Origin of the sequence: Bacteroides sp. 44_46, from assembly GCF_001915465.1 — a bacterium.
Lineage (GTDB): Bacteria > Bacteroidota > Bacteroidia > Bacteroidales > Bacteroidaceae > Bacteroides > Bacteroides clarus.
In genome coordinates, this window is the sequence record NZ_MNQO01000008.1 from 1 (window position 1) to 57671 (window position 57671).

A 57671-nucleotide genomic window follows, 5' to 3' on the forward strand; every position below is an offset into this window, starting at 1 on the left:
ATGGTGTGGAGGTCTATGATTTTACCTATATCAATTGGTTCTGGATAGGTGCGGCATTGCTGTCCGTGTTATTGGCGTTGCTGGTGTGGAATGCAAGCAATAAAGAGTAGTGTTTTTTGTGTTATCGTTCTTTTATTATGTGCGTTATGATTATATTCGCAAAAAAAAAATTAGGAACTGATAATAAAGGAGGGATGCTATGCTTGCATATACATATATCGAACATGGAAAATTCGGGCTGTTGGACAAACCAACGCCCGATTTGAGAGATTCGCGCGACGCTATTGTTCGTGTAACACTTGGCAGTATCTGTACCAGTGATTTGCATATTAAACATGGTAGCGTGCCGCGTGCTGTCCCCGGAATAACGGTCGGGCACGAAATGGTGGGTGTTGTTGAACAGGTTGGGAGCAGTGTAATTTCGGTCAAACCGGGTGACAGGGTTACTGTAAATGTTGAGACTTTTTGCGGCGAATGCTTTTTCTGTCAACACGGATATGTGAATAACTGTACGGATGTGAATGGTGGTTGGGCATTAGGATGCCGTATTGATGGCGGACAGGCGGAGTATGTCAGAGTCCCTTATGCCGATCAGGGATTGAACCGTATTCCTGATTCGGTGAGTGATGAGCAGGCGCTTTTTGTAGGCGATGTGCTTGCAACTGGTTTTTGGGCGGCTCGTATCTCGGAGATTTCTGAAGAGGATACTGTACTTATTATAGGGGCGGGACCTACCGGGATATGCACTTTGCTTTGTGTGATGTTGAAGAAACCGAAACGCATTATTGTTTGTGAAAAGTCTTCCGAAAGGATTCGGTTTATTCGTGAGCATTATCCTGATGTGCTGGTGACAATACCGGAGAATTGTAGAGATTTTGTGCTTCGAAACAGTGAGCATGGCGGTGCTGATGTCGTGTTGGAAGTGGCTGGGGTTGAAGATACTTTCCGTATGGCATGGGAATGTGCCCGTCCTAATGCGGTCGTCACTGTAGTAGCCCTTTATGACAAACCTCAGCTCCTTCCCTTACCGGATATGTATGGTAAGAATCTGACTATCAAAACAGGTGGGGTTGACGGATGCGATTGCGCCGAAATACTCTGTTTGATTGAGGAAGGAGAGATAGATACTACGCCGCTTATTACACATCGGTTTCCTTTGGGGAAGATTGAAGAGGCATATCATATTTTCGAAAATAGATTGGAAGGGGTGATTAAGATTGCGATAGAAGGAAAATGAGAATTATACTATTACTTGTTGGAATCCGGTGCACGGAGTTGCCAAAAAGCTACGGCAGCGGCTGCTGCCACATTGAGTGAGTCGACATCATGTGACATGGGGATGCGTACTACATAGTCGGCTTCGGCAATCGTTTCGTATGATAGTCCGTCTCCTTCAGTTCCCATTATAATAGCTAATTTAGGTTCGGTTGCCAAAAGAGGGTTATCGATGGAGATGGAATCATCCGTTAGTGCCATAGCTGCAGTACGGAATCCTAAATCGTGAAGCTTGCTAAAGGAGGTATCCAGCCAAGTCCATGGTACCAGAAAGACTGACCCCATAGATACTCTTACTGCACGACGGTTGAGCGGATCACAGGAAGTAGGAGTGAGCAATACAGCATCTATGCCAAGAGCAGCTGCAGAACGGAAAATGGCTCCGATATTGGTTGCATCAACTACGCCGTCTATTACCACGATGCGGCGGGCTTCCCGACATATTTCTTCGATGTTATGTGGTTTAGGGCGACGCATAGCGCAAAGAACACCACGGGTCAAAGTGTATCCGGTCAAGGTAGCAAGCAATTCTCTTTTACCTGTATAGACCGGAATATTTCCACAACGTTCAATGATAGTTGCAGCATCACCTGTGATGTGCTTTCGCTCACATAAGAGAGCTAAAGGTTCATAGCCTGCATTGATAGCCACAGAAATAACTTTAGGACTTTCTGTGATAAAAATACCTTTGGATGGTTCGATACGATTGCGTAGCTGCGCTTCGGTGAGAGTACTGAAGATTTCTACTCCTGGGTAGGATAGTGATGATATTTCGATGATGGGCATATTGCTATTTATTAATGGTGTTATATGTTTTGGAGACTTTTGCGCTAGGTTTTTATTATTTTCCGATGCAGAAGTGCTGAAATATATTCTGTAATATCATATCATTCGTTACTTCTCCTGCAATATCACTCAAATGGAAAATACATTCCCGAATATCTTGTGATACGAAATCCCCAGAAATATTATTTGCCAAACCTTTCTGCACTCGGTGGATAGATTCCAATGCATTGTTTAACGCTTCATAATGGCGAACATTGGTAACTATAACATCATTTTGAGTAACAGTAGGAAGATGAGCAGATGTTATCAACATTTGTTGAAGTTCTTCAATATGTTCTCTATTTTTTGCGGATAGGATGATTGATTTTACATTGTCAGGAAAATCATTAGGAATACTATTTTGTATATTATCCACCAAATCGGCTTTGTTGTAAACGAGGATAAGCTGCTTTCTTTCACAACGAGGAAGAAGTTGACCGGCTAATTGGGTAACTTGAGTTTGGGCATCCGTAGCGTCAATTATCCAAAGAACGATTTCTGCTTGATCTAATTTTTGGAAGGTACGTTCAATACCGATACTTTCAATCGTATCGTTGGTTTCACGGATACCTGCCGTATCAATAAATCTGAAAGTGATCCCACCTATATTAACTGTATCTTCGATGATATCTCGTGTAGTACCATGAATATCACTGACAATGGCTTTCTCTTCATTAAGTAAGACATTGAGTAACGTAGATTTTCCTGCATTCGTTTCACCAACGATAGCTACAGGAACACCGTTTTTAATGGCATTACCTACACTGAATGAATTTACCAAACGAGCTATGACTTTTTCAATGTTATTCGCTAGTTGGCAAAGCTCGGAACGGTCGGCAAATTCCAGCTCCTCGTGATCACTAAAGTCTAATTCCAATTCGATAAGTGAGGTAAAATGAAGCAATTGATCGCGTAAAGCAGTAAGTTCTTTACTGAAACCGCCCCGCATTTGGCTCATGGCAAGACGATGGGTCGCTGCAGAAGACGAGGCGATTAGATCGGCAACTGCCTCAGCCTGACTTAAGTCCATTTTCCCATTTAGGAACGCACGTTGAGTATACTCACCCGGGGCGGCCATACGACAACCGCTCTTGATAAGTAGTTGTAATACTTTTTGAAGAATATAGGCTGAACCATGGCAAGTGATTTCTGTGCTATTTTCACCGGTATAGGAGTGAGGTGCGCGAAATAAACTGACAAGTACTTCATCTATAATTTCAGGACCGTCATAAATGCGCCCAAAAGTAAGTGTATAGGGTTTGCCGTTCTCTAATTTTTTATTGGTAGCGGCGGGGATAAAAATGCGAGATGTGATCTCAATAGCTTCCGGTCCGGAAACACGAATACATCCAATAGCCCCTCCTTGGGCGGTCGCTATGGCGCAAATTGTATCTTGGTTCATTATTTCCAGTTTATTTTATTTGGCAAAGATAGTGGTTTCTCTTAATTTAATGTTTAATGCTATTAAAAATACTTCAAAAAGGACGTATTACATTGAGAAGGATTATTTGAAGGAAATACGTAATGGTAGAGTAGAAGAACTTAGCACCAGATGAATCAGAAATCGCAGTATTACAAATAGATGTCTTGCTGTAAAAAATGTGAGTAGCTATGGGTAAAGAATAACGAGGAAATGTAAATATAATCTTTATGCTTCTCTCTGATTTAGTATTGGCTAATCTGAAACCATCCCCAACAAATAGTATACAAATAATAGCCCTCCATAGCTATGCCTGCTGCTACTGTGACAAGACGCCCACGCATGCAAAACAACAGCAGGCATATCATGCAGGATGTAATAAATATAACAAAGCCTTATTCATTGTACTATCTGATAGAAATGATTAAGACTTTGTTATAAGATACTTAAATACGTTCGAGTACTTTAAGAATAAGCTGGTCTATTGTATTCTTATATCCGGTATTGGCTTCTTTAATTAAGCGGTTGGCAATTACCATGCAAATGGTCATAGCTTTATGCCCCATTAAACGGCTTAAACCGGCTAATGCTGAACTTTCCATTTCAAAATTAGTAATCCTATAACCGTTGTATTCGAATTTCTCAATTTTATCATTTTGATGTGGGTCTGCCAGGGGGACACGCAGTTCCCGCCCTTGCGGGCCGAAGAATCCTCCGGCGGCAATAGTGACGCCTCGTACCATATCATCTTCGGCTATACGATCTATCAATTCTGTATCTGCATCAATTACGTAAGGAGCAGGAGCACACATATTTCCCGACCATCCCATGTGATTAAGGAAAGCACGTTCGAAAGGCAAATCACAAACAGTATTACGTCCGGCATAGAAGTTCAGTAAGCCGTCGAAACCGATGGATTTGGCAGAGCAGACAAAAGTTCCTACGGGAGTGTAAGGCTGCAGACCGCCGCACGTACCGATACGAACCAATTCCAATTGGCGTAGCTGAGGCTTTTCCTCTCTCGTCTGAAAGTCGATGTTGGCAAGGGCATCCAACTCATTCATAACAATATCAATGTTATCACAACCGATACCGGTAGAAACAACAGTGATACGTTTACCTTTGTAAGTACCTGTAATCGTCTTAAATTCGCGGCTTTCTACTTCACATTCTTTAGTCTCAAAATGGGAAGCGACCAATGCTACCCGGCCGGGGTCGCCTACGAGGATTACTTTATCTGCCAGCCATTCAGGCTTTACGTGTAAATGAAAAACGGAACCGTCTTCATTGATAATAAGTTCGGAAGATGCAAAATACTTTTTCATGTTACGGGGTATTATAAGTTCGTTTATAAAGAGAAAACGCCGGTAACCGATTTCTGTTCACCGGTTCCGACGTTTATATCGGCAGCTTTACCGGGTTATTTGCTCAATGGCTGGTTGGATGTACCGGTTGTCGGCTTGGCAATGTTCTCGCGCATTGAAGTGTCCGCCTCAATGTTTTTCATCCGGTAATAATCCATTATACCCAGATTACCGCTACGGAATGCTTCTGCCATAGCCTTAGGTACTTCAGCCTCGGCTTCGATAACTTTAGCACGCGCCTCTTGTGCTTTTGCTTTCATTTCCTGTTCACTGGCAACGGCCATAGCACGACGCTCTTCAGCTTTTGCTTGAGCGATATTTTTGTCCGCATTAGCCTGGTCTATCTGTAAGGCAGCACCGATATTCTTACCTATGTCGATGTCGGCAATATCAATAGACAGGATTTCAAAAGCCGTACCGGCATCCAATCCTTTACGAAGCACTAACTTGGAAATGGAATCGGGATTTTCCAAAACCGATTTATGGTTTTCAGAAGAACCGATGGATGATACGATACCTTCGCCTACACGAGCAAGAATAGTATCTTCTCCGGCACCACCTACCAGCTGACGGATGTTGGCACGTACTGTTACGCGGGCTTTGGCAATCAGCTGGATACCGTCTTTTGCCACAGCTGTAACAGGCGGGGTGTCAATAACCTTTGGATTTACCGACATTTGAACTGCTTCAAACACATCACGTCCGGCAAGGTCGATGGCAGTTGCCATTTGGAAAGGTAATTCGATGTTGGCCTTAGAAGCCGATACTAAGGCATGCACTACTTTCTCGACGTGTCCGCCGGCCAGATAGTGTGCTTCCAGTTCATCGCGGGTGATGTTACTCAAACCGGCTTTATGTGCTTCAATCAGGCCCGGCACAATGATATAAGGCGGTACATTACGAATACGCATCAGGAATAGTTGAACCAGTGATATGTTAACCCCTGAAACTTTGGCAGACAGCCATAGGAAGAATGGTACATAGTGGAAAAACAGTACCAGAAAAATGATACCGCCTATGATAATAAAGGCGGTGAGATACATCGTGCTTGGATCCATGATTTTAGTTATTAATGATTACTTATTAGTGATTTGTAATTTACGATTTGTTCTTCTCCACAAGTATTACTCCGTCTGTAATGCGATTTACTATAACGGGAGTTTTTTCATTCAGAAAACCGTCTGTGGATTTTACTTCTACGATGTCACCGTTTATCTCGGCATATCCGATGAGAGCAAGACGGGTAGTGGTAGTACCGGTATCACCTATCTTTACCTTCTCTTCGGCACTACGGTCTACTTTTGAAGTGATGTTTTTTTTCAAAGCTATCTTATCCAGGGTTTTGGAGCGCATGAACCACACTAATGAACCGACGCAGGTTATAGCGGATATGGCGAGTGTGATAAATCCTGCTGTTGTTCCTAAATTGGCAAAAGCATAGTAATTGGCGTAAATGATACAACCGCCCGCTAAAAAGCCGGCAATGCTGATACCCGGTATTATGAATAGTTCTACGAGGAACAGTATAACTGCTGCAACGATTAAAACTGCGATGATGAATATGTCCATGGCTGTTCTATTTAATGATTTGCTTTTCTAACTTCCGTACTTGGATAGCAGCACGGTCTATTTCGGTTACCAACTGTTGCACTCGTTTTTCTAAATCAAGTATGGCCGGAGCCATTTTATTTTTTTCGTTTTGATTGACACGTGAATATTGAGTACGCATATTTTCCAGTTTACCCAGTTGCAGATTATAGCTTTCTTCCAGTTGCAGATATTTTTTAAATTGCGCTTTTGCCTGCGGAGAGCGGAAATCGGCAGCATAATGATAAGTATTTCGATCATCAATCACGAACTCGAATTCATGGTGTTTTTTTGTTTCCGGCTTTTCCTGCATTATTTCCCGCAGGCGTTTTCTTGCATCAGTTACCAAACTTTCATCTGTCCAAGTATCTCTAATGGAATGGAGCCGGGCAAGCTTTATAAGCTTGTTTTTATCCATGCTTTCGTAGTTGTATACTTGTTTGGATGAGGCAGGAATGAATACATATACACAGACTTTACCATCCGGCTGATAGCGGTCAGATGCAAACCAACCGAGATTGTTGAACTCATCTATAACGTACATATAATCGTTGTAAGGCGAGTTGAACGGCATGCCTACGTTCTCCGGAGTTAAGTAAGTGTCTGCATTCGTGTTGTAGCGTGTTACGAAAATATCGTATCCGCCCATTGATGAAGGACCGTCTGCTGCGTAATAGATCGTGATGCCGTCTGCCAATACGTATGGATAACTGGCATTCACGGACTCGTTGATACTGCCGGGGAGCATACTGCCTTTCCCCCATTCGTCCATCATTTTGTTGCGCGACAGGATATTGAGCGTACTATCTTTCTGTAACTCGCTATAATAAATCTTATTTCCCAGCTCCGTTTCGTATACGGTACCGCCTGTACCATTGGAATTCTCAAAGTAGGCATCGTACATAAACAATTTCCCGGATTCGGGACTGATTTTATATGCTTCGAGAAAATCTTTCTTATCTACAACAAAACTGTCGATGAAGCACACTTCTTCTACGCCTTTCAGCAGACGAAGATTTGCTTTACTCTTTTCCAGAAGTTTTTCGGCTTCGGTGGTAGAACGTTTCCTTTTTGCCAGTTCGGCAATATAATCTTCATAGGTGTTAACGGCGTCTTCAAATCGGTAAGTGGCATTATAAGCTTGTGCCAGAAAAAGCTGCCCGCTGGTAGCCCGGCGCTTTACGGCTGTTTCCAAATACTTTATGGCTTCTTCCGCTTCTCCCGTATTCAGACAACATACTCCATACCACAAATTGTAATTTCCGTTATTGGGCTGTGATTTCACAAATTTCTTAAAGGCGGGCTTTGCTTGTTCATATTGGCCTTTTTCATAGAGCGCTTTAGCCTGGGCAAGGGTTTGCGCTGAAGCATGTATTCCCCAAAAAACAAAAAGTAAAAGCAGTATATATTTATTCTTCATACTAAAAATCTTTTTAATGAGTTCAAAAATACAAATTAATCGGGAATAAAGCTGTTTTCCGTGATTCTATTATGTTAATTCTTCTTTAAATGATTCTTTTCAGTTACTTTTGCAGCCGACTTTTAACTGATTTTTATGGCACGGTTTACAGAGGAAGAAAAGACATTGCGACGTATTGAAAAACGGTTCAGTAAAGGTGTGGTGGAATACCGACTGATTGAAGACGGCGACAGGATTCTCATCGGGCTTTCCGGTGGGAAAGATTCTTTGGCGTTGGTTGAACTGCTGGCTCGTCGTGCCCGGGTTTTTAAACCGAAGTTTTCGGTGATTGCCGTGCACGTAGTCATGAAGAATATTCCTTATCAGAGCGATGCGGAGTATCTTAGAAATTTTGTAGAATCATGGGGCATACCTTTTGTTCTGTATGAAACAGAGTTTGATGCGAGTACTGATACTCGTAAATCCCCTTGTTTTTTATGTTCTTGGAATCGGCGAAAGGCTTTATTTACTGTAGCTAAAGAGCAGGGATGCAACAAAATTGCATTGGGACATCATATGGATGATATTTTGGAAACTCTGCTGATGAATATTACCTATCAGGGGGCATTCAGTTCGATGCCACCGCGGTTGGTAATGAAGAAGTTCGATATGACGATTATACGGCCGATGTGTCTTGTACACGAAGCGGACTTGATAGAATTGGCGAGGATAAGGGATTATCGGAAACAAATGAAGAACTGTCCTTATGAATCGCAGTCGAGCCGAAGCACGATGAAAGGTATTTTACATCAGTTGGAAGAGATGAATCCTGAAGCCCGGTATAGTTTATGGGGGAGCATGAGTAATGTGCAAGATGAATTGTTGCCGAAAAGAACAGAGATAGGATAGACCATTAATAAGTAATTTCTAAATATTCAATTATTATATGAAAGCTTTTTATACCATTTTACTTTTAATTGTATCTAATGTCTTTATGACATTTGCCTGGTACGGACATTTGAAACTGCAAGAAATGAAAGTTATCTCTAATTGGCCGCTTTATGCCGTTATCTTGTTTTCATGGATGATAGCGCTGGCAGAGTATGCTTTTCAAATTCCGGCAAATCGTATCGGTTTTATCGGTAACGGCGGTCCTTTCTCATTAATGCAGTTAAAGGTTATTCAGGAAGTGGTAACGCTTATTATCTTTACGATATTTACCACTGTGCTGTTTAAAGGGGAATCTTTGCATTGGAACCATTTTGCGGCATTCGTATGCCTGGTCTTGGCAGTATATTTCGTTTTCTATAAATAACAAATTAGCGGGTTTTACCCGCTAATTTGTTATTTTCCTGTCATATACTTTTCCATTCCTTTCGTATAGAACATCTGGAATTCTCCGTTTTCATCAGTATATATAAAACATGCGTCAAGGTCGGGATGGGCGTCGGCAAAACGTTCGGCTTCCTCCAATCCCATCACCATGAAGGCGGTGGCGTAAGCATCTGCGCTCATACAATCGCGGGCCACTACGGTGGCCGACAGAATGTTATGCTGTACCGGATATCCTGTACGCGGGTCGATGGTATGGGCATATTTCTTGCCGTCTTTATAATAATAGTTTCGATAGTTGCCTGAAGTCGCTATACCCACATCGGTGACCTGTAATACCGTTTGCAATTCCTGATTTACGGCAAGCGAATCATCTATCGGTTTGTTGATACCGATCCGCCATAAACTTTTTTTCGGGTTTTCTCCGCGAACTACTACTTCTCCGCCTATATCTACCATAAAATTCCTGATACCTTTCTTTTCCAACAGCTGTGCAACGACATCTACTGCATACCCTTTGGCTACGGCACTGCACGAAAGCATGATACGAGGGTCTTGTTTGATTACCTTTCCGTCAGCGGATAATGAAACTTTTGTGTAGCCTGTAATATCCAATAGGCTGTCTATCATGGTGGAGTCGGGAAATGCCCCTTTCTTGAATCCGAATCCCCAAGCATTGGCTAATGGGGCTACTGTGATGTCAAAAGCTCCTTCGGTCTCCTGGGATATTTCCATACTGCGGCGGAATACGTTGACAAAGAATGTGTCGGGAATAATATTTTCGTTCCGGTTGATACGAGTAATGGTAGCTGTGTCATTGAATGGCGACAGTGAACCGTCAAATCGTTTGAGCTCGGTTTCTATTTCTGCTTTTAAATCACCGTCGTACTGGTAAGTTATGTTGTAGACGGTTCCAAAAATCAGTCCGCTGGCAGTCTGATAAGGAGCCGTGCGATTGTGACGCGCAAGTATTCCGATAGTACCTAATACGAGTAAGGCAATCCATAAAAAGTTCCGTTGTACTTTCTTATCCATAATGTCTGATACTAAAATAAATGAATCAAATTTTTCTTTCTCTGGTTTGCAACTCTTAACTCAAGAATAAGTGTTCTATCAATATCTTTGTACCGATAATGATAAGGATAATACCTCCCCAAAGTTCTGCACGCAGCTTGCGGGCAATACCACATCCGAATCGGATACCGAACATCAGTCCGATAAATGATAAAGCAAAAGACACAAACCCTATGATGCCGATAGGCGGCAGAATGGCTGCAAAATTACGGACACCCAGAAATGCAAACGAAATGCCTACCGCCAAAGCGTCGATACTGGTGGCTACTGCTAATGCGGAGACTACTTTCAGACTGGTTGGGTCGAATTCATGCCTGCAGCCTTCATCTTTAAAAGATTCCATGACCATGCGTCCACCAAGAAAAGCTAAAATGGCAAAAGCTACCCAATGGTCTATACTTTCAATGAGATGGCTGAAAAAACTGGCGCCTATCCAGCCAAGCAATGGCATGAGCGCCTGAAAAAAGCCGAAAGCCAACGCCATTATCAGCATCGGACGCAGCTGAACACGTTTTAATATAATCCCACTGGCTATAGATACGGCGAAACAGTCCATCGCAAGCCCTATAGCAAGCAGCCAGATTTCTAATCCTGTCATTGTCTCAGAATGGTAGTTTATAAGTTATTGTATAGGTAACCCCGGTTGTGTTTCCGTTGTATTTGCCGTAGCCCGGTACATACCACGGATCTCCGTGCCCGGCAACGGAAGAACTCAGACGGAATTTAAATCGTAGGGCCCAACCCATATACAGGTCTTTCCATACGTGCGCCCGTATGCCGACGCAAAATTCAGCCCACTGCATCGAGCCTTTCATTCCTTTATAATTAAAAGGCAGGCTGTTTCCCCAAATGCCGTCTACTAAATTCGGATTACCCAAACTACCGCCGTATTCAGGATCGTTGACTGCTAACGCTTCTACATCATATTTAAAACCGGTTGCCGCATAGCGCAGACCGACGAGAATCATATGCCCGTGTTTCTTGTTATAAAGTGCGTTATAGTCCATGCCGATGCGGAAATAGGGAGCGCCGGTTTTATAATGTACTCCTTTGTCACTCCAAGTATCGGTATTGCCGTATCCTAATTCTACAATGGGGAAAAAACGGTTTTTAAGATTTACATCGACAGCCACTTCGCTGCTGAAGAAGTCGCTTCCAAGCAGTTTGCTTCCGGGACCCCATAAATCTACGCTGACAGAAATACCATTGTATAGCGGATAGTACACTTCCTCTTTGGCTTCCTTTTTCTCCTTTTTGGGCGGGTTGTTTGCCGGTGGGGAAGAAAGGTTGCTGTTTTGCGCCTGCAAGGGAAGAGACAACAGTAAACAGAGTGCCAGACTAATAGAATAGCTTAAGATTTTCTGCTCCATAAATTCCGGCTTCTTTATTTGCAATGCGAATAGAATCAAGGCTGTGACGACTATAACGTACACCTGTTATGGCTTGTTTCATTTGATAACCGCAATCCATTGACAGGAAGTAAGGTGTATTGGTCTGGTGGACGACAAGTGTGTCTGTCAATGTTTCGCTGTAACGAAATACCAGTACAGTGGAGTCGGCGGTATATCTCAATGGCAATGATAGGTCGTGCACTTTCTTTTGGTTGTTGATGATAACGGAATCCGTACCAAAGGCAGTAACCGTCAACGAATCCAGTGTATCATTAGATACCACTTTGGTTTCAGGATCTAATGTATATAGGTAACATTGCATCATGGCTCGTGTCGCCATTGAGCAGTCTGCTTCTTCCGAACAGGATATTACTACGCTGAAAACAGGGAAAAGAATAGCCCCGAATATTATGAACTTGACTAATGCTTTCATGGTTAAATCATTTTCTCAATTTGGTACTTGTTGCGCTCCGGCGCATTGCGGGATATCAGTTCTCCGAGGAAACCGGCCACAAATAACTGCGTACCGATAATCATGGATGTTAGTGACAGGTAGAAGTAAGGGGAGTCTGTCACAAGGCGGTATGGCATACCCTGGTTCATGTAATACAGCTTACTGGCGCCGACTATAATGACAGCGACGAATCCGATAAAGAACATCAGCGAACCCAATATGCCGAAGAAGTGCATAGGTTTGATACCGAACGTGGAAAGGAACCAAAGCGATATTAAGTCCAGATATCCGTTGAAGAAACGATTCCACCCGCCGAATTTTGTTTTGCCGAATTTCCGTGCCTGATGATGTACGACTTTCTCGCCAATTTTCTTGAATCCGGCATTTTTCGCGAGATAGGGGATATAACGGTGCATTTCACCGTACACTTCTATGTTTTTTATAACGTCTCTGCGGTAGGCTTTCAGGCCGCAGTTAAAATCATGCAGGTTCTTTATGCCGGACACCTTGCGTGCCGTGGCGTTGAACAGCTTTGTCGGTATGGTCTTTGACAGCGGATCATATCTCTTTTGTTTCCAGCCGGATACCAGGTCGTAACCATCTTCCGTAATCATGCGGTATAGTTCCGGTATTTCGTCAGGACTGTCTTGCAGGTCGGCATCCATTGTAATCACGACATTGCCTTGGGCCTGTTCAAAACCGCAATAGAGCGCCGGTGATTTACCGTAATTGCGACGGAACTTTATTCCGCGCACTTTATCGGACTTTGCTTGTAATTGCTCGATTATTTGCCAGGAACGGTCGGTACTTCCGTCGTTGACGAAAATAACTTCATAAGAAAAGTTATGGGTTTTCATTACCCGCTCAATCCATGCAAACAATTCCGGAAGAGACTCCTCTTCATTATATAAAGGAACGACAACTGAAATATCCATTTGCTTATTTACGATTTTACTATTTACACTATACCTGAATTTATCTGAAATCCGTCTTTGCTTGTCATTCCTTCTTACGTCTCATTACAAATAAGGCGGTGGGAAGAGCAAGTAATGAGCCGCAAAATACATTCCATGACACCAATTGCATGGTGATGTCTATGGGAGTGAGCGATTTCACAGTCTCCAGTGTTTCTTGAAACATGTTTGCGTAGGCTTCTATGCCCGGTACGCCACTTTGATTTAAAATATCGATTTGCGACTCGTAGGCATTGATAACGAAACCATGATCGATGAAACGGAAATAAATGTAATGTGCCACAGCCGTCAGCAATGCGGCAAACATATACATAAATACTGTGAATATCCATGCATGTAGGAAGCTGATACCGCCACCGCATACAGTATTACGATACATTCGTACATAATAATACCCCATGAAAGGAACACATAACGTGAGCCCTACGAAAAGGAAAGATAAAAACGGAATTGTCAGCCCCAGAGGAAAGAGAATGAATTTTAAAATCCAATATCCGCCTAAATAGGTGCCGAACAACATCGCGTATTGCATGTAACCTTTATTTTCTGCCATTTTTCTTAGAAATATGGCGCAAAGTTATAAATAATATTGGTTGTAGACCCTGTATTCTTGTTAAAGTTGAAAAAAGTTAGGGTAAGGTATTGCGGATTTAAAATTTTTATCTACCTTTGCACCCGCAAATATGGGTAAGTCCTATACGGCCAGCTCCCTTCAAATCCTCCAGGGCTTGATCGCAGCAAAGGTAGTTGGTTGTAGCGGCGCGATATAGAAAGCTTACCCGCCTGCCTCTTTAGCTCAGTTGGCCAGAGCACGTGATTTGTAATCTCGGGGTCGTTGGTTCGAATCCGACAAGAGGCTCAAAAAAAGAGATACGTCAGTAATGACGCATCTCTTTTTCTTTATAATATTGCTATAAAAGATGAGGGAGTACACTGTTATGGTGTACTCCCTCTAACTTTTTAATACCTGTCATTTACTGACTTTTACATGTACTTATTTTATTCTTCTGTATCCGTATACGGCGTTGTTTCCTAGCTCTTCTTCGATGCGTAACAGCTGATTGTATTTGGCCATACGGTCTGAGCGGCTTAAAGAACCGGTTTTGATTTGACCGCTGTTGGTCGCTACGGCAATGTCCGCAATCGTAGCATCTTCCGTTTCACCGGAACGGTGAGAAGTAACGGTTGTGTAGCCATGACGGTGCGCCATTTCGATGGCATTCAGCGTTTCTGTCAAGGAGCCGATTTGGTTTACCTTTATCAGTATGGAGTTTGCGCAACCTTTTTCGATACCCATGGCGAGGAAGTCCACATTGGTGACAAACAAGTCGTCACCTACCAGTTGGCAGCGGTTTCCGATGCGGTCGGTCAGTTTTTTCCAACCTTCCCAGTCGTTTTCGCTCATTCCGTCTTCGATAGAATCGATAGGATATTTGTTAATCAGTTCTTCCAGATAATCAACTTGCTCGTTGGCTGTGCGTTTCTTGCCTTTCTCGCCTTCGAATTTACTGTAATCGTAAATGCCGTCGTGATAGAATTCGGAAGAGGCGCAGTCCATAGCAATCATTACGTCCTTACCCGGTTCGTAGCCGGCAGCCTTAATGGCGGCAATAATCGAGTCCAAAGCGTCTTCCGTTCCTGCCAGACCGGGAGCGAAACCGCCCTCATCGCCAACGGCGGTACTGAGGCCGCGGTCGTGCAATACTTTCTTCAGGGCGTGGAACACTTCTGCACCCATGCGTAGGCCTTCGCGGAAAGAATTGGCGCCTACCGGGCGTATCATAAATTCCTGGAAAGCGATAGGGGCATCACTGTGCGAACCGCCATTGATGATATTCATCATCGGAACCGGCATTACATACGTATTTGTTCCACCGATATAGCGGTAAAGGGGAACGTCGAGGTAGGCCGCCGCCGCTTTGGCTACGGCAAGTGAAACACCCAGAATGGCATTGGCGCCCAGATTGGATTTGGTCTTTGTGCCGTCCAGCGCCAGCATGGCATGGTCGATGCTCATCTGTTCGAGAGCAGACATGCCAATCAGTTTGGGAGCGATGATATTATTAATATTGTCAACGGCTTTCAGCACGCCTTTGCCGCCGTAACGTTTCTTATCGCCGTCGCGCAATTCCAGAGCCTCATGTTCGCCGGTGGATGCGCCGGAGGGTACGGAAGCGCGGCCGATAAAGCCTGACTCCAATATTACATCAACTTCTACAGTAGGGTTTCCTCTTGAATCGAGAATCTCACGTCCGATAATCTTTTCTATTTTCATCTTATTTTATTTTAAATGTAAATTCTATGACTATAACAAGCGAAAACGGAAAATTGTTCGGGCTTTCAGTCTTTTATTACGAGTCCCAACAGGCTGGTCAGGTCCATGGCTTGGTGGGTACTGACGATAGCTCCCCGTATGTCCGGCAGATTGACATGTATGCCCTCGATATGCGAATCACTCAAATCGATGCCTCTTAGCGGAGTATGCGAAAATTCCGCTTCCACCAGTTCGCAATCTGTAAAGGCGACGGAAGTCAGTTTGCAGTCGTTGAGGTCGCTGTTGCGCAAATCACAGGTGGCGAATTCCGCCTGGTTGATTTTACTCATGGACAGATTGAGATATCTTGCATTGCAATCCCGCATCCTGCAATGATTCAGAATCGTTTCGGGCAGGTTTGTCCCGACCAGCTTGCAGGAAATGAATTCTACCCGGAAAAGGGAGCTCTCCGCAAACGATATATTGGACAAATCGCAATGCTCGAAACGGACATCCGTAAAGTGGGTTGCCTTCAGTTTGCAGTTGTTGAACTGTACATGACTGAAAGTACAATTGGTGATACTCTTATAAGAGCAATCGATAGACTCTTCCGTCTGTTTGTTGAAGCGCAGCCCTCTGACGGTTTCTTCTGTCACGAACCATTCCTTGAGTGATTTGGAGCTCTCGGCCTGTCCTTCAAGAGTGGGCGAGACAATCCGTACGGGCGGCATGCTGAAAGGTTTGCTCGGTCTCATGGCTGCCATTTTAAAAGGTCTTTCCTAAAATACTTCCGCCCAATACCGCAAAAAATCCCAATAAAATACTTAATAAGGTATATAGGGCGAATAACCCGTAGAATCCTTGTTTTATCAGAATCAATCCGTCATTGGAGAATGTGGAAAAGGTGGTGAAGCCGCCGCACAAGCCGGTAGTCAGCAGCATTCTTACTTCCGTGGATAAGTTGAAGCGCGCGGACAAGGCATAGAACAATCCTATCAGGAAACTTCCGATGATGTTTACGGCAAATGTGGCCCAGGGAAAGGAGTAGGGTACTATCCGTTCGTGGAGCGCCATTTGCGCGCAATAGCGCAATACGCTGCCGGTGCCGCCGCCAAGAAATATGGCTATCAGTATTTTAGTCATAATAATCGAAGTCTGGTATTTGGTTGGCAAAGATAATGTTTTCATCCCATTTGTATTTTCGACTGGGCGTCTTTTCTTTAAAAAACAGGTTTATAATCACTTATGCAAACGTTTGCTTTTATTTCATATCTATTTTCATTTGATAACTTTAAATCAGGAGACTTTCCTGCTTATATTTGCATTAAATAAATTATAAACCATAGCATGAGAAACATGAAAGCAATTTGCACTAAACTAACCTGCTTCCTGCTCGCCCTTTTTATGGGCAGCGCAGCAATGGCCGGGAGCATAACCTCGCCCAACGGCCAACTTCAATTAAACTTCTCCGTCAATCCTCAAGGTGAACCTGTCTATGAACTTTTCTATAAAGGAAAGGCCGTTATTAAACCTTCAAAGCTCGGTTTGGAACTGAAGAACGATCCGGGACTGATGAACGGATTCACTCTGACCGATACCCAAACTTCCACATTCGATGAAACATGGGAACCGGTGTGGGGTGAAGTGAAACAAATCCGCAACCACTATAATGAAATGGCCGTAACGCTGAACCAGAAAGCGCAAGACCGTAATATCATTATCCGTTTCCGTCTTTTCGACGATGGTCTCGGGTTCCGTTATGAGTTCCCCTTGCAGAAGAATCTGAATTACTTCGTTATCAAAGAAGAACGTACCCAGTTTGCCATGGCGGGGGACCATAAGGCATTCTGGATTCCGGGTGACTACGATACGCAGGAGTATGACTTTACAGAGTCCAAACTCTCCGAAATCCGCGGCCTGATGAAAGGAGCCATTACCGGTAATGCGTCGCAGACGCAGTTCTCTCCGACAGGCGTACAGACTTCTCTTCAAATGAAAACGGCCGACGGCCTGTATATCAATCTGCACGAAGCCGCTTTGGTAGACTACTCTTGCATGCACCTGAACCTGGATGATAAGAACCTTATTTTTGAATCTTGGCTGACACCCGATGCGGTAGGTGATAAAGGTTATATGCAGGCTCCCTGCAAGTCGCCGTGGCGTACGGTGATTGTAAGTGACGATGCGCGCGATATCCTCGCTTCCAAGCTGACTTTGAATCTGAACGAGCCTTGCGCTTATGAAGATGTTTCCTGGATTAAACCGGTGAAGTATGTAGGCGTATGGTGGGAAATGATTGCCGGTAAGAGCACATGGGCATATACGGACGATCTTCCTTCCGTTAAGTTGGGCGAAACGGACTATTCCAAAACAAAACCCAACGGACGTCATGGCGCCAATAATGAGAATGTGAAGAGATACATAGACTTTGCGGCCGCCAACGGTTTCGACCAGGTGCTGGTAGAGGGCTGGAACGAAGGTTGGGAAGACTGGTTCGGACATTCCAAGGATTATGTTTTCGATTTTGTAACTCCGTACCCCGATTTCGATGTAAAGATGCTGAATGCATACGCCAAGAGCAAAGGCGTTAAGCTGATGATGCATCATGAAACCTCTTCTTCCGTCCGCAATTACGAACGCCATATGGATAAAGCCTATCAGTTTATGGTGGACAACGGTTATAACGCCGTGAAGAGCGGCTACGTAGGCGATATCATTCCCCGCGGCGAACATCACTACGGACAGTGGATGAACAATCACTATCTCCATGCCGTAAAGAAAGCCGCCGACTATAAAATCTGTGTCAACGGCCACGAAGCCGTACGTCCTACCGGGCTGTGCCGTACTTATCCGAACCTGATTGGTAACGAATCCGCCCGCGGTACCGAATACGAGGCATTTGGCGGTAGCAAGCCGTTCCACACTACACTGCTTCCGTTCAACCGTCTTATCGGCGGTCCGATGGACTATACTCCGGGTATTTTCGATACAAAACTGGATTTCATGGGCGACCTGCCTCACGGACAGGTGCAAACCACGCTTGCCAAGCAATTGGCTCTTTACGTAACCCTTTACAGTCCGCTGCAAATGGCTGCCGACCTGGTGGAGAATTACGAGAAGCACATGGATGCGTTCCAGTTCATCAAGGATGTAGCCGTAGATTGGGATGATAGCAAATATATCGAGGCCGAACCGGGAGATTACATTACCGTAGCCCGTAAGGCGAAAGGTACCGATAACTGGTTTGTAGGCGGTATTACAGATGAAAACGCCCGTACGGCCGACTTTACGCTCGATTTCTTGACACCGGGCAAGCAATATGTGGCTACCCTGTATGCCGACGGTAAGGATGCCGACTACAAAGAGAACCCCACTTCCTACCGGATAAAGAAAGGCATCGTAACCGCCAAAACCAAAATGTCCGTTAAGGAAGCGCGTAGCGGTGGCTTTGCGCTGAGCTTGATTGAAGCTACTCCGGCTGACAAGAAAGCTGTGAAGAAGTGGAAATAATCAGGGTAAAAAGAGTTTCCGATTAGGTATTGGTTGGCTCCCCGCCGGATTTTCGTTCGGCGGGGAGTCTTTTTATTATTTTTTTAGAGGTGGAAAATGGCGCTAACAAGGAAACTTCTTTGTACCTTTGCGGCCGTTAATAAAATAACTAATAACACAAGGAACTTATGGGAGGTTTTTTCGGAACAGTCGCCAAAGCAAGTTGCGTGGCAGATTTGTTTTACGGCACAGATTATAATTCGCACTTAGGGACAAAACGTGGCGGTATGGCTACTTACGATCAGGAAGAAGCAACTTTCAAGCGCTCTATCCACAATTTGGAAAGTACCTATTTTCGTACGAAGTTTGAAGATGAGCTGGATAAATTCAAAGGAAATTCCGGCATCGGCATCATCAGCGACACAGACCCTCAACCTCTTATCTTAAATTCCCATCTCGGTCGTTTTGCCATCGTCACAGTTGCCAAGATTGTGAATCTGGAAGAACTGGAAGCCGAACTTCTGGAGCAAAACATGCACTTTGCCGAATTAAGCTCCGGCAAAACCAACCAAACAGAACTTATCGCTTTGCTGCTGATACAGGGCAAGAATTTTGTAGACGGCATTGAGAATGTATATAAGCATATTAAAGGCTCATGCTCCATGCTTCTGCTCACTGAAGACGGCATTATCGCCGCACGCGACCGTTGGGGGCGTACTCCCGTTGTCATCGGCAAGAAAGAAGGCGCTTATGCAGCCACCAGCGAGTCGAGCAGTTTCCCGAATCTGGGCTACGAGGTAGACCGTTATTTGGGTCCGGGCGAAATTGTCCGCCTGCATGCCGATGGAGTAGAGCAGATGCGCAAGCCCGATGAGGAGATGCAGATATGCTCTTTCCTGTGGGTTTATTACGGTTTCCCCACTTCCTGTTATGAGGGAAAGAATGTGGAAGACGTACGTTTCTCTTCCGGATTGAAGATGGGACAAACCGATACTTCGGAAGTGGATTGCACTTGCGGTATTCCTGATTCCGGCGTAGGCATGGCGTTAGGATACGCCGAAGGAAAGGGAGTGCCTTATCATCGCGCCATTTCAAAATACACTCCGACATGGCCGCGCAGCTTCACGCCCAGCAGACAGGAAATGCGTTCGCTGGTGGCGAAGATGAAACTCATTCCCAACCGCGCCATGCTGGAAGGCAAGCGCCTGTTGTTCTGTGACGACTCCATAGTCCGCGGAACCCAGTTGCGCGATAATGTAAAGGTGCTTTATGAGTATGGAGCGAAAGAGGTACACATCCGTATCGCCTGTCCGCCGTTGATATATAGCTGTCCGTTTGTCGGCTTCACGGCATCCAAAGGCGATTTGGAGTTGATTACCCGTCGTGTCATTAAGGAGCTGGAAGGCGATGAAAACAAAAATCTTGAGAAATACGCCACTACCGGTTCGCCGGAGTACGAGAAAATGGTAGAAGTTATCCGCGAGCGTTTCGGTCTGTCTTCATTAAAGTTCAATACGCTGGAGACACTGGTTGAGGCTATCGGCCTGCCTAAATGTAAACTTTGTACCCACTGCTTTGACGGTAGCAGCCACTTTTGATTGACAAAATAGTTATCAAGGAATAAAAAAGGGTCGTGAATTGCTTGGCAGTTCACGACCCTTTTTTTAACTTTACGGCAGGAAAACAGTAAAATAGCGATTAGGGTTTAGTGATTAGTGATTAATGCCGTTCGGATAAAGAGGGAGGGCGCGGTTGCAGCCTACCGACCGTTAATCGTTCATCGCTAATCACTAATCACTAAACCCTAATCACTAATCATTATGACTTTAGTAGAACGTTTTTTAAAGTATGTAAGTTTCGATACGCAATCGAATGAGGAGAGTGGAGTAACTCCGAGTACTCCGGGGCAAATGGTATTTGCCAGGTTTTTGAAAGAAGAATTGGAATCTTTGGGTTTGGAAGATATTACGTTGGATGAAAACGGTTATCTGTTTGCCACCCTTCCTGCCAATACAGATAAGCCTGTGCCTGTTGTCGGCTTCATCGCGCACATGGATACAAGTCCCGATATGAGCGGAAAAGATGTCTCTCCGCGCATTGTGGAGAATTACGACGGCAAGGATATTGTTCTTTGCGCAGAAGGGAAAGTGGTTCTTTCTCCCGCCCAGTTCCCGGAACTGCTCGACCATAAGGGAGAAGATTTGATTGTCACCGACGGAAAGACTTTGCTGGGCGCCGATGACAAAGCGGGTATCGCGGAGATTGTTTCGGCGATAGCCTATCTGAAAGAGCATCCTGAAATCAAACACGGTAAAATCCGTATCGGTTTCAATCCCGACGAGGAAATAGGTTTGGGAGCGCATAAGTTTAATGTCGAGCAATTCGGCTGCGAATGGGCCTATACCATGGATGGTGGTGAAGTGGGCGAGTTGGAGTTCGAGAATTTCAATGCGGCTTCCGCCAAGATTGTGTTCAAGGGACGCAATGTACATCCGGGATATGCCAAAAACAAGATGATAAACTCTATCCGCGTAGCCAACCGTTTTATTTCCATGCTTCCCGGCCACGAAACGCCGGAACATACCGAAGGTTATGAAGGATTCTATCACCTCATCGGCATTACGGGTGAAGTGGAGCGGACTACGGTTTCCTACATCATTCGCGACCACGACCGTGTTCGTTTTGAGAACCGCAAGAAAGAGTTTGAACACCTTGTCCGCAAGATTAACGCCGAATATGGCGAGGGTACGGCCGTACTGGAGCTGCACGACCAATATTATAATATGCGCGAGAAGATTGAACCGGTGATGCACATCATCGATACCGCTTTCAAGGCTATGGAAGCTGTCGGCGTAGAGCCTCACGTAAAAGCTATTCGCGGCGGTACGGACGGTGCGCAACTTTCGTTCAAAGGGTTGCCTTGTCCCAACATCTTTGCCGGCGGTCTGAATTTCCACGGACGTTACGAGTTCGTTCCCATTCAGAACATGGAGAAGGCCATGAATGTTATCATCAAGATCGCCGAACTCGTTGCCGCCCAATATAACTCATAACTTATAACTCATAACTCATTCCTCATACCATGAAAACCACTCCGTTTACAGAAACACACATCTCGCTGGGCGCTAAGATGCACGAATTTGCGGGATACAATATGCCTATCGAATATTCCGGTATCATTGACGAACATCTCACCGTTTGCAAGGGCGTCGGCGTATTCGATGTCTCCCACATGGGAGAGTTTTGGGTGAAAGGCCCGCATGCTTTGGACTTTTTGCAGAAAGTCACTTCTAACAATGTGGCCGCCCTTACGCCCGGTAAAGTACAGTACACTTGCTTTCCCAATGAGGATGGCGGTATTGTAGACGATTTGCTGGTCTATCAGTACGAACAGGAGAAATATCTGCTGGTTGTCAACGCTTCCAATATCGAGAAGGACTGGAACTGGTGTGTGTCTCATAATACGGAGGGGGCTGAATTGGAGAATGCTTCCGACCGTATGGCGCAGCTTGCGGTACAAGGACCGAAAGCTGTCGAGGTATTGCAGAAACTGACGCCTGTCAATCTTTCCGAGCTTCCATATTACACTTTTACGCATGGGGAGTTTGCAGGCGAGCCGGATGTCATAATCTCCAATACCGGCTATACCGGAGCCGGAGGTTTTGAGCTTTATTTCTATCCCGAAGCGGCGATGAAGATATGGAATGCCGTGTTCGAGGCAGGTGCGGAGTTCGGTATCAAGCCTATCGGTTTGGGTGCCCGTGATACGCTTCGTCTTGAGATGGGGTTCTGCCTGTATGGAAATGACCTGGATGATACCACGTCGCCCATCGAAGCCGGGCTGGGATGGATTACCAAGTTTGCGGAGGGTAAGAACTTTACCAACCGTCCGATGCTGGAGAAACAGAAAGCGGAGGGTACGGCGCGTAAATTGGTTGGCTTTGAAATGGTGGATCGCGGTATTCCCCGTCACGGTTATGAATTGCAGAGCCCGGAAGGCACTCCCATTGGCGTGGTTACGTCGGGTACCATGTCGCCTACCCGTAAAATCGGTATCGGTATGGGATATGTGAAGCCCGAATATAGTAAGGTTGGTACGGAAATCTGTATCGATATGCGCGGGCGCAAGCTGAAAGCGGTGGTGGTACGTCCGCCGTTCCGGGGCAAAGTATAGGATTATGAAATAAAGATATCTTATTTTATTTAAAACAATCAAGGCTGAATTTTAATTCAGCCTTGATTGTTTGATAGCGGTAGGCCTGAATTTCTAAAACTCAATATTATTACATATCGGGAGTTAAAATGCTAAAATTGCTCTGACACAAAGACGCCCGTCATCGTTTTTGTAGGTTTGATTAATGTAGCTGTCAAGAAAATCACCATACCATGCGCGATTGAAATAATCTTGATTAGGATTTGCAGTGTGTTTCTCCGGAGCTTCCGAGCTCGACCAATAGCCTAAGTAGTTATTGGAAGGGTCATTGTTCCTGCGTATTGAAAAGTTCTCGGCACTACCGGCTGCTTGGGTGTTTAATGTACTGAACTTTTTCTCGATTAAGATTTTGTTGGATGTGTTTGCAGGAATATCATACCCAAGATCCCAGATACTTCCGTTGATAACCCCCGAGTATATAAGGGAAAGTTCCTTGATGGAGGGAAGATACCACCCGCTACTCTTACCGGGAGCCGTATTGCTTGCCGCATAAGTATCTATGGATTGTAGGATGGTGGCTTTACTGCCGCTATTGCTTTTGTTGTATTTTTTGATAACTTCCGTATTGTTATATCCTAACATCATATTCAGATTGCCGTCAGGGTCTTCATCTTTGGTCTTTGCGATAAGGATGCTGACATAAGGCTCGGAAAGGCCGGCATCGCCGATAGCTGCATCGGCTGTCTGCCAAATTACTCCTTTGCCGGCGTCTTTCAATGCTACCACAAGTCCGTGGTTACCGGTAGACGTGTCGCCTATCTTTGCTCTTAATACAGCGTCGTCTTTTGCTACATCGCCCACATGAAAGATTACGCCTATGCATGTTTTGGAAGAGATAAGAGAGGCGGAGAAAGTGCCGTCGCTGTAATAATAGTCACCTGTGTTGACTATTGCGGTGTATTTCAAAGCGCGGGTGGCTATTGTTTTCCGGCCGTCTGCGCCTATAATGCTTACTTCGAGCATGGCGGTTTCGCCGTCAGCAATGTCCTCGGGAGCGGTGACCGTGACTTTGGCGTCATTCTTGCAGTTGCCGGTAGCCGGGTCAAATGTAGGATGTTCCACACTCACTGTCCAGGGGAGAGCGGCGGCGCGGGTTTTGATATCCGTGCTTGTACCCCGGTCGCTGGTGATTTGAGCCATGATAGCGGTATAGCTGTCTGCCTTGAGGTCGCTGGGCAGACTGAGAGGAATGTCGGTAGCAAGCTCGGTGAGGGAGATGGCGGCATTGGTGTGTTCCGTATCCGTACCTATTTGGAAAGTCTTGTAGCGGGGAAGCCGGATTTTGGTTGTGCCGTCGGCCAGCGTCAGCTCTATATAGTCGTCGTTGTCGGTATCGATACCGTCCGTTGTGAAGATGGCGTCGCCTTGAGGTCCCGTTACTTTTGTCCAATTGGCGCCGTTGTCCACACTGAGATAGGTCGCATCCGCCTCATAAGCGGAACCGCCGCTTTCCGAATTGAGCGTGCTGCCTGTTTTCAGCCGGGGAGTGGGGGCGGTAGCTCCCGGTTCGCCGGTGACACGCAGCCGTTTGCCGTCGACACGGAGATAATCGCCGTTTAAAGTCCAGTAGTAGATGCCGTTATCCTCTTTTGCGCTGATTTGGGGAGTGGCTCCGGCAATACCCTGCTCGCCGTTTCTGATGGTGACGGCTCCGCTTTTCACAAAGTTTATTACGTAGCCCGAGCCATCGGTGAGGGGAGTTACGCTCGTCACATAGTCGTTGTCGCTTTGTGCATTGATGATGGACTGCAAGCCGGCGATGTTGTCGTTTACCAATGCTTGCCATTTCTCAATAGCCGATATGCGTGCGGCAAGAGTTGCCTGTTCTCTGCGTATCTCGGCTAAATCATTTTGCATACAACCGCTCAGAGCCGCTATGACCGTGAGCAGTAAAACTAAGTTCTTTTTCATAATATATCCGTAAGTATTGTTGTTGTTTGCTTTTCTGCCGATATGCCGGCGTCTGCCGCTGTCTGTGTAAGACGTGTGGGGTGTTGCTTCTTCTTGGAGAATAAGGTGAGAAGTGCAGGGGGTGTCTTGGAGAGTTTGTTTGCTTTGAGCCATGTGTTATATTGTTAAGTTAAACATACAAAAAACGTGAGTTGCTGTATTTGTTTATCCTACAATCAGGCCTTCGCATTGCCCCACCCATGGATAAACAACAGCCACTCACGCCATTTTGTATATAGATACTCCTCTACCGGATACACCGATGGAAAAGTAGGTATATAACACAGACGTGAGCGTTGTTGTTATCATCTTCATGGGTTTCAAAGTTGCGAAGTTTGATTGTAGAAGATAATTTCAATAACGCTTCTTAAAAAATAATTAGTTTCGTTGCGCTCAATGGAACTTTCGCAAAGATAAGTAGTTTTTTGTTAAGAGAGAATGGATTGTCCACTTTTTATTTTGTTTCTTTTAGGCATAAGCTCTCTCCGTTTTCAGTTTGATGATATTTGCCTTCACCTTCCACACGCCTGTTTATGCGGGATAGCGGGTGAAACCTTGTTTTCGGCTTTGAAATGTTTGAAGGGCGCCGGCAAATGTGCACGGAGGTAATTGTGTAAGTAAATCCGTCTTGCGAGACGAAAAGAACCATCCCGCAAGACGGATTTATCTATCCCGTAAGACAAAATAATCCGCCTTGCGGGATAAATAATTTCATCTTGCGGGACGGTTTTGTGTACGGTGATAATCGTCTTTGGTGCGCTTGAAAAGTCTGTTTGATAGGCTTGAAAACTTTTTTTGATGTACATCCTGTCGTTTGGCTGAACCTGAGTATGCGCGGTATAATAAAAAAAGGGAATCTGTATCAGACTCCCTTTTTCTGCTTCTTTAAAAAACAGATTATTTCTTACGGTTACCGTAACGGCTCATGAACTTATCAACACGACCGGCTGTGTCAACCAACTTAGACTTACCGGTGTAGAACGGGTGAGAAGTGCTGGAGATTTCCAGCTTTACCAATGGATAAGTTTCGCCTTCGAACTCGATAGTCTCTTTAGTATTTACAGTAGAACGAGACAAGAACACGTCGCCGTTTGACATATCTTTAAATACTACCGGACGGTAATTTTCAGGATGAATACCTTTTTTCATTTCAATATTTGTTTTTTAATTTATATTCTGTTACTATTTTGGTAATAAATAGTGTAATGGTCTTTTTCAGTGCGCAAAGATAATGCTTTTCTATGAAATGAAAAAAGGTTTTTTGCAAAAAAAGCCGGAAATTGATAGGTTTATAGCTTTTTATTTTAGATTTTTGCAGGAGATTAATACCATATCACCTATGAGAAAACTGATTATATTCTTTTCTTTCTGGTTCGGCGTTACAATAGTCACGGCCCAGAATACGGAGCGCAAGCTGTACAGCATAGCGTTTTATAATCTTGAGAATCTGTTTGACACCATTCATGACGCAGGCAAGAACGACCATGAGTTTTTGCCCGATGGCAGTTATCGGTGGAGTGCGCGGAAGTACGAAGCCAAACTGCATAATCTCTCGAAAGTACTGAGCTCCCTGTCACGGGATCTGGTTCCAGAGGGGCCGGCGGTAATCGGCGTGGCGGAAGTCGAGAATCGAAGGGCGTTGACAGACCTTGTCAGCCGGCCGGCCATATCCAACTACAAGTTTGTGCATTACGAAGGACCCGACAGACGCGGTATCGACTGCGCGCTCCTGTATGACCCGCAGCAGTTTACCGTGACGAACTCCAAACTGGTGCTCTCCACTCCGTTTGAAGGGGATACGGTGCATCTGACACGCGGTTTCCTCATTGTGGACGGCCGAATGGCAGGTGAGCGTGTGTGCTTCATCGTGAATCACTGGCCTTCCCGCGGAGCGAAATCACCGGTGCGTGTGCATGCCGCCAAGCAGGTAAAGGCGCTGACGGACTCCTTGCTGCGTGAGGACAAAAAGCTGAAACTCTTTGTCATGGGAGATATGAACGATGACCCGATGGACGAAAGCATGCAGACTCTGGGAGCCCGTAAATATGTGTCGGGTATGAAAGCGAATCAGTTCTACAATCCCTGGTGGGAGATACTGGAGGATAAGGGCGTGGGAACTCTGCTCTATCGCGGCAAGTGGAACCTGTTCGACCAGATTGTACTGTCCAGGCCGGTGGTGAAAGCGAAGAAAGGATTACGCTACGACCATAGCGAGGTCTTTATCCGCGACTATCTGATTCAGCAGGACGGCAAGTACAAAGGTGCGCCTCTGCGTACCCATGGCGGGCGTGTATGGCTGAACGGTTACAGCGACCATCTGCCTACGATTGTTTATCTGAAAAAGTAAGCGGGCGCCGGATGTTACACAAGCTCTTGGTTTATATCAGGAGCAACTGTCATTCAGAGCGTACAAGCTGATTACGCGTATTTACTTATTTACTTTATATATAATAATGTGTAAATAATCGGCCGGAACGTAAACTTGCTTTCCGGCTTTTTTGTTTATAGAGGTGAGAACGCAAAAGGCTGAATGAACAGACAGATGCAAGAACTTTGTAATATGGAGATTACAATATTCTGTTAATTCAAGCCAATGGCTTTAAAATAGAACAGATTTGACAGATAAATAGAGATATTTTATTCTTCTCCCGTTCTTCTTTTTAAAGGATAATGCTTACTTTTGCGTAGAATTTTAATTCACTAACAATAAACTTTAAACAAAATGGTTAATTACAAAGATTTAGGCCTTGTAAACACAAGAGAAATGTTTGCTCGCGCTATCAAAGGTGGATATGCAATCCCTGCATTCAACTTCAATAACATGGAACAGATGCAGGCTATCATCAAGGCTGCAGTAGAGACTAAGTCTCCGGTTATCCTTCAGGTATCCAAGGGTGCTCGCCAGTATGCTAACGCTACTTTGCTGCGTTACATGGCTCAGGGCGCTGTGGAATATGCCAAGGAACTGGGCTGCAAACATCCTGAAATTGTTCTTCACCTTGACCACGGAGATACTTTCGAAACTTGCAAAAGCTGTATCGATTCAGGTTTCTCCTCAGTAATGATTGACGGTTCACATCTTCCATACGAAGAAAATGTAGCTCTGACAAAGAAGGTTGTTGACTACGCTCACCAATTCGATGTTACAGTAGAGGGCGAACTCGGCGTATTGGCAGGTGTAGAAGATGAAGTGTCTGCTGAACACCACACATATACTAACCCTGAAGAAGTTATTGACTTCGCTACTCGCACAGGTTGCGACTCTTTGGCTATCTCTATCGGTACTTCTCACGGTGCATACAAGTTCAAACCCGAACAATGCCACGTAGATCCCGCGACAGGTCGCCTGGTTCCTCCTCCTCTGGAATTTGCGGTATTGGATGCCGTAATGGAGAAACTTCCGGGATTCCCTATCGTACTTCACGGTTCTTCTTCAGTTCCTCAGGAAGAAGTTGATACTATCAATAAATTTGGCGGTAAGCTGGAAGCGGCTATCGGCATTCCTGAAGACCAACTGCGTAAAGCTGCCAAGTCCGCTGTTTGCAAAATCAACATCGACTCAGACTCTCGTCTGGCTATGACCGCTGCTGTTCGTAAGGTATTCGCTGAGAAACCGGCTGAATTCGACCCGCGTAAATACCTGGGCCCGGCTCGTGACAACATGGAGAAACTTTACAAGCACAAAATTATCAACGTGCTTGGCTCGGAAAACAAATTGGCTCAATTGGACTGATAGGGTTAATCTGATTATAAAAAAGGGGAGTGCATTGAAATGCACTCCCCTTTTTACTTTTAGGTACGGATTGAACGGAGCTTTACGGTGCTCTTTGGATTTCCGTGGTTTTCCGTACAATCCGTGCCTGGCTCATATCAAATCCGGGTCTGTTTACAACTCGATAACCAGTGATTCACGCGCTCCCATCTTCAACTCTTCTCCGAAGGTGATCGTTCTGCCGCTTAGAATGTTTTTACCTTGTTTGGCGTCTTTCAGTATTTCCTTGTAGAACTTCAAAGGAACGGCGGTTGCAGAGTCGGTACCGTTCAGCATTACGAAAACGGTCTTGCCTTCGTGCTGACGGGCATAGGCATATACGCCGTTCTGTACCATGAACTGGGTCATGCTGCCTTTGGCAATCACATCGTTTCCTTTACGCCAGTTCAGTATTGTTTTGTAGAAGTTGTAGCAATCGTTTTGAATTTTGCTGCGGCCTTCGGCTGTCAGTGCGGTCTCTTTGTCGTCTGCCCAGCCGCCGGGGAAGTCTTTGCGGACATAACCGTCACTCTTGCTCTTTACGCCGTTCATCATAATTTCCGTTCCGTAGTACAATTGCGGAATACGGCGGGTGGTGAGCAGCAGGGTAGAGGCTTGCTTCAGCATCGGAAGATTGTCGCCCTCGCCCAGGAAGCGGTCGGTGTCGTGGTTCTCGATGAAAGCGAGCACCGATTCCGGATTCGGGTAAAGGAAGTCGTATACGAAACTGTTGTACACCCGGTCTAATCCTTTAAACCAGGTTTCCGTCTCTTCCGTTTTGGCGATATTGATTTTGTCGTAGAAACTGAAATCCATTACTGTCTTCAGATTGCTGTTCTTCGGGGCGGACAGTTTGGAGTCTTTTTGCCACCATGCGGTGTATGCCGGTTCGGTTACCCATGTTTCGCCTACGGTATTGTAGTTGGGGTATTCTTCATTCAGTTCTTTCATCCAGTTGCTCATGGCGTCATAGTCGGCGTACGGGTAAGTATCCATGCGGATACCGTCTATGTCGGCATATTCAATCCACCAGAAACTGTTCTGAACGAGATAGCGGTATACATGCGGGTTCTTTTGGTTGAGGTCGGGCATGGCGGTTACGAACCAGCCGTCGTTCATCTGGCTGAAATCGTATTTCGATGCGTACGGGTCTACGTGGGGAGTCAACTTGAAGGATGTCTGCACAAAGTTGTTTTCATGGTCGGGATTGTTGAACCAGTCTTTGCAGGGCATGTCCTTTATCCATACGTGCTCTACGCCGCAGTGGTTGAAAATCATATCCATTACGATTTTAATGCCGCGTGCATGAGACTTTTCGATGAGTCGCTTATATTCTTCGTTGGTGCCGAAGCGGGGGTCTACCTTGTAGTAATCGGTGGTGGCATAGCCGTGGTAAGAACCGCCGGTCATGTTGTTTTCCAATACCGGAGTAAACCACAAGGCGGTCACGCCCAAATCGGAAAAATAGTCGAGGTGCTGTTCGATACCCGCGAGGTCGCCGCCATGACGGGCATTCGGGTCGTTGCGGTCTACCTTGTACTCTGCCATGCCTGCTATCTGGTCGTTGTCGGGATTACCGTTGGCAAAACGGTCGGGCATCAGCAGGTAGAGCGCGTCGGACGCGTCGAAACCTTTGTGCTCGCAGCCCTTTTTGGCACGTGCCTTTAGCTCATACTCTTTGACAAGCTTTTTCTTGCCTTGCGTAAAGGTGAGTGTCATTTTACCGGGTTTCACGTCTTTGTCCAACTTGAGATAGACCAGCAGGTAATTGTTGCTTTCCAACTTGACTGTACTACTCAGCGAGACGCCGGGATAGTTGACGGATACCGCCGCATTGCCGATGCCTTCACCATATACCATTAGCTGAAGTTCGGGGTTTTGCATGCCGGTGTACCAAAACGGAGGGTCGATTTTGTTTACGTTCATGGCTGCATACGTACTAAGGGAAAGTAGGAGCGTTCCCAAAATGAAGAATACTTTTTTCATGATATTAGCTTTTCGTTGTTTTCTGCGCTAAATTAAAAAAAATAGCGGAGAAGGCTGTCGCCTCTCCACTATTATCCTTTATGCAGGTTATGCAAACGTTTTCACTGCTTACATCAGGAATCCCAACAGGATACCGGCGGCTACCGCCGAACCGATAACACCCGCTACATTCGGACCCATGGCATGCATCAGCAGATAGTTGGTCGGGTCGTATTCCAAACCTACTATTTGAGAGATACGCGCAGAGTCGGGTACTGCAGATACGCCTGCATTACCAATCAGCGGATTAATCTTATTGCCTTTCTTCAGGAAGAGATTGAATATCTTCACGAAGATTACTCCGGAAGCGGTTGCGACGATGAATGAGAATGCGCCCAGACCGAAAATCCATAATGAGTCTGTGGTCAGGAACTCGGATGCTTGCGTGGAAGCACCTACGGTCAGACCCAGCAGGATGGTGATTGTGTCAATCAGCGGACCGCTGGCCGTGTTGGCCAGACGACGGGTTACACCGCTTTCCTTCAACAGGTTACCGAAGAACAGCATACCCAGCAAAGGCAGGCCGGACGGAACGAGGAAACAAGTGAGCAACAGACCGATAATCGGGAACATCACTTTTTCCGTATGAGAAACAACGCGCGGCGGTTTCATGCGGATAAGGCGTTCGTTCTTGCTGGTAAGCAGACGCATGATAGGCGGCTGTATTACCGGTACCAACGCCATGTAGGAATAGGCGGACACCGCGATTGCACCCATCAGGTTGGGAGCCAGCTTGGACGAGAGGAAGATAGCCGTCGGGCCGTCTGCACCACCGATGATGCCGATAGCTCCGGCTTGCATCGGATCGAATCCGATGGCTAAGGCTGTCATGTATGCGCCGAAGATACCGAATTGCGCGGCTGCGCCGACCAGCATCAGCTTCGGGTTCGAAATCAGGGCGGAGAAGTCCGTCATGGCTCCGATACCCAGGAAGATGAGCGGCGGATACCATCCGGAAGTCACTCCTTGATACAGAATGTTGAGCACAGACCCTTCTTCATAGATGCCGACTTTCAATCCGGCTTCCATGTTGAAAGGGATATTACCGATCAGCATACCGAAACCGATAGGTATCAGAAGCATCGGCTCAAATTCCTTGGCTACCGCCAAGTATATGAAGAACAAACCTACCAGAATCATTACTACGTGGCCTGCCGTTGCATTGGCAAAACCCGTATATGTCCAGAAGTCGGCAAGGTTGTTTCCTAAAAATGTGATAAATTCTCCCATATTATTCAATAATTACAAGGTCAGTACCTTCGAGTACGGATTCTCCTTTACTAACATTAATAGCGGTAATCTTACCGTCTTTGTCGGCATTGATGTTGTTCTCCATTTTCATGGCTTCCAGGATGATGATAACCTGGCCTTTCTTCACTGTATCGCCCACATTGACCTTGATGTCAAGGATAACGCCGGGCAGCGGAGACTTCACGCCTGACTTGCCGGTTGATGCGGCGGCCGGCTTAACGACCGGAGTGGCCGGAGCGGCCGGAGCCGTACTTACAGGACGCACTACCGGTTTGACAGCTGCTTTCGGAGTTTTCTCCATTTCAACCTTATAGGGAGTACCGTTCACTTCTACGTGGGCGATATTATCTTCAATATCTCCAATGGTAACCTTATATACGTTACCGTTGATTTTGTATTTATATTCTTTCATCGTTTTATCTTTATTAAAGGTGACTTTACTTTCTCTGAGGAGTTTCACGCAGTGTATAAATCTTGGAGCTCCATGGTGAATAGCTGCGTTTTACACGGGTAATGGTGAGCACGGTGTCTTCCACATCGTGTACATCGCTCTGCATTTCGTGCAAAGCCAGGGAAATGGCGGCGAATACTTCACCGGGGGCTTCTCCCAATAGTTTTTCTTTAGCTTCTTTCTTGTCGGTAATACCCTTGGCGCGCATTGCGTTGCGCTTGCTGAGGTTGACGGAAATCTTGCCTACAATCTTGAAAGAAATATAAAGCAGAATCAAACCAAAGAATACTACACTCATGGCGGAAATAGACATACCTATACCTACGCTGTCGTGCTGCTCGAACTTCTCCATCTTGGCATTGCTGTCGATGGTTTGGTTGTTGGTGCTCGGAGTAACGTACTTATCGGAAGTTTCTCCTTTGACCTCCCATTCCGGAGTAGCGTCGCTGACGCGCGCATAGGACTGGTTGGCCTTTAATACACCGGCAGGAACTACAATCTGATCCAACAGTTTCTTGCCGGAATCGTACAGACCGATCCAGTTGGCATTCAGGCTGTCCAGTTTAAAGTTGGTGTGGAATGTACCGCGATTAGGTTCTCCATCCGCCCAGAATAATGCGTGCTGACGGGGTTTTACCAAAGTCAGGACATCACCTTTCGGGATAAAATAAGTGGCGGTATCGCCCGGCTGGCTGCTAAACTTCAGATAGCAACCTGCAAGGTCGGCGCTGCCGTATGATTTATTGAATATTTCAATCCATGCGCTGTGTACACCGTAGTCATCCTGGAAGTTGCTTTCGTTGTTGATAAGCACTTCATTCAGCAACAGTTTGGAGTTTGCCTTCTTCTCACCGCAAGAAGAACAGAAACCCAGCACCAGCATCAATGAAAGGAATATTCCGATTTTTGTTTTATTCATAAATTTGAGTTTTTATTTTTCAATTCTCAACTTTCAATTCTCAATCTTTAAAGAGGAATATTACCATGCTTCTTGGCCGGGTTGCTCAACTTCTTGGTTTGCAGTTGCTGCAGGGCGCGGATAATGCGGAAACGCGTATTACGCGGTTCGATAACATCGTCGATATAGCCATACTTGGCTGCATTGTAAGGATTGGCAAATAACTTGGTGTATTCCGCTTCTTTCTCTGCCAGGAATTGGGCTGGGTTTTCTTGCTCTTTGGCTTCACGTGCATATAGGACTTCTACGGCGCCTGCACCACCCATTACGGCGATTTCGGCGGTAGGCCATGCGTAGTTCATGTCACCGCGGAGTTGCTTACAGCTCATCACGATGTGCGAACCGCCGTAAGACTTACGCAGCGTGATAGTAACCTTAGGTACGGTGGCTTCACCGTAGGCATACAGCAACTTGGCACCGTGCAGGATAACGCCGTTGTACTCCTGACCTGTTCCGGGAAGGAAGCCCGGTACGTCTACCAAAGATACGATAGGAATATTGAAAGCGTCGCAGAAACGAACGAAACGCGCGCCCTTGCGGGATGCATTACTGTCGAGTACGCCCGCCAGATATTTCGGCTGGTTGGCTACGATACCGACTGATTGTCCGTTGAAACGGGCAAAACCGATAATGATATTCTTGGAGTAATCTTTCTGGATTTCGAGGAACTCGCCGTTATCGACGATAGCGCCGATAACTTCATACATATCGTAAGGCTTGTTCGGATTGTCGGGAATAATGTCGTTCAAAGAATCTTCCAGACGGTCGATAGGGTCTGTACAGTCTATGTAGGGAGCTTCTTCGAGGTTGTTCTGAGGAATATAACCCAAGAGCTTGCGGATTAAAGCCAAACCTTCCTCTTCGGTCTGCGCGGTGAAATGAGTTACACCCGATTTGGTGGAGTGTACGCTTGCGCCACCCAGGTTTTCCTGGCTGACATCTTCACCTGTTACGGTCTTTACAACTTTCGGACCGGTGAGGAACATATAGGAAGTGCCTTCCATCATCAGCGTAAAGTCGGTAAGGGCGGGAGAGTAAACGGCACCGCCGGCGCAAGGACCGAAGATACCGGAAATCTGAGGAATAACGCCGGAAGCAAGAATATTGCGTTGGAAAATCTCGGCATAACCCGCCAAAGCGTTGATACCTTCCTGAATACGGGCACCGCCTGAGTCGTTGATACCGATACAAGGAGCGCCCATCTTCATTGCCTGATCCATGATTTTGCAAATCTTCAAAGACATGGTTTCCGACAAGGAACCGGCGGAAACAGTGAAATCTTGCGCAAAGATGTACACCAAACGGCCTTCGATGGTACCGCAACCGGTAACCACACCGTCACCGGGATAGTGTTTCTTTTCCATACCGAAGTTTGTGCATCTGTGCTCAACGAACATATCCATTTCTTCGAAACTTCCTTCATCGAGTAACATAGCTATACGCTCGCGAGCTGTATATTTACCTTTCTCATGTTGCTTTGCAATTGCTTTTTCACCACCACCAAGGCGCGCAGCTGCACGGCGGTCAATAAGCTCTTTAATTTTCTCAAGTTGATTACTCATATATTTATAAATTATGAATGGTGAATTATGAATTATGTTGTATGAATTGTGAATTATAAATTATGAATTGAGACGTTACATGACTACAATTCATAATTCTAATTTATAATTCATAATTGTTTATTCTCCTTTTTCGCAGAGTTCCGTCAATACGCCGAGGGTGGATTTCGGGTGCAGGAATGCGATGTTCAAACCTTCCGCACCTTTGCGGGGAGCTTTGTCGATAAGGCGGATGCCCTTTTCTTCAACTTCGGCGAGCGCATCGGCTACTCCGTCTTCCACAGCAAATGCTAAATGGTGCATACCTCCGTTACCGTTATTCTTTTCGATGAATTTGGCAATAGTACTTTCGGGGGAAGTCGGTTCCAGTAACTCAATTTTCACGTCACCTACTTTCAAGAAGGCGGTTCTTACCTTTTGGTCCTCTACGGTTTCAATGTTGTAGCATTTTAAACCTAATACATTTTCGTAGTACGGAAGGGCTTCTTCAATGCTTTTTACGGCAATACCCAAATGTTCAATGTGTGAAATCTTCATAACAGTTTTTATTAATGTTGGTATTCAATTCCTAATTTTTACAATAAGCAGTACAAAGAAAGATATTTCTACTTGAATAAAGAAATTTTTCGCCAATTAATTATAAAGGTATTTCTTCTTAAATTGATTTTATAATTGAGGTTGCCAACTGTTATTTTATCAATTTATAGCGTTCGGTTTTTTGTGAAAAAGAGATTCAAAAGCTTTTTTTGTTATATCTTTGTCAGTAGAAATACAATCGGACAAATATTATGTCACATTTAGCTCCCTTGATTGCCGATTTGGCATTGATACTGATTTGCGCCGGAGTAATGACGCTGCTATTTAAGAAGTTGAAACAACCGTTGGTTTTAGGATATGTTGTGGCGGGCTTTTTAGCCAGTCCCCACATGGCCTATACGCCTTCGGTAATGGATACGGCGAATATACAGACTTGGGCGGATATCGGCGTTATTTTCCTACTGTTTGCTTTGGGGCTGGAGTTTAGCTTTAAGAAAATAGTGAAGGTGGGCGGTGCCGCCATTATTGCTGCTTGCACGATTATATTTTGTATGATATTATTGGGTGTAGCGGTAGGCACGGCGTTCGGATGGAAGCGGATGGACTGCATCTTTCTGGGCGGTATGATCGCCATGTCGTCTACTACTATTATATATAAGGCTTTTGATGATTTGGGCATGCGCAAGAAACAGTTTACGGGGTTGGTGCTCAGTGTTCTGATTCTGGAAGATATTCTGGCTATTGTTCTGATGGTTATGCTGTCCACCATGGCAGTCAGCCATAATTTTGAGGGTACGGAAATGCTGGGCAGCATAGCGAAGCTGCTGTTCTTCCTTATATTGTGGTTTGTGGTCGGTATTTACTTGATTCCTGTCCTGCTGAAAAAATGCCGCAAACTGATGAGTGAGGAAACGTTGTTGATTGTATCGCTCGGCCTTTGTTTCGGTATGGTTGTGCTGGCTGCCCATACGGGATTTTCAGCGGCATTCGGCGCTTTTATTATGGGGTCTATTCTGGCTGAAACGGTAGAAGCGGAGAGTATCGAGCGTCTGGTTAAACCGGTGAAGGATTTGTTCGGCGCCATATTTTTCGTATCCGTAGGTATGATGGTAGACCCTTTGATGATAGTGGAGTATGCCGGACCTATTGTTGTCATTACGTTGGCGGTTATTGCCGGACAGTCCTTGTTCGGAACGTTGGGAGTATTGCTTGCCGGGCAGCCGCTGAAGACGGCTATGCAATGCGGCTTTAGTTTGACGCAGATTGGCGAGTTCGCCTTTATCATCGCCTCTTTGGGAGTGTCTTTGCACGTGACAAGCCATTTTCTGTATCCTATCGTAGTAGCCGTATCGGTTATCACTACTTTTCTTACTCCTTATATGATTCGTTTTGCCGAGCCGGCTTCCAATTTTGTCGATACGCATCTGCCGGAAAGGTGGCAGAAGTTTTTGTTGCATTACGCTTCCGGTTCGCAAACGGTGAACCATGAAAGCTTATGGAAGAAACTGATACTCGCTTTGTTGCGTATTACGGTGGTTTATTCCATTGTAAGCGTGGCGGTGATAGCTATTGCATTCCGTTTTCTTGTACCGTTTTTCAAGGAAAGCTTGCCGGGCGTTTGGGGACCTTTGCTGTCCGCTCTGGTTATTATTCTGTTTATCGCTCCTTTTCTGCGGGCCATTATGATTAAGAAAAACCATTCGGTGGAATTTGTTACTTTGTGGCGCGACAGTCGGGGAAACCGTGCTCCGTTGGTGGCTACTATTGTGCTGCGAATCCTGTTGGCGGTTTCTTTCGTGATGTTTGTCATTGCCGGACTGTTTAAGTTATCGGTCGGCCTTGTTTTTGGCGTTGCGGTGCTGCTGGTTACAGTGATGATACTTTCCCGGCAGTTGAAGCGGCAGTCTATCATGATTGAGCGTACTTTCTTCCAGAATCTGCGCTTGCGGGATATGCGGGCGGAATATTTGGGTGAGAAGAAACCGGAATATGCAGGCCGTTTGCTTTCCCGTGATTTACATCTGACGGATTATGAAATACCCGGCGAATCGGCATGGGCGGGTAAGACGTTGGCGGAGTTGAACTTTGGTAAACGCTATGGAGTGCATGTGGTTTCTATTCTTCGCGGACGTAAGCGGATAAATATTCCCGGAGCTTCGGTACGTCTTTTTCCTCTGGATAAGATACAGGTTATCGCTACCGATGAGGAGTTGAATGTATTTGGCGAAGAGATGGATAGACTTTCAACGGTAGCTACGGACGTTGTGGAAAAAAGCGAGATGATATTACGTCAGTTGCGCATCGACGCTAATTCTCCTTTTCTGGGTAAAACATTGAAAGACGCGGGCATACGTGAAAAGTACCACTGTCTGATTGTAGGTGTGGAGCGGGGAGAGGAGACTTTGCACGCTCCCGACGTGCACGAGCCTTTTGTAGCAGGGGATGTAGTGTGGATTGTCGGCGAAAATGTTGATGTGTATAAATTAGTCGGCGAAAATGATGAAAATGTAGACCTGTAATATTAAGAGAACGATTATCTTTGTCCTGTAAATATAAACTAAAAAAAGTATATCATGAAAAGCGATCCGAAAGAATGTCTGTATTGCCAGAATAATGAAACGTTGCATAATCTGATGATTGAGATTGCGCAGCTTAGTGTATCACGTGTTTTCCTCTTTAAGGAACAAACTTATCGTGGGCGTTGCCTCGTGGCCTATAAAGACCATGTTAACGATTTGAATGAGTTGAGCGATGAGGAACGTAATGCTTTTATGGCTGATGTAGCCCGTGTAACTCGTGCCATGCAGAAAGCGTTTAATCCGGAGAAGATTAATTACGGCGCATACTCGGACAAATTGTCTCATCTCCACTTCCATTTGGCACCGAAATATGTAGACGGTCCCGATTATGGAGGTACTTTCCAAATGAATCCGGGAAAAGTGTATCTGACGGATGCCGAATATCAGGAGTTGATTGAGGCGGTGAGAAGTAAACTTTAAAAAAATAATGAAGTATAAGGTATAAACTTGCGATGAATCTGATTTATGAATTACGAATGGGTATGTAATATCACGGCGCAGCCGTTTATACCTTATACTTTATTTTATACTTCATATTTTATTTAAAATCTTGTCCATTACCCAGTTTGTCAGTGTTGCGCTTTCGCCATCGCAACTACAGATTGATTTGCCAAGCAGATGGTCTACAACAGCTTGAATAAGTGGTTGCTGTACGTAAACAGGGTTCTCAACCGGGATTTCTTCTCTTCCTCTCTCGGTATGTAAAGCTATGGGATCATAGGTAAATACGGAGAAACATATCATTCCTTTGTCTCCGATAATCTCGATACGGTCTTCTCGTGCCGATTCGTGGGCAACGAAGCACCACGAGCCGCTACCCACCAGTCCGCTGTCAAATTGGAAACAAGCGCTGAGGGTGTCTTCGGCGGGATATAGTCCGCCGCGATTACTTTTGTATCCGTTGGCTTCAAGGATGTAGCCGAACATATCTTGCAGTATATCTATCTGGTGCGGAGCTAAATCATAAAAATAACCGCCGCCGGCAATATCCGGTTGTACGCGCCACGGCAGATTCTCCTTATTATAGTCCAAGTCGCGGGGCGGCTGTGCAAAGCGGATTTGTATGTTGATGATATTTCCTATTGCGCCTTCTTCCACCAATGACTTCACTTTCAGGAAGTAAGGGAGATAACGGCGGTAATAAGCTACAAAACAGGGTATGCCGGTTTCCTTGGAGATGCGGTTGATGCGGCAACACTCTTCATAGGTCACTGCCATAGGCTTTTCTATGTATACGGGCTTGCCGGCCTTCATGGACATGATGGCATACGTAGCGTGAGAAGAGGGTGGGGTAGCGATGTATACGGCATTTACCTCCTCGTCATTAATCAACTCCTGCGCGTCGTTGTACCATTTGGCAATACCTCTCTCTTTGGCGTAAGTTTTGGCTTTGGAAATATCCCGGCTCATTACGGCCACTACTTCGGAGTGCTCAATCTTCTGAAAGGCAGGTCCGCTTTTGTATTTGGTTACTTCTCCACAGCCAATAAATCCCCATTTTATTATTTTCTCGCTCATACACTTATAATATTATTCTTCAAAGTCGAAATCAAAATCAAAGTCATCCATAAATTCCGGCGCGGTAAAATCTTCCAGTTCGCGGCGATCCTTTTTGGTGGGGCGTCCTGTTCCTTTGGCGCGGTTGATAAAGCCGCTGACCTTACTCATTTCCAATAATTCGTATTGGTCGGGAGTGGTTACGTTTTCCATCATTTCGGGAACGAGCTTGGCGCCTACACGCTTTTCAATGGATTGTAATACTTTAAAGGAATAGGTAACCGGCGGCTTGCGTACTTGTATTACATCTCCCGGCTTCACCATACGGGCTGCCTTTGCAAGCGCGCCGTTAATGCTGATACGCCCTTTCTTGCAGGCTTCGGCCGCAATGGTACGTGTTTTGAATATGCGTACGGCCCACATCCATTTGTCTATTCTTGCTTCGCTCATTTTTTATTAAACTGATTCATTGTAATGTCGATGCCGGCAAGGCAGAAACTTTTGATGATTTCGCCGGCTGTTTTCAGGCGTTCGTCCATTGTTTTCCAATCCTCGTCCGTGAAATGTCCCAATACGAAGTCTATCTGTCCGCCACGGGGAAAATCGTTACCGATGCCAAAGCGCAGGCGGGCGTAGTTTTGAGTTCCCAGTGTTGCTGCGATATGCTTCAGACCATTATGTCCCGCATCGCTTCCCTTTCCTTTCAGCCGTAGAGTTCCAAAAGGCAACGCCAAATCGTCTACCACTATTAATACGTTTTCCAATGGAATGTTTTCTTTTTGCATCCAGTAACGTACGGCGTTTCCGCTCAGGTTCATAAAGGTGGACGGTTTCAGTAATACCAGTTGCCGTCCTTTGACGGATATTGTAGCCGTGAAACCGTAACGTCCGTCGTTAAAGGTCGCTCCGGCTGTTTTGGCTAAAGCATCTACTGCCATGAAACCTATGTTATGGCGGGTTTCGTGGTATTCGGGGCCGATATTACCTAATCCGACAATTAGATATTTCATTCTTTCTATTCTTACTTTGATGATAATTTAGATAAAAGAGGAACGCGGATTATCGCAGCTGTCCGCGGATATGAAATCTGCGTCGTCTGCGTTAATCCGCGTTCCGGAATATCTTGTTTTCTTGCTAAGAAAGCGCTGATTAGTTGTTGGCAGCAGCTGCCGCAGCACCTCTTGCAGCACGAGTCAGCTTAACAGCACATACAACGGCTTCTTTAGCATTCAACAGTTCCAGACCTTCGTAGCTCAGCTCGCCTACTTTCACTGTCTTACCCAATCCCAGGTGAGATACGTTGATAATCAGTTTTTCAGGGATAGCGTTGTACAAGGCTTTTACTTTCAGTTTACGCATTTGCAGAGTCAGCTTACCACCGGCTTTCACACCTTCTGCCAGACCTTCCATTTGTACGGGAACTTCCATAACGATAGGTTTAGCTTCGTCAATCTGATAGAAGTCAACGTGCAGAATAGTATCTTTTACCGGGTGGAATTGGATATCTTTCAAGATAGCGTTTACTTTCTTGCCATCGATGATTAGGTCAACCACGTAGATGTGCGGAGTGTAAACCAAGTTACGCAGACCTTCTGCCGGTACGGTGAAATGAACGTTTTCGCCCGCTCCGTAGAGTACGCAAGGTACGCCGTTGTCTTTACGAATAGCTTTCAAAGCTCTTGCTTGTTCCGAAGAACGTTCTGCAATAGTTCTTGCAGTTCCTTTTACTTCAATAGATCTCATTTTCTTAAAATTTTTGTGTTACTCTAAATTAAGTAGATTATTGCTTAATTCACCATCACACGATGTGGTTCACCACACGATGTTGCAAAAAGCGGTGCAAAAGTACAGCTTCTTTTTGAATTATCAAAAGGTTGCCCCTTAAAAATCAATATCTATTTTAATTTCTCCGTCAAGCTGGGACTCTTTTTCCTCCTGTTCTGCAGCCGGCTGTTCATTGGCCGGCAACTCTTCATTGTCGTTGTGACGCGCATAACACCCTTGCTGCTCCTGGATAAAGCCAATAGCTTGTTGCAGGCCGTTCATGAATTTCTCGAAATCTTCTTTGTACAAAAAGATTTTATGTTTCTCAAAACTTACTTGAGAATCATCGCCTTCACCCATTACCACTTTTTTGCTTTCGGTGATGGCAAGGAACATTTCATCCTTTCTGTTTTTCTTAACGTCTAAATAGTAGATGCGCTTACCTGCTTTAATGGATTGGGAGAATACTATCTCTTTATCGTTCACGTCCAGCCCACTTTTCTTTTTAAAGTCTTCCATATTTTAGCTATCTTGTTGTAATCGGGTTCAAAATTGACGATTTTTTTTAAACTGTCAAAAGAAAAAGCCCGGATAATGATTATCTGCATTAAAAAATGTGATTTATTTATGTAAACTCATTAAAAATATCTACTTTTGCCCCTCGTTAAAACACCAGTATTTACTTTAGTTATGATAAACAGAGTTCTTATTCGTCTTAAGATTATACAAATTGTATATGCTTATTATCAGAATGGCAGCAAAAATTTAGATGCCGCGGAAAAAGAGTTGTTCTTTAGCCTTTCCAAAGCCTATGACCTCTACAACTACCTGCTTATGTTGATGATAGCCCTGACGAACTACGCACAAAAGCGCATTGATGCGGCAAAAGCAAAATTGGCTCCCACGGCCGACGAGTTGTATCCGAACATGAAGTTCGTAGAAAACAAATTCATTTCCCAGTTGGAAGTAAACAACCAGTTGATGGATTTTATCTCCAATCAGAAACGTACTTGGGCGAATGATGAAGATTTTGTCAAAGGATTATTCGAAAAGATTGTAGCTTCCGATATATATAAGGAATATATGGCTTCTTCTGAAAATACGTACGAGGACGATCGCGAATTGTGGAGAAAGCTTTATAAGACCTTTATTTTCAATAATGAGGAACTCGATGTTTTGCTCGAAGATCAAAGTCTTTACTGGAATGATGATAAAGAAATTGTTGATACATTCGTTCTGAAAACAATCAAACGTTTTGATGAGAAGAATGGTGCGAATCAGGCTTTGCTTCCCGAATTTAAGGATGATGAAGACCAGGAGTTCGCCCGTCGCCTGTTCCGTCGCACTATTTTGAATTGCGATTATTACCGCCATCTTATCAGTGAAAATACGCGCAACTGGGATTTGGATCGCGTAGCTTTCATGGACGTGGTTATCATGCAGTGCGCATTGGCGGAAATATTGAGTTTCCCGAACATTCCCGTTAGTGTTTCGTTAAATGAGTATGTAGACATTGCCAAAGTATACAGCACTACTAAGAGCGGTAGTTTTGTCAATGGAACCTTAGACGGAATAGTTAAGGAATTGAAAAAAGAAGGGAAGTTATCGAAAAACTGATACCTTTGTTGAATAATAAAAACTAAAACGGAATATTTATGAATTTAATGACTGTATTCTTCCTGCAAGCTCCTGCTGCAGGCCCGGACGGAAGCATGATGTGGATTTTACTGATAGCTATGTTTGTTATCATGTATTTCTTTATGATTCGCCCGCAAAATAAAAAGCAAAAAGAAATCGCGAACTTTCGTAAATCACTGCAAGTGAACCAAAAGGTTATTACTGCCGGCGGTATTCACGGTATCATCAAGGAAATTAACGATAATGACGTAGTACTTGAGATTGCTTCTAACGTTAAAATCCATATTGACAAGAATTCTATTTTTGCCGCAGCTGCTGATGCAAACAGCAGTCAGGCTTCTAAATAAATAGATGTGAGCCTATGTTTGAGCGTAGGAACATAAAACGTATTTATTTAAATATAACCGGAAAAACAAAGGACTTTCTGCTCAGTGATAAGAGCAGAGAGTTCTTTGTTTTTTTATTTTTCTTCTTTATAGCCGGTGGTTTTTGGTTGTTGCAGACATTGAACAATGATTACGAAGCGGAGTTTTCCATTCCGGTGCGTCTGCGTGGCGTACCCAATAATACGATGATTACTTCGGAACCGGCTTCCGAACTTCGTATTAAAGTGAAAGATAAGGGAACCGTTCTGCTCAATTACATGTTGGGAAAGAGTTTCTATCCGGTTACGCTCGATTTCTCCGATTATAAAGGTACGGATAATCATGTACGCGTTTATGCCTCTCAATTTGAAAAGAAGATACTAAGTCAGTTGAATGTTTCTACGCGTCTGCTTTCCATGAAGCCGGATACATTGGAGTATATTTATGCAACGGGGATGTCAAAGTTGGTACCTGTCAAATTATCGGGAACGGTCAGCGCCGGTCGCCAGTATTATTTATCGGATACGGTGTTTAAACCGGATTCGGTTTTGGCATATGCGCCGGAAGGAGTATTGGATACGATAACCGCTGCCTATACGCAACAGGTTAAGCTGGAGAATATCTCCGATACATTACGGCGGCAGGTGTCTTTGCTTACCTTGCGGGGAGTGAAGTTTGTACCCGCTTCTATTGAAATGATGCTTCCTGTGGATATTTATACGGAAAAAACGGTGGAAGTGCCGCTGCATGGTGTAAATTTCCCTGCGGATAAAGTGTTGCGCGCTTTCCCGTCTAAGGTTCAAGTGACTTTTCAGGTAGGCCTCAGTCGCTTTCGTCAAATAACCGCAGATGATTTTCATATCAATGTCTCCTATGAGGAGCTGCTGCGTTTGGGCTCGGACAAATATACTGTAAAGTTGAAGAATGTTCCGGAAGGAGTGAATCAGGTGCGCTTTAATCCGGAACAGGTCGATTTTCTCATAGAGCAAATTTCCCCTTCATTATGACCGTCAGGATAGGTATAACCGGTGGTATTGGCAGCGGTAAAAGTGTTGTATCCCGATTGCTGGAAGTGATGGGGATACCTGTCTATATCTCCGATATGGAAACCAAACAACTTATGGTGGCGGATAATCGTATCCGCGGCGAGTTGATCGCTCTGTTGGGTGAGGAGGTATATGTCGGTGGAATATTGAATAAAACTTTGCTTGCTTCTTACCTTTTCGGTAGCCCCGAACATGCCCGGCAAGTTAACGGCATTGTTCATCCGCGTGTAAAAGAGGATTTCAGACAGTGGGTCCGGCAGCATGCGGGTTGTTCGATGGCGGGTATCGAGTCCGCTATTTTGATAGAAGCGGGGTTTGCAGGTGAGGTAGATGCGGTCGTTATGGTGTATGCCCCCGAAGAAGTGCGGGTACAACGTGCCATGAAACGGGATGCTTCCTCGCGTGAACTGATAGAAAGGCGCATTCGTAGCCAGATGAGCGATGAAGAAAAACGTATGCGAGCGGATTTTGTGATAGTGAATGATGGTGAAACACCGTTAATTCCGCAGGTTTTAGCTTTAATCACTTTCCTGTCTCAAAATAATACCTATCTTTGCCCACCGAAAAAATAACTACTAATTACAAAAACAGAATATACTATGTTGAAGACTATTTTGTCTATTTCCGGTAAGCCGGGATTGTATAAGCTCATTTCTCAGGGAAAGAATATGTTGATTGTCGAGTCGTTGGTTGATAAGAAACGTTTTCCGGCTTACGGCAATGAAAAGATTATCTCTTTAGGCGATATTGCCATGTATACGGATGCAGAGGAAGTGCCTTTGAAAGACGTACTTCTTTCAATGAAGAAAAAAGAGAACGGCGCCGCTGTGGCGTTGGATGTGAAAAAGGCTTCCGTGAAAGAACTTCAGGCTTATTTGGCGGAAGTGTTGCCTAACTTTGACCGCGACCGCGTATATGTATCGGATATTAAAAAACTGATTTCCTGGTATAACCTGCTGGTGGCAAGTGGCATGACCGACTTTGAAGAAGCATCTGAAGCTGCTGCCGAAGAGACTAAAGAGGCAACCGCAGAATAATTATACTCCATTTTGAGGTTTAAAAAAGAAAGGTGTATGAGAGGCCGCTTCTCATACACCTTTCTTTTTAAGTCCGATTGGCTGTCAGTTTCTGAACACCAATCCGTCTTTCGTTCTATCGGCATCCACCGTAATCGGTTTGCTGCGGTCAACCTCTTGCGACAACAGCTTCTTGGACAAGTCGTTCAGTAAATAATGCTGGATAGCACGTTTCACCGGACGGGCGCCGAATTCAGGATCGTATCCCGCATTGGCAAGGAAGTCTATGGCGGCATCGGTCAATACCAGTTCCACACCGTTTGCGGACAACATTTTTTGTACGCTCTTGATTTGGAGTACAACAATCTGTTTGATTTCCTTTTCTGTCAACGGCAAGAACATGATTGTCTCGTCGATACGGTTCAGGAACTCCGGACGAATCGTCTTTTTCAGCATATTCATCACTTCCTTCTTGGTTTCTTCTACAATTTCTTCCTTGTTGGAGCCGTTCAGTTTTTCCATCTGGCTTTGAATGTATCCGCTACCCATATTGGAGGTCATGATGATAATGGTATTTTTGAAGTTTACGGTACGTCCCTTATTATCCGTCAAACGCCCGTCGTCCAGTACCTGCAACAGGATATTGAATACATCCGGGTGCGCTTTCTCGATTTCATCGAACAGTACGACGGAGTAGGGCTTACGGCGTACGGCTTCCGTCAGCTGACCGCCTTCATCGTATCCTACATATCCCGGAGGCGCTCCTACCAGACGGGAAACACTGTGCTTCTCCTGATATTCACTCATGTCGATACGCGTCATCATCGTTTCATCGTCAAACAGGAACTCGGCGAGTGCCTTGGCAAGTTCCGTCTTACCTACGCCGGTCGTACCGAGAAAGAGGAACGAGCCGATAGGGCGTTTCGGATCCTGTAATCCTGCACGGCTGCGACGCACGGCATCGGCTACCGCCTCAATGGCTTCATCCTGACCTATTACGCGCTGATGCAGTTCGTCTTCCAGATGCAGCAGCTTGTCCTTTTCACTTTGCAGCATCTTGCTTACCGGTATGCCCGTCCAGCGGGAAACCACATCGGCGATGTCCTCGGCATCGACTTCTTCTTTAATCATTGCCTTGTCACCCTGCATCTCGTGCAGTTTCTGCTGCGTTTCTTCAATTTCCTGATTCAACGCTTGCAGTTTGCCGTAACGTATTTCGGCAACCTTTCCGTAATCGCCTTCACGTTCCGCCTTGTCGGCCTCAAACTTCAAATTCTCTATTTCGACCTTGTTCTGTTGAATCTTGTTGACCAGCGTCTTTTCGCTTTGCCACTTCGCCTTGTACGACTTTTCCTGCTCTTTCAGTTCGGCAAGTTCCTTACCGATTTGCTCGAGTTTGGGTTGGTCGTTTTCACGTTTAATGGCTTCCCGCTCAATCTCCAGTTGTTTGATTTTACGTGAAATCTCATCCAGTTCTTCCGGTACGGAGTCTACTTCCATACGGAGCTTGGCGGCTGCTTCATCCATTAGGTCGATAGCCTTATCCGGCAAGAAACGGTCGGTGATGTAACGGTTGCTCAGCTCTACGGCGGCAATGATGGCGTCATCTTTAATCCGTACGTGGTGGTGATTTTCATAACGCTCTTTCAAACCGCGGAGAATGGAAATTGTACTCAACGTATCCGGTTCGTTCACCATGACGATTTGGAAACGGCGCTCCAAAGCCTTGTCCTTTTCAAAATACTTTTGATACTCGTCAAGAGTGGTAGCGCCGATACTTCTCAGTTCGCCACGTGCCAGGGCGGGCTTCAGGATATTGGCGGCATCCATCGCTCCCTCACCTTTGCCGGCGCCTACCAGTGTGTGGATTTCATCGATAAACAGAATAATATCTCCTTCCGACTTCTTCACTTCATTGATAACGGCCTTCAAACGTTCCTCGAATTCACCCTTATATTTGGCTCCTGCAACCAGTGCGCCCATATCCAGTGAATAAACCTGTTTGTTTTTCAGGTTTTCGGGTACGTCACCTCTTAGAATACGGTGTGCAAGCCCCTCTACAATCGCTGTTTTACCGGTACCCGGTTCACCTATTAATATAGGGTTGTTCTTGGTGCGGCGACTCAGGATTTGCAATACCCGGCGGATTTCTTCATCACGGCCGATTACAGGATCCAGCTTGCCGCTTCGTGCCGCTTCGTTCAAATTGATGGCATACTTCTCTAATGACTGATACGTATCTTCGCTGGATTGCGAAGTAACCTTTTCACCTTTCCGCAATTCATTGATTGCATTACGCAATTCTTTTTCCGTCATCCCGGCATCCTTGAGGATAGTGGAGGCGGTACTTTTTACGTTCAGTAAAGCCAGCAGAATCGGTTCCAGCGAAACGAATTCATCACCCATTTCTTTGGAATACTGGGTGGCTTTTTGAAACACTTCATTAGTCTCACGGCTCAGATAAGGCTCTCCACCCGATACTTTCGGCAGTGAGTCGACCTGCTTGTCCAGTACGAGCGCGATTTGTTGCCCGTTCATGCCCAACTTTTGGAAGATGAAGTTGGTGACATTTTCACCTACCTTCATCACGCTCTGAAGCAAGTGTACGGGTTCGATGGCTTGTTGCCCCCGTGCCTGCGTCAGGTTTACGGCCTCTTGTACGGCTTCCTGCGCTTTGATGGTAAAATTGTTAAAGTTCATATCTTGTTCTCCTTTCTATTTTTATCAGATTCATAACACCTCAAAGGGCGCAAAAGATTTGCCAGCTGCAGAAATGAGACAAAATTTCAGTTAATAGAAGAAAATGAATGTCAAAATGGCTGATTTGCGACAAATGGCTTTTATCTGAGAAACTTTTTGTACCTTTACTCCCTCAATAAATATGCGATTATGGAAAATGCCCGAATAAAACTTTCCGAAACGGTAATGGTGATAGACGTTGCCTACCTGAACTTTGTTATAAATGATTTGAAGAAGTATTTTGAACCTCTGTTGGGACGTTCTTTACAGACGGTGGATTTGGCGCTCTTTACCATGTATCTGGCTATGGATGCCGGAGTAAAAGGAAGTGATAACGATGTGCAGATACTGCTGGTGTATGATGAACAGTCCGGAAAATTGGAGCATTGCCTGCCGTCCGACCTGAAAAGCGAATTGGACGGAGTGGCCTTCAAAGCCTCTTTGGGTGAGTTCAGTTTTATGGCTGTGCCTTCAGAGGGTTTTGTGTCCCGCGGAGACTTATATCTTGATTTGCTGCAGATAGTCTTAAATTCTGCCGAGGTGAAGAAACTGGTTGCAGTTCCTTTTAATGAGGAGTATGGCAAAGAGGTGGAAGATGTATTGAAGGAATTTACGGCAGAAGGCTCCGGGCGCAAAGAGAATGCAAAAGATATTGTTTATTTCCGTATGGAAGAGCCTGAGGCTCCGGCGGTATGTCATTGGGAAATGTTGGGATATCCGCTGATGTCGGTATTGGGTATCAGAAGCGAAGATTTGCAGAATAATTAATCATACTAATTCATTGTGCCGTGAGTGATTTTCGTTTAAAAGTGTTCCAGTCTGTCGCGAAGAACCTGAGTTTTACGAAAGCTTCGCAAGAATTGTTTGTCAGCCAGCCTGCCATAACCAAGCATATACAAGAGTTGGAGGCTGCTTATCAGACGCGTTTGTTTGACCGCCAGGGTAGCAGAATCTCATTAACGGATTCGGGTAAGTTGCTTTTGGAACATTGCGAACGGATTCTGGAAGATTACAAACGGTTGGAATACGAAATGCACTTGTTGCATAATGAATATACAGGCGGTTTGAAGCTGGGCGCCAGTACCACCATTGCCCAATATGTGTTACCGCCTTTGCTTGCCAGTTTCATCGGTAAATTTCCACAAGTTAATTTATCGTTGCTGAACGGTAATTCCAGAGAGATAGAAGCCGCTTTGCAGGAGCATCGCATTGATTTAGGTTTTGTCGAAGGGGTATTCCGATTGCCTAACATTAAATATACCACTTTTCTGGAAGACGAACTGGTAGCGGTGGTTCGTACGGGCAGTAGACTTACGGTGGGAGAGGAGATAACCCCCGAAGAGCTGTTGCATCTGCCTCTGGTGCTTCGCGAAAGAGGTTCGGGAACATTGGACGTTTTTGAGCGTGCCTTGCAGCAACATAATATAAAGTTATCCTCTTTACAGGTTTTGATGTATTTGGGAAGTACGGAAAGCATCAAGCTCTTTTTGGAGCACACGGATTGTCTGGGCATTGTTTCTATTCGTTCCATTACACGTGAATTGTATTCAGGACAGTTGCGTGTCGTTGAAATTAAGGGAATGCCTATGTTGCGCGATTTTAGCTTTGCACAACCTCAGGGACAAGAAAGCGGTTTGGCGCAAGTATTCATGCAGTTTGCCATGCACAATAACAATAAGTTATAGTATATAAGTAGAAACAATTGGCGTGATTGGGAAAAGAAGCCTACCTTTGCGGCCGAAAACAAATTAATAAAAATAAAAAAGTATGGCTTCAACTCGAGCATTGGCGAAAAGCATTAATATGCCTTTCTTGCAGAACAACAACAAAATTATTTACGTTTCACTTCTTATCATTCTTTCTGTCTTTTTATTTCTCGATTATATTCCGGGAATGCACGCTTATGCTGCATGGGTTACTCCGCCGGTAGCTTTATTTCTTGGTTTGGCATTTGCCTTGCTTTGCGGGCAGGCGCATCCTAAGTTTAATAAAAAGACATCCAAATATCTGTTGCAGTATTCTGTGGTAGGTTTGGGATTCGGCATGAATTTGCAGGCGTCACTTGCTTCCGGTAGGGAGGGCATGGAATTTACGATTATCTCTGTGGTAGGCACATTGCTTATCGGTTGGGTTATCGGTCGTAAGTTCCTGAAGGTAGACCGGGACACTTCTTATCTGATTAGCTCCGGTACGGCTATTTGCGGTGGTAGTGCTATCGCGGCGGTAGGCCCTGTATTGAAAGCAAAAGATAGTGAGATGTCCGTGGCTTTGGGTACGATTTTTATATTGAATGCGATAGCATTGTTTATATTCCCGATGATAGGTCATGCGCTGAATATGAGTCAGCATGAATTTGGTACGTGGGCTGCCATTGCCATCCATGATACAAGTTCGGTAGTTGGTGCGGGTGCTGCTTATGGCGAAGAAGCGCTAAGAGTTGCCACCACTATCAAGCTGACCCGTGCGCTTTGGATTATCCCGTTGGCAATCGCCACTTCGTTTATCTTTAAGAGTAAGGGACAGAAAATCAGTATCCCCTGGTTTATCTTCTTCTTCGTTCTGGCAATGGTTGTCAACACCTATGTGTTGAATCTTTCCGAAACGGGCGCTTTGATCGGTGCAGGAATCAATAGCATTGCACGTAAGACATTGACGATTACCTTATTCTTTATCGGAGCTTCCCTTTCCCGCGATGTATTGAAAGCGGTGGGCATCAAACCGCTGGTGCAGGGTATACTGCTTTGGGTGGTTATCAGTTGCAGCACGCTGGCCTATATCTATTGGTTCTGATATAAGGCTGTAACGGTTTGTGGAGACAAGACGGTATATTCGTTTTGTATTCCCTGAATATTTTCATCGGTCGCATATATAAATACACATCTCGCTATTACCGGGGTGTGTATTTCTTTTATGCACCCTGCCCAACAACGCCGAACCGAAGTCACCGGAACGTAAGTAATAAAACCTTGTCGTTCCAGCTTCTTTTTAATACTCAGTTCGGCGTGCGGACCAGTTAATACGATATACCACGAATGTGGTTTACCCAAGTGAGTGATAATATGTTGAAAAGTCATAGTTAGTTAGCTTTTGTTACTGTAAAACTGAATGCATGAAAAAATTGCGGCCTGTTTCCGATTGTTATCGGAAGAACGATTGTGACGGAAGTTCTTCCGCCTTTTCTAATATTTCTTTTATTGTATATTTTGTTAATCCCTTTTGGAGTAATCAGGTTGGATGCGGTGATTGTACGGTTTATTCCATGATTGCTTTGAATGCTTTCCGTAGGAACTTTGTCGGTTGTAAAAGGAAAGAGACTGACGCCTGAGGCTTTCCCATTGACGATGAAACCGGCTTTTTCCCAGTTCAGCCATACTACTTCATCAGTATTGTTTTTGATAATTACTTTCCATGCACTGCTGTTCGGGATGAACTGATAAAACACATTATCTTTAATATATTCCAATTTATCTTGATGATTTTCATACGATTTAAATGAGATACGGCAATTTTCATTATCAATATATTGCGCATGTGATAATGTGGGAAACAAAAGTGACAATAAAATAATGAGATGATGTTCCCGTTTGTATTTCCGGTAGTCAAAGTAAGTCCATATAAGGATAGCCAGTATACAGATAGGAATTGCAATGAGAATATAAACAGTCAATGTCATAGCATTATATGTATTATCTTTTTATTCGTATGAATACGTGGCAAAAATATCATAAATTAATTGATAAAACAAATAAATTATGGGATAATTCGAACTTATATACAGATAAATTATTGTTCAAGTAGTTTTCGTGTGGCTAATTAATTCGTATCTTCATAGAAATGGAAAAGAGTAATATATATATTGGCGAGATTATCAGGAATGTCATGGCTGATAATCAGGTTACTAAGGCTGAACTAGCAAGAAGACTGGGTGTTAGGCCTCAAAGTGTCGATTATATGTTGACACGGAAAAGTATTGATACAGATACGTTGTACAATGTTTCAAGGGCATTGAATTATGATTTTGCCATGCTATACTCTTTGCGTGAAGGACAGACAAATTGTGATGTAAAAGAATCCGTATATAATGTTGCTACCGCTAAAATACTGGTGGAGTTGGAATTGAAACCGGAAGACTTGGCGAGGTTGAATTTGAAAAAAAGAATCTCCGATGTGTTGAAATGATTCATGGATATATATTTATAAATTTGTCTCAAAAGAATTTATTGGTTTTGATATAAGGTTGTAACGGTTTGCGGAGACAGGACGGCATATTCCTTTTGCATCTCTTGCATTTCTTCGTTGGTTGCATATACAAATACACATCTTGCTATTGCCGGGATGTGTATTTCTTTTATACGTCCGTCCCAAGTGCGCCGAACCGAAGTCGCCGGAACATAAGTGATAAATCCTTGCCGTTCCAGTTTCTTTTGGGTACTGAGTTCGGCGTGCGGGGCGGTCAGTACGATATACCACAAATGCGGTTTATTCAAATGGTTGATAATATATTGGAAAGTCATGGTTAGTTAGCTGTTACAACAAAGTTGAATATATGGAAAAACTGCGGTTGATTGCCGATACCGATTGGTAAAACGATATTGACGGAAGTCCGTCCGCCTCTCTTCAGATTTCGTTTACTGTATATTTTATTGACTTTTTTCCCTTTTATTAAGTTGGATGCAGTGACAGTCCGGGTTATTTCGGATTTTTCTTTGATAACATCCGTAGGGGTGCTACCGGCTGTAACAGGGTAGAAACCGACACCGGACGCTTTTCCATTAATGATAAAGCTGGCTTTTTCCCAGTTTATCCGTATATCCTTATTAGTATTGTTTTTGATGGTTATTTTCCACGCATTGCTTTCCGGGGTAAAACGGTAAATTATGCCGTCTTGGGTATATTCCAGTTTACCCGGCTGGTTTGCATACGATGAAAATGAGATTTTGCACTGTGCTTTGTCCGTATGTTGCGCATACGACAATATCGGATAAAAAAGAAGTATCAGGAGTATAAAATGATTCTTGCGTTTATATTTCCAATAATCGAAATACAGCCATAGAATGATAGCCAGCAGACATACCGGTATCGCAATAAGAATGTACGTTATTAATGCCATACACTATTTATTATTTTTGTTTGTTGCAGTGGCAAAAATATTATAAAATAATTGATAAAACAACAATATCGTAAAAACAAATATACAAATTACTGTTAACGCGAAGTATATAAGACAATTGACTGAAGATGATTGGTTACGGATTATACGTTTCCGGCTTTTATACTGCCTATCTTTGTAAATGTATGATTTCTGCTAATTCCTGAACATTTTATTCTTTGCTCTATTATCATTTCGTGTATTTTTGCATCCGTAAAAGAGGTGACAGCCACCTGAAATTAACCTAATTCGATATAAATAGCGTATGAAACTTATTCTGCTTTCTCTTGTGTTCCTTTGTACGTTCCCTTTGGGGGCGCAGCAAGTCATTGGCTTTGAAGACCGGGTTCCCGAGAGTTTTACCTCTCCCGACAGGAAATCCCTTTCTTTATCAAACCGTTATTATAAAGAAGGTAAGAAAAGTCTTGAATGGAATTTCGGTCCCGGCTCGGTAATGAACGTTGCGTTGGACGCTCCGCTGGCTTTGAACAATAAGACAGAGGCCACACACGGTATCACGCTGTGGATTTACAACGAGAAGTCACAGCCGGATTCATTACGCTTTGAGTTTCTCGATGCCGAGGGCAAAGTGTCCTATTGGTTTACGTATCGGTTGCAATCGCCTGGATGGCGTGCCTGCTGGATTGGCTTCAAGAGCATGCGCGGCGATAAGGCGGACAAGTTAATCACCTCTTACCGTATAGTGGCTCCCAACCGTAAAGGCCGGGTGTTCTTCGACCGCTGGAAATTCCCGGAAAAGGCGATGAACCTGCGTACTACCCCCGATATGCAGATAGATTACAACAGCCTTGCCGTAGGGCGCGACCTTTGGCACTGGTGCCGCGTATGGGAGTGGGAGCAGTACGAATATGACATTCCCCGTCCGGCCAAGCTTACGGAACAACAACGCCGGGACCTTAAAACGATAGAAGAACGCCTGAATGAGGCTCTGACACCGCCGGCCGCTTCTGCCGTGGCTGCCGCAGTGAAAAAAGCCGTGGCTACTTATGCAAAGGCCGATATCTATCCGTCGGGTTCGGGCTTTACGGGCGCGCCTTTACTGGCTCCCGACGAGCTGCATCGTGATAAAGGCGAACTTTCTTGGAATGACCTTGAAGCCATGCTTGCCGGATTTGCCTACGATGCTTATTGCAACAAATCCTATGAGGCCGAAAGCAATTACTTTGCCGTATGGGAGTATGCGATAGACCAGGGTTTTGCCTATGGCAGCGGTATGGGTACCAACCATCACTACGGCTACCAGATACGTAAGATATATACCACGGCTTGGTTGATGCATAAAGCCATTCTGAAGTCTTCACGCCGCGACGACATTCTCAAAACACTGCTTTTTTGGTCTGCCCTGCAGGAGACGAGACTCCCTTGCGCCGAGATACGCGATGAAATGCTCGACTCCTGGAACACCTTGTTGCAGCCCAAGTTGATTGCTGCCATGATGATTCCCGATGAATGCGAACGTGTACAGGCTTTGCGCGGTTTGTCCCGCTGGGTGTCCGGTTCGGTAAATTGTACGCCGGGTACGATTGGCGGTATCAAAGTGGACGGTACGACTTTTCATCATGGCGGTTTCTATCCTGCTTATACTACCGGAGCACTTGCTACGGTGAGCGATTATATTGCCATGATCGGTGGAACGGAATTTGTACCTTCGCTCGAAGCCCGTCGTCTTTTGGCGGGCGCCTTTACCGCCATGCGCAATTATTCCAATCTTACAGAGTGGAGTACCGGGCTTGGCGGACGCCATCCTTTCGGCGGCAAAATGGGTGGGGCGGACATCAAAGCGTTCGCGCAGCTGGCTCTTTCCGGTGACTTATCCGGACAGGGCGGTGAGTTCGACCATGCGCTGGCTGCCGACTATCTTCGTTTGATGAATGGTAAGAACAGTCCGGAAGCCCGCTTCTTTAAGGAGAAAGACATTCAACCGGCCAAAGCTCCGCAAGGATTCTTTGTCTATAACTATGGCGCTGCCGGTATTCACCGCCGTGCCGATTGGATGGTGACACTCAAAGGATTCAATACCAATGTGTGGGGTTCGGAGATTTATACGAAAGACAACCGTTACGGACGCTACCAAAGCTACGGTTCCGTTCAGATAATGGGCTATCCCTCACGTAAGGCGAGCGGGTATGTGGAAGAGGGGTGGGACTGGAACCGCCTGCCGGGTACGACAACCATCCATCTACCCTTGGAATTGCTGGACAATCCCCGTACCGGTACTTTAATGGCGCGTTCTACCGAGAACTTTGCCGGAACTTCCTCTTTGGAGGGACGTCACGGTATGTTTGCGATGAAGTTGAAAGAGGCCGATTATAAGAATTTCACTCCAGACTTTGTGGCACGCAAGTCCGCTTTCTGCTTCGATAATCGTATCGTTTGCCTGGGTACGGGCATCAGTAACAGTAATGCGCAGTATCCTACGGAGACCACCCTTTTTCAGAGTGAATACCGTCCGGGCAAGGCGGCCATCTCCGTGATGGGAAAGGAGATAGACAAACCGTCATTCGGCGCAAAACTGGCGGGTAATCCCAATTGCTGGTTGCGTGACGGATACGGCAATCATTATCTTGTACCGGAAGGTCTTGTACGTGTGCAGATAGCCGAACAACAGAGTGCCAAAGATACGGATAAATCTCCGACAAAGGGTACATTTGCCAGTGCCTATATAGTACATGGTCTGGCTCCCCAAGACGCTGCCTATGCTTACAGTATTCTCATTCAGCCCACTGCCGGGGAACTTGCCGCAGCGCAAAAGGAGCCCGGTTATTCCATTCTCCGTCGTGACCGGCAGGCGCATATCGTTTTCGACCGTGCTTCGGGGGTAACGGGGTATGCCGCTTTTGAGGCTGTCAGTTTGCCGGAAGATGAAGTTGTTGCGGATATTGCTTCCGAAACAATGGTAATGCGCCGTACGGCAGAGGATGGAACGCTGATTGTCAGCGTTTGTGACCCTGACCTGCACATCAAGGAAAAAACATATACTACTCCCGAGCCCAGTGCGCCGTCTTTCAAAACTTTGCATCTGAGAGGCGCGTGGAGTTTGGCTGTACCCAATGAAAAGGTAAAAGTACAGTCGGCAGGAGATGTTACGGAAATAACCGTTACCTGCCGGCACGGACAGCCGGTGGAATTCCGATTGAAGAAATAACGGGTTTTCTTTAGGTATTTTGTTCACCCCTTTCGTTCTTCCTGTTTCTTTATTGATGCAAAACAGGATGCGAAAGGGGTGTTTACATTTTATCTCTTTTGCCCTTCACCTTTCACAACTCTCTATTCATGCGGGATAGCGGGTGAACCCTTTGATTTTGTCCATTCACAATTTCCTCACAGCTTGTTGTTCAAGAATGCCACACCTTAGTAACCCAAACACCTCACCTTAACTCCTCGAATTGCAGGGGTTTGCTCCCCAAACCTTAGGGCTTTGGTGTGTTATGCTGTGGTGTTTCAGTTGCTAAGGTGTGGTGTTTGGGGTGTTAAAGTGAGGTCTTTTGATAACAAAAAATGTCTCGTAAGATGAATAGATTCGTTTCGTGTGGGAAATAATTTCGTCTCGTGAGATGAATAATTTTATATCGTGAGACAAATAGTTTCATCTCGTGAAGTCGATTTGTTTTTTAAGGGAGAGTTGTCGAACTGATTGGTGTCATTGGGTATTTACAGAATGTATTTCACTTCCTTCACCCGTTATCCCGTATGAATAGGGAGTTATGAAAGGTGAAGGGGTAATCTGCAAAAAGGAAAAAAGAGGTTGTTTCTTCCGATGATAGTATCTTATCTTATGAGGATATTACTTTTTTGGAACAGGATAGATAACAAGAAAGGCTGACAATCTTGTCAGCCTTTCTGTTCTGATATTATAACCTTAAAAAGAATTTATTATTTCAATGCCGTAAGCCAAGCGGGCACATAACCCAAACGGCGGCGGAGTTGCGCCTCATAGAGAGAATAAGGCTCTACGCGACTGCCTTGGCTTTCGATACGTTTGTTTTGTGGTACATCACTGATGAATGTTTCGGCAAAATTGATAGAAGCACCGTGGAAACCGACGATAACGGGCGGTACTGTTTTGCTCCATGCAGAACTTTTATCCCACCATACAAACTGATTGTTCCAATTGCTTTCATAGCCCGTGCGGGTAGCATTCATATTCCAAATGATTAAGTCACCTAAATGATTAGGAACTTCGTATCGGTCTCCACCTTGACGGCTGGGAATGAAAGCGCCTGTACAGCGGTCTATCAATGTGGCACGCGGTTGTGATGCGTGAGCTTCGTAGCAAGCATCGTCTCCCCATTGTACATTCCAGATAACGGCTCCCATGCTT

The 57671-nt window shown here is 45.1% G+C and carries 55 protein-coding genes, 1 tRNA gene and 1 pseudogene (1 of these 57 running past the window's edge); 23 read left to right on the plus strand and 34 right to left on the minus strand.

The features are described from left to right. Nucleotides 1–110, plus strand: a pseudogene (locus tag BHV73_RS03855) (MFS transporter); the annotation flags it as partial. 89 nt (nt 111–199) lie between these two features. Further along, on the plus strand, nt 200–1237 hold the full coding sequence (locus BHV73_RS03860; RefSeq protein WP_286736760.1) for an alcohol dehydrogenase: 1038 nt from the start codon (nt 200–202) through the stop codon (nt 1235–1237). Between the two features lie 11 nt (nt 1238–1248). Here BHV73_RS03860 and BHV73_RS03865 read toward each other — a convergent pair whose 3' ends face one another. From BHV73_RS03865 to BHV73_RS03890, 6 genes are all read right to left on the minus strand, one after another. Further along, nucleotides 1249–2061, minus strand: a complete 813-nt coding sequence (locus tag BHV73_RS03865; protein ID WP_286736762.1) for a TrmH family RNA methyltransferase — start codon at nt 2059–2061, stop codon at nt 1249–1251. A 55-nt stretch (nt 2062–2116) separates the two neighbouring features. Further along, on the minus strand, nt 2117–3502 hold the full coding sequence (gene mnmE / locus BHV73_RS03870) for a tRNA uridine-5-carboxymethylaminomethyl(34) synthesis GTPase MnmE (RefSeq protein ID WP_196053331.1): 1386 nt from the start codon (nt 3500–3502) through the stop codon (nt 2117–2119). A gap of 464 nt (nt 3503–3966) precedes the next feature. Further along, nucleotides 3967–4845, minus strand: a complete 879-nt coding sequence (locus BHV73_RS03875; RefSeq protein WP_286736764.1) for a nucleoside phosphorylase — start codon at nt 4843–4845, stop codon at nt 3967–3969. A gap of 95 nt (nt 4846–4940) precedes the next feature. Continuing rightward, nucleotides 4941–5942: a flotillin-like protein FloA gene (gene floA / locus BHV73_RS03880; protein WP_009121428.1), complete on the minus strand. Its 1002-nt coding sequence runs from the start codon at nt 5940–5942 to the stop codon at nt 4941–4943. A gap of 40 nt (nt 5943–5982) precedes the next feature. Beyond that, nucleotides 5983–6453 carry an NfeD family protein gene (locus tag BHV73_RS03885; RefSeq protein ID WP_009121429.1) on the minus strand — a complete coding sequence of 157 codons (471 nt, stop codon included), beginning with the start codon at nt 6451–6453 and terminating at the stop codon, nt 5983–5985. A gap of 7 nt (nt 6454–6460) precedes the next feature. Beyond that, the gene (locus BHV73_RS03890; RefSeq protein WP_195621822.1) at nt 6461–7891 is read right to left on the minus strand and encodes a tetratricopeptide repeat protein; all 1431 of its coding nucleotides are present in this window, start codon (nt 7889–7891) and stop codon (nt 6461–6463) included. A gap of 135 nt (nt 7892–8026) precedes the next feature. Between BHV73_RS03890 and BHV73_RS03895 the strand changes: the two genes are divergently transcribed. Next, nucleotides 8027–8779, plus strand: coding sequence for a PP-loop family protein (locus BHV73_RS03895; RefSeq protein WP_087412565.1), 753 nt, complete (start codon nt 8027–8029; stop codon nt 8777–8779). 37 nt (nt 8780–8816) lie between these two features. Beyond that, nucleotides 8817–9185, plus strand: a complete 369-nt coding sequence (locus BHV73_RS03900; protein WP_004289767.1) for a DMT family protein — start codon at nt 8817–8819, stop codon at nt 9183–9185. Between the two features lie 29 nt (nt 9186–9214). Here the strand turns inward: BHV73_RS03900 and BHV73_RS03905 are convergent, their stop codons facing one another. The 6 genes from BHV73_RS03905 to BHV73_RS03930 form a co-directional block, all read right to left on the minus strand. Next, the gene (locus BHV73_RS03905) at nt 9215–10237 is read right to left on the minus strand and encodes an FAD:protein FMN transferase (RefSeq protein ID WP_087412564.1); all 1023 of its coding nucleotides are present in this window, start codon (nt 10235–10237) and stop codon (nt 9215–9217) included. Between the two features lie 55 nt (nt 10238–10292). Further along, nucleotides 10293–10874: a manganese efflux pump MntP gene (locus BHV73_RS03910; RefSeq protein WP_009121433.1), complete on the minus strand. Its 582-nt coding sequence runs from the start codon at nt 10872–10874 to the stop codon at nt 10293–10295. A gap of 4 nt (nt 10875–10878) precedes the next feature. Next, nucleotides 10879–11646 (minus strand): DUF6048 family protein, encoded by a 768-nt coding sequence (locus BHV73_RS03915; RefSeq protein WP_087426280.1) that lies wholly within the window; start codon nt 11644–11646, stop codon nt 10879–10881. Next, on the minus strand, nt 11615–12100 hold the full coding sequence (locus BHV73_RS03920; protein WP_087412562.1) for a DUF6452 family protein: 486 nt from the start codon (nt 12098–12100) through the stop codon (nt 11615–11617). The genes BHV73_RS03915 and BHV73_RS03920 overlap by 32 nt, the downstream gene beginning before the upstream one ends. Nucleotides 12101–12102: 2 nt before the next feature. After that, complete coding sequence (locus BHV73_RS03925) at nt 12103–13056, minus strand: glycosyltransferase family 2 protein (RefSeq protein WP_022219574.1); 954 nt, start codon at nt 13054–13056, stop codon at nt 12103–12105. A 64-nt stretch (nt 13057–13120) separates the two neighbouring features. After that, nucleotides 13121–13648: a DUF4199 domain-containing protein gene (locus BHV73_RS03930; RefSeq protein WP_087412561.1), complete on the minus strand. Its 528-nt coding sequence runs from the start codon at nt 13646–13648 to the stop codon at nt 13121–13123. Between the two features lie 232 nt (nt 13649–13880). Between BHV73_RS03930 and BHV73_RS03935 the strand changes: the two genes are divergently transcribed. Further along, a tRNA-Thr gene (locus tag BHV73_RS03935) sits at nt 13881–13954 on the plus strand. Nucleotides 13955–14089: 135 nt separating this feature from the next. Here the strand turns inward: BHV73_RS03935 and eno are convergent. From eno to crcB, 3 genes are all read right to left on the minus strand, one after another. Then, a complete protein-coding gene (eno, locus tag BHV73_RS03940; protein ID WP_009121438.1) occupies nt 14090–15370 on the minus strand; it encodes a phosphopyruvate hydratase in 1281 nt (426 codons plus the stop codon). Nucleotides 15371–15435: 65 nt separating this feature from the next. Further along, a complete protein-coding gene (locus BHV73_RS03945) occupies nt 15436–16104 on the minus strand; it encodes a pentapeptide repeat-containing protein (protein WP_286736855.1) in 669 nt (222 codons plus the stop codon). 10 nt (nt 16105–16114) lie between these two features. Next, nucleotides 16115–16492: a fluoride efflux transporter CrcB gene (gene crcB / locus BHV73_RS03950; protein WP_087426279.1), complete on the minus strand. Its 378-nt coding sequence runs from the start codon at nt 16490–16492 to the stop codon at nt 16115–16117. Nucleotides 16493–16696: 204 nt separating this feature from the next. Between crcB and BHV73_RS03955 the strand changes: the two genes are divergently transcribed. The 4 genes from BHV73_RS03955 to gcvT all read left to right on the plus strand — a co-directional run bounded on the left by BHV73_RS03955 (nt 16697) and on the right by gcvT (nt 23012). Then, nucleotides 16697–18859: a glycoside hydrolase family 97 protein gene (locus tag BHV73_RS03955; protein ID WP_022219579.1), complete on the plus strand. Its 2163-nt coding sequence runs from the start codon at nt 16697–16699 to the stop codon at nt 18857–18859. A 167-nt stretch (nt 18860–19026) separates the two neighbouring features. Beyond that, a complete protein-coding gene (locus BHV73_RS03960) occupies nt 19027–20436 on the plus strand; it encodes an amidophosphoribosyltransferase (protein ID WP_286736791.1) in 1410 nt (469 codons plus the stop codon). Nucleotides 20437–20658: 222 nt separating this feature from the next. After that, nucleotides 20659–21891, plus strand: a complete 1233-nt coding sequence (pepT, locus tag BHV73_RS03965; RefSeq protein ID WP_195500990.1) for a peptidase T — start codon at nt 20659–20661, stop codon at nt 21889–21891. Nucleotides 21892–21920: 29 nt separating this feature from the next. Next, nucleotides 21921–23012: a glycine cleavage system aminomethyltransferase GcvT gene (gene gcvT, locus BHV73_RS03970; RefSeq protein WP_286736795.1), complete on the plus strand. Its 1092-nt coding sequence runs from the start codon at nt 21921–21923 to the stop codon at nt 23010–23012. Nucleotides 23013–23135: 123 nt separating this feature from the next. On the opposite strand, the gene BHV73_RS03975 is transcribed toward gcvT, so the two are convergent. Both BHV73_RS03975 and BHV73_RS03980 read right to left on the minus strand, forming a co-directional pair. Then, a complete protein-coding gene (locus BHV73_RS03975) occupies nt 23136–24962 on the minus strand; it encodes a PL29 family lyase N-terminal domain-containing protein (RefSeq protein ID WP_286736797.1) in 1827 nt (608 codons plus the stop codon). Nucleotides 24963–25898: 936 nt separating this feature from the next. Continuing rightward, nucleotides 25899–26150: a type B 50S ribosomal protein L31 gene (locus BHV73_RS03980; protein WP_004289781.1), complete on the minus strand. Its 252-nt coding sequence runs from the start codon at nt 26148–26150 to the stop codon at nt 25899–25901. Between the two features lie 190 nt (nt 26151–26340). Between BHV73_RS03980 and BHV73_RS03985 the strand changes: the two genes are divergently transcribed. Continuing rightward, a complete protein-coding gene (locus tag BHV73_RS03985; RefSeq protein ID WP_286736816.1) occupies nt 26341–27348 on the plus strand; it encodes an endonuclease/exonuclease/phosphatase family protein in 1008 nt (335 codons plus the stop codon). A gap of 375 nt (nt 27349–27723) precedes the next feature. Then, nucleotides 27724–28734: a class II fructose-bisphosphate aldolase gene (locus BHV73_RS03990; RefSeq protein WP_009121449.1), complete on the plus strand. Its 1011-nt coding sequence runs from the start codon at nt 27724–27726 to the stop codon at nt 28732–28734. A 153-nt stretch (nt 28735–28887) separates the two neighbouring features. Here BHV73_RS03990 and BHV73_RS03995 read toward each other — a convergent pair whose 3' ends face one another. From BHV73_RS03995 to mce, 6 genes are all read right to left on the minus strand, one after another. Continuing rightward, nucleotides 28888–30738: a glycoside hydrolase family 13 protein gene (locus BHV73_RS03995; protein WP_286736817.1), complete on the minus strand. Its 1851-nt coding sequence runs from the start codon at nt 30736–30738 to the stop codon at nt 28888–28890. Nucleotides 30739–30846: 108 nt separating this feature from the next. After that, nucleotides 30847–32007, minus strand: coding sequence for a sodium ion-translocating decarboxylase subunit beta (locus BHV73_RS04000; RefSeq protein ID WP_087412555.1), 1161 nt, complete (start codon nt 32005–32007; stop codon nt 30847–30849). A gap of 1 nt (nt 32008) precedes the next feature. Beyond that, nucleotides 32009–32440, minus strand: coding sequence for an acetyl-CoA carboxylase biotin carboxyl carrier protein (locus tag BHV73_RS04005; RefSeq protein WP_022219586.1), 432 nt, complete (start codon nt 32438–32440; stop codon nt 32009–32011). A 25-nt stretch (nt 32441–32465) separates the two neighbouring features. Next, on the minus strand, nt 32466–33398 hold the full coding sequence (locus tag BHV73_RS04010; protein WP_009121453.1) for an OadG family transporter subunit: 933 nt from the start codon (nt 33396–33398) through the stop codon (nt 32466–32468). Nucleotides 33399–33445: 47 nt separating this feature from the next. Beyond that, the gene (locus tag BHV73_RS04015) at nt 33446–34999 is read right to left on the minus strand and encodes an acyl-CoA carboxylase subunit beta (RefSeq protein WP_022219587.1); all 1554 of its coding nucleotides are present in this window, start codon (nt 34997–34999) and stop codon (nt 33446–33448) included. A 120-nt stretch (nt 35000–35119) separates the two neighbouring features. Beyond that, nucleotides 35120–35536 carry a methylmalonyl-CoA epimerase gene (mce, locus tag BHV73_RS04020; protein WP_087412553.1) on the minus strand — a complete coding sequence of 139 codons (417 nt, stop codon included), beginning with the start codon at nt 35534–35536 and terminating at the stop codon, nt 35120–35122. 251 nt (nt 35537–35787) lie between these two features. Between mce and BHV73_RS04025 the strand changes: the two genes are divergently transcribed. Together BHV73_RS04025 and BHV73_RS04030 are read left to right on the plus strand one after the other, a co-directional pair. After that, entirely contained in the window at nt 35788–38055 is a 2268-nt protein-coding gene (locus tag BHV73_RS04025) for a monovalent cation:proton antiporter family protein (protein ID WP_087412552.1), read from the plus strand. Between the two features lie 54 nt (nt 38056–38109). Continuing rightward, complete coding sequence (locus BHV73_RS04030; RefSeq protein WP_009121457.1) at nt 38110–38535, plus strand: HIT family protein; 426 nt, start codon at nt 38110–38112, stop codon at nt 38533–38535. Between the two features lie 111 nt (nt 38536–38646). Here the strand turns inward: BHV73_RS04030 and BHV73_RS04035 are convergent, their stop codons facing one another. The 5 genes from BHV73_RS04035 to BHV73_RS04055 form a co-directional block, all read right to left on the minus strand. Beyond that, on the minus strand, nt 38647–39633 hold the full coding sequence (locus BHV73_RS04035) for a Gfo/Idh/MocA family protein (protein ID WP_009121458.1): 987 nt from the start codon (nt 39631–39633) through the stop codon (nt 38647–38649). A gap of 12 nt (nt 39634–39645) precedes the next feature. Continuing rightward, nucleotides 39646–40062, minus strand: coding sequence for an RNA-binding S4 domain-containing protein (locus BHV73_RS04040; RefSeq protein ID WP_009121459.1), 417 nt, complete (start codon nt 40060–40062; stop codon nt 39646–39648). After that, the gene (gene pth / locus BHV73_RS04045; RefSeq protein WP_009121460.1) at nt 40059–40622 is read right to left on the minus strand and encodes an aminoacyl-tRNA hydrolase; all 564 of its coding nucleotides are present in this window, start codon (nt 40620–40622) and stop codon (nt 40059–40061) included. Before pth ends, BHV73_RS04040 begins: the two co-directional genes overlap by 4 nt. Before the next feature lie 139 nt (nt 40623–40761). Next, entirely contained in the window at nt 40762–41355 is a 594-nt protein-coding gene (locus tag BHV73_RS04050) for a 50S ribosomal protein L25/general stress protein Ctc (protein WP_009121461.1), read from the minus strand. Nucleotides 41356–41493: 138 nt separating this feature from the next. Then, nucleotides 41494–41895, minus strand: a complete 402-nt coding sequence (locus BHV73_RS04055) for a PUR family DNA/RNA-binding protein (protein ID WP_087412551.1) — start codon at nt 41893–41895, stop codon at nt 41494–41496. A gap of 171 nt (nt 41896–42066) precedes the next feature. Here BHV73_RS04055 and nusB point away from each other — a divergent pair, with 171 nt between their 5' ends. The 5 genes from nusB to BHV73_RS04080 are packed head-to-tail and all read left to right on the plus strand — an operon-like array spanning nt 42067 to nt 45462. Continuing rightward, nucleotides 42067–42993, plus strand: coding sequence for a transcription antitermination factor NusB (nusB, locus tag BHV73_RS04060; protein WP_009121464.1), 927 nt, complete (start codon nt 42067–42069; stop codon nt 42991–42993). Nucleotides 42994–43031: 38 nt separating this feature from the next. After that, on the plus strand, nt 43032–43361 hold the full coding sequence (gene yajC / locus BHV73_RS04065) for a preprotein translocase subunit YajC (protein ID WP_009121465.1): 330 nt from the start codon (nt 43032–43034) through the stop codon (nt 43359–43361). Between the two features lie 14 nt (nt 43362–43375). Continuing rightward, a complete protein-coding gene (locus BHV73_RS04070; RefSeq protein ID WP_087412550.1) occupies nt 43376–44386 on the plus strand; it encodes a CdaR family protein in 1011 nt (336 codons plus the stop codon). Further along, on the plus strand, nt 44383–44997 hold the full coding sequence (gene coaE / locus BHV73_RS04075) for a dephospho-CoA kinase (protein WP_009121467.1): 615 nt from the start codon (nt 44383–44385) through the stop codon (nt 44995–44997). The genes BHV73_RS04070 and coaE overlap by 4 nt, the downstream gene beginning before the upstream one ends. A 27-nt stretch (nt 44998–45024) precedes the next feature. Further along, nucleotides 45025–45462, plus strand: a complete 438-nt coding sequence (locus BHV73_RS04080) for a DUF5606 family protein (protein WP_009121468.1) — start codon at nt 45025–45027, stop codon at nt 45460–45462. A gap of 84 nt (nt 45463–45546) precedes the next feature. Here the strand turns inward: BHV73_RS04080 and clpB are convergent, their stop codons facing one another. Continuing rightward, a complete protein-coding gene (gene clpB / locus BHV73_RS04085; RefSeq protein ID WP_022219594.1) occupies nt 45547–48141 on the minus strand; it encodes an ATP-dependent chaperone ClpB in 2595 nt (864 codons plus the stop codon). Between the two features lie 189 nt (nt 48142–48330). Between clpB and BHV73_RS04090 the strand changes: the two genes are divergently transcribed. The 3 genes from BHV73_RS04090 to BHV73_RS04100 all read left to right on the plus strand — a co-directional run bounded on the left by BHV73_RS04090 (nt 48331) and on the right by BHV73_RS04100 (nt 50970). Continuing rightward, nucleotides 48331–48948, plus strand: a complete 618-nt coding sequence (locus BHV73_RS04090) for a DUF6621 family protein (protein ID WP_206422511.1) — start codon at nt 48331–48333, stop codon at nt 48946–48948. 20 nt (nt 48949–48968) lie between these two features. Beyond that, a complete protein-coding gene (locus BHV73_RS04095; RefSeq protein WP_009121471.1) occupies nt 48969–49865 on the plus strand; it encodes a LysR family transcriptional regulator in 897 nt (298 codons plus the stop codon). Nucleotides 49866–49947: 82 nt separating this feature from the next. Then, nucleotides 49948–50970 carry a YeiH family protein gene (locus tag BHV73_RS04100; RefSeq protein WP_009121472.1) on the plus strand — a complete coding sequence of 341 codons (1023 nt, stop codon included), beginning with the start codon at nt 49948–49950 and terminating at the stop codon, nt 50968–50970. On the opposite strand, the gene BHV73_RS04105 is transcribed toward BHV73_RS04100, so the two are convergent. Continuing rightward, a complete protein-coding gene (locus tag BHV73_RS04105) occupies nt 50958–51254 on the minus strand; it encodes a UpxY family transcription antiterminator (protein WP_118467109.1) in 297 nt (98 codons plus the stop codon). The two genes, BHV73_RS04100 and BHV73_RS04105, sit on opposite strands and share 13 nt — an antisense overlap. 2 nt (nt 51255–51256) lie before the next feature. Next, nucleotides 51257–51853, minus strand: a complete 597-nt coding sequence (locus tag BHV73_RS04110; RefSeq protein WP_009121474.1) for a hypothetical protein — start codon at nt 51851–51853, stop codon at nt 51257–51259. A 161-nt stretch (nt 51854–52014) separates the two neighbouring features. Between BHV73_RS04110 and BHV73_RS04115 the strand changes: the two genes are divergently transcribed. Then, nucleotides 52015–52359 carry a helix-turn-helix domain-containing protein gene (locus BHV73_RS04115; RefSeq protein WP_009121475.1) on the plus strand — a complete coding sequence of 115 codons (345 nt, stop codon included), beginning with the start codon at nt 52015–52017 and terminating at the stop codon, nt 52357–52359. A gap of 38 nt (nt 52360–52397) precedes the next feature. On the opposite strand, the gene BHV73_RS04120 is transcribed toward BHV73_RS04115, so the two are convergent. Next, nucleotides 52398–52694: a UpxY family transcription antiterminator gene (locus tag BHV73_RS04120; protein ID WP_118467112.1), complete on the minus strand. Its 297-nt coding sequence runs from the start codon at nt 52692–52694 to the stop codon at nt 52398–52400. Nucleotides 52695–52696: 2 nt separating this feature from the next. After that, nucleotides 52697–53290 (minus strand): hypothetical protein, encoded by a 594-nt coding sequence (locus BHV73_RS04125; RefSeq protein ID WP_118467114.1) that lies wholly within the window; start codon nt 53288–53290, stop codon nt 52697–52699. A gap of 304 nt (nt 53291–53594) precedes the next feature. Between BHV73_RS04125 and BHV73_RS04130 the strand changes: the two genes are divergently transcribed. Continuing rightward, nucleotides 53595–56495 (plus strand): chondroitinase family polysaccharide lyase, encoded by a 2901-nt coding sequence (locus tag BHV73_RS04130; RefSeq protein ID WP_283127593.1) that lies wholly within the window; start codon nt 53595–53597, stop codon nt 56493–56495. A 728-nt stretch (nt 56496–57223) separates the two neighbouring features. On the opposite strand, the gene BHV73_RS04135 is transcribed toward BHV73_RS04130, so the two are convergent. Continuing rightward, nucleotides 57224–57671 carry the end of a BT3328 family hyaluronic acid endo-lyase gene (locus BHV73_RS04135; RefSeq protein ID WP_283127594.1) on the minus strand. The gene runs 2174 nt beyond the window's last position, so 448 of the gene's 2622 nt are visible here — the last part of the coding sequence; the start codon falls outside the window, past its right edge — the gene reads right to left on this strand; its stop codon occupies nt 57224–57226.

Bases quoted from the DNA above. Each gene is read 5' to 3' on its own strand.
- BHV73_RS03860 (WP_286736760.1), top strand. From the start codon at position 200: ATGCTTGCATATACATATATCGAACATGGAAAATTCGGGCTGTTGGAC.
- BHV73_RS03865 (WP_286736762.1), bottom strand. From the start codon at position 2,061: ATGCCCATCATCGAAATATCATCACTATCCTACCCAGGAGTAGAAATC.
- mnmE (WP_196053331.1), bottom strand. From the start codon at position 3,502: ATGAACCAAGATACAATTTGCGCCATAGCGACCGCCCAAGGAGGGGCT.
- BHV73_RS03875 (WP_286736764.1), bottom strand. From the start codon at position 4,845: ATGAAAAAGTATTTTGCATCTTCCGAACTTATTATCAATGAAGACGGT.
- floA (WP_009121428.1), bottom strand. From the start codon at position 5,942: ATGGATCCAAGCACGATGTATCTCACCGCCTTTATTATCATAGGCGGT.
- BHV73_RS03885 (WP_009121429.1), bottom strand. From the start codon at position 6,453: ATGGACATATTCATCATCGCAGTTTTAATCGTTGCAGCAGTTATACTG.
- BHV73_RS03890 (WP_195621822.1), bottom strand. From the start codon at position 7,891: ATGAAGAATAAATATATACTGCTTTTACTTTTTGTTTTTTGGGGAATA.
- BHV73_RS03895 (WP_087412565.1), top strand. From the start codon at position 8,027: ATGGCACGGTTTACAGAGGAAGAAAAGACATTGCGACGTATTGAAAAA.
- BHV73_RS03900 (WP_004289767.1), top strand. From the start codon at position 8,817: ATGAAAGCTTTTTATACCATTTTACTTTTAATTGTATCTAATGTCTTT.
- BHV73_RS03905 (WP_087412564.1), bottom strand. From the start codon at position 10,237: ATGGATAAGAAAGTACAACGGAACTTTTTATGGATTGCCTTACTCGTA.
- BHV73_RS03910 (WP_009121433.1), bottom strand. From the start codon at position 10,874: ATGACAGGATTAGAAATCTGGCTGCTTGCTATAGGGCTTGCGATGGAC.
- BHV73_RS03915 (WP_087426280.1), bottom strand. From the start codon at position 11,646: ATGGAGCAGAAAATCTTAAGCTATTCTATTAGTCTGGCACTCTGTTTA.
- BHV73_RS03920 (WP_087412562.1), bottom strand. From the start codon at position 12,100: ATGAAAGCATTAGTCAAGTTCATAATATTCGGGGCTATTCTTTTCCCT.
- BHV73_RS03925 (WP_022219574.1), bottom strand. From the start codon at position 13,056: ATGGATATTTCAGTTGTCGTTCCTTTATATAATGAAGAGGAGTCTCTT.
- BHV73_RS03930 (WP_087412561.1), bottom strand. From the start codon at position 13,648: ATGGCAGAAAATAAAGGTTACATGCAATACGCGATGTTGTTCGGCACC.
- eno (WP_009121438.1), bottom strand. From the start codon at position 15,370: ATGAAAATAGAAAAGATTATCGGACGTGAGATTCTCGATTCAAGAGGA.
- BHV73_RS03945 (WP_286736855.1), bottom strand. From the start codon at position 16,104: ATGAGACCGAGCAAACCTTTCAGCATGCCGCCCGTACGGATTGTCTCG.
- crcB (WP_087426279.1), bottom strand. From the start codon at position 16,492: ATGACTAAAATACTGATAGCCATATTTCTTGGCGGCGGCACCGGCAGC.
- BHV73_RS03955 (WP_022219579.1), top strand. From the start codon at position 16,697: ATGAGAAACATGAAAGCAATTTGCACTAAACTAACCTGCTTCCTGCTC.
- BHV73_RS03960 (WP_286736791.1), top strand. From the start codon at position 19,027: ATGGGAGGTTTTTTCGGAACAGTCGCCAAAGCAAGTTGCGTGGCAGAT.
- pepT (WP_195500990.1), top strand. From the start codon at position 20,659: ATGACTTTAGTAGAACGTTTTTTAAAGTATGTAAGTTTCGATACGCAA.
- gcvT (WP_286736795.1), top strand. From the start codon at position 21,921: ATGAAAACCACTCCGTTTACAGAAACACACATCTCGCTGGGCGCTAAG.
- BHV73_RS03975 (WP_286736797.1), bottom strand. From the start codon at position 24,962: ATGAAAAAGAACTTAGTTTTACTGCTCACGGTCATAGCGGCTCTGAGC.
- BHV73_RS03980 (WP_004289781.1), bottom strand. From the start codon at position 26,150: ATGAAAAAAGGTATTCATCCTGAAAATTACCGTCCGGTAGTATTTAAA.
- BHV73_RS03985 (WP_286736816.1), top strand. From the start codon at position 26,341: ATGAGAAAACTGATTATATTCTTTTCTTTCTGGTTCGGCGTTACAATA.
- BHV73_RS03990 (WP_009121449.1), top strand. From the start codon at position 27,724: ATGGTTAATTACAAAGATTTAGGCCTTGTAAACACAAGAGAAATGTTT.
- BHV73_RS03995 (WP_286736817.1), bottom strand. From the start codon at position 30,738: ATGAAAAAAGTATTCTTCATTTTGGGAACGCTCCTACTTTCCCTTAGT.
- BHV73_RS04000 (WP_087412555.1), bottom strand. From the start codon at position 32,007: ATGGGAGAATTTATCACATTTTTAGGAAACAACCTTGCCGACTTCTGG.
- BHV73_RS04005 (WP_022219586.1), bottom strand. From the start codon at position 32,440: ATGAAAGAATATAAATACAAAATCAACGGTAACGTATATAAGGTTACC.
- BHV73_RS04010 (WP_009121453.1), bottom strand. From the start codon at position 33,398: ATGAATAAAACAAAAATCGGAATATTCCTTTCATTGATGCTGGTGCTG.
- BHV73_RS04015 (WP_022219587.1), bottom strand. From the start codon at position 34,999: ATGAGTAATCAACTTGAGAAAATTAAAGAGCTTATTGACCGCCGTGCA.
- mce (WP_087412553.1), bottom strand. From the start codon at position 35,536: ATGAAGATTTCACACATTGAACATTTGGGTATTGCCGTAAAAAGCATT.
- BHV73_RS04025 (WP_087412552.1), top strand. From the start codon at position 35,788: ATGTCACATTTAGCTCCCTTGATTGCCGATTTGGCATTGATACTGATT.
- BHV73_RS04030 (WP_009121457.1), top strand. From the start codon at position 38,110: ATGAAAAGCGATCCGAAAGAATGTCTGTATTGCCAGAATAATGAAACG.
- BHV73_RS04035 (WP_009121458.1), bottom strand. From the start codon at position 39,633: ATGAGCGAGAAAATAATAAAATGGGGATTTATTGGCTGTGGAGAAGTA.
- BHV73_RS04040 (WP_009121459.1), bottom strand. From the start codon at position 40,062: ATGAGCGAAGCAAGAATAGACAAATGGATGTGGGCCGTACGCATATTC.
- pth (WP_009121460.1), bottom strand. From the start codon at position 40,622: ATGAAATATCTAATTGTCGGATTAGGTAATATCGGCCCCGAATACCAC.
- BHV73_RS04050 (WP_009121461.1), bottom strand. From the start codon at position 41,355: ATGAGATCTATTGAAGTAAAAGGAACTGCAAGAACTATTGCAGAACGT.
- BHV73_RS04055 (WP_087412551.1), bottom strand. From the start codon at position 41,895: ATGGAAGACTTTAAAAAGAAAAGTGGGCTGGACGTGAACGATAAAGAG.
- nusB (WP_009121464.1), top strand. From the start codon at position 42,067: ATGATAAACAGAGTTCTTATTCGTCTTAAGATTATACAAATTGTATAT.
- yajC (WP_009121465.1), top strand. From the start codon at position 43,032: ATGAATTTAATGACTGTATTCTTCCTGCAAGCTCCTGCTGCAGGCCCG.
- BHV73_RS04070 (WP_087412550.1), top strand. From the start codon at position 43,376: ATGTTTGAGCGTAGGAACATAAAACGTATTTATTTAAATATAACCGGA.
- coaE (WP_009121467.1), top strand. From the start codon at position 44,383: ATGACCGTCAGGATAGGTATAACCGGTGGTATTGGCAGCGGTAAAAGT.
- BHV73_RS04080 (WP_009121468.1), top strand. From the start codon at position 45,025: ATGTTGAAGACTATTTTGTCTATTTCCGGTAAGCCGGGATTGTATAAG.
- clpB (WP_022219594.1), bottom strand. From the start codon at position 48,141: ATGAACTTTAACAATTTTACCATCAAAGCGCAGGAAGCCGTACAAGAG.
- BHV73_RS04090 (WP_206422511.1), top strand. From the start codon at position 48,331: ATGGAAAATGCCCGAATAAAACTTTCCGAAACGGTAATGGTGATAGAC.
- BHV73_RS04100 (WP_009121472.1), top strand. From the start codon at position 49,948: ATGGCTTCAACTCGAGCATTGGCGAAAAGCATTAATATGCCTTTCTTG.
- BHV73_RS04105 (WP_118467109.1), bottom strand. From the start codon at position 51,254: ATGACTTTTCAACATATTATCACTCACTTGGGTAAACCACATTCGTGG.
- BHV73_RS04110 (WP_009121474.1), bottom strand. From the start codon at position 51,853: ATGACATTGACTGTTTATATTCTCATTGCAATTCCTATCTGTATACTG.
- BHV73_RS04115 (WP_009121475.1), top strand. From the start codon at position 52,015: ATGGAAAAGAGTAATATATATATTGGCGAGATTATCAGGAATGTCATG.
- BHV73_RS04120 (WP_118467112.1), bottom strand. From the start codon at position 52,694: ATGACTTTCCAATATATTATCAACCATTTGAATAAACCGCATTTGTGG.
- BHV73_RS04125 (WP_118467114.1), bottom strand. From the start codon at position 53,290: ATGGCATTAATAACGTACATTCTTATTGCGATACCGGTATGTCTGCTG.
- BHV73_RS04130 (WP_283127593.1), top strand. From the start codon at position 53,595: ATGAAACTTATTCTGCTTTCTCTTGTGTTCCTTTGTACGTTCCCTTTG.